Origin of the sequence: Streptomyces sp. CA-251387 (genome assembly GCF_050936625.1) — a bacterium.
GTDB lineage: Bacteria > Actinomycetota > Actinomycetes > Streptomycetales > Streptomycetaceae > Streptomyces.
This window is the reverse complement of record NZ_JBNJMJ010000001.1, coordinates 3013766-3069518: the sequence shown is the minus strand read 5'-3', so window position 1 is coordinate 3069518 and position 55753 is coordinate 3013766. Positions and strand designations below refer to the sequence as shown.

Sequence of the window (55753 nt, the reverse complement as noted above, 5' to 3'; positions counted from 1 at the left end):
CGTCCCGTACATCCCGTGCGTCCGAGGAGTCCAGGAACAGCCGGATCCAGCGCCAGGTCATGCAGCTGATCATCGACCGCAGGCTCCGGGCCGGCGCCCTCCTGCCCACCGAGGCCGAGCTCATGGAGGACCTCGGCGTCAGCCGCAACTCCGTCCGGGAGGCGCTCAAGGCGCTCCAGGCGCTGGACATCGTGGAGATCCGGCACGGCTATGGGACGTATGTCGGCCAGGCCTCGCTCACGCCGCTGATCGACGGGCTGACCTTCCGTACGCTCGCCCGGCACGACCATGACGACCCGGGGGCGCTCGCCGAGATCCTTCAGGTGCGGGAGGTGCTGGAGGAGGGGCTGATCCGGCGGGTGGCGGCGACGGTCACCGAGGGGGAGCTGGACCGGCTGGACGCGGTGGTGTCCCGGATGGAGGCGGCGGGGCGGGTGGGGCGGTCCTTTCCCGACCTGGACCGCGAGTTCCACGAACTGCTCTATGCCTCCCTCGGCAACGACCTCGTGCCGCAGCTCCTCGCCGCGTTCTGGACGGTCTTCCGCCGCGTCTCCGGCGCCCGCGGCCGGCCCGACGATCCCTCTCCCGACCTGACCGCCCGGTGGCACCGCGACATCGTGACGGCGCTGCGGAGCCGGGACGTGGAGGGGGCGCAGCGTGCGATGGCCGTCCATTTCCGGGGGATCGCGGGGTGGGCGGGACAGGAGTCGCGGGGGGCGCGCTGACGGCCGCGGGTCGGGAAGTTCCTCGCCCCCGCCGCCCCTACCCGTCCCGTCCTCCAGGGGCGGAGCCCCTTCACGGTGCCGGTGAGACCGGTCAGGAATCGAGAAGCGCCGCCCCCGCCCCACGGCTAGCGTGACGGGCATGGACATCTCGATTCACGCCAGCTTTCTTCCGCACGACGACCCGGACGCCTCCCTGGCCTTCTACCGCGACGCCCTCGGCTTCGAGGTCCGTACCGACGTCGGCCAGGGCAAGATGCGCTGGATCACGGTCGGCCCGGCCGGCCGGCCCGACACGTCCATCCTCCTGGCACCCCCGGCCGCCGACCCCGGCATCACCGAGGACGAGCGCCGCACCATCCTCGAGATGATGGCCAAGGGCACCTACGGCTGGATCCTGCTGGCCACCCCGAACGTCGACGACACCTTCGAGAAGGTGCAGGCGAGCGGCGCCGAGGTGGTCCAGGAGCCGACCGACCAGCCGTACGGCATCCGCGACTGCGCCTTCCGCGACCCCGCGGGCAACCTGATCCGTATCCAGGAGCGGAGCTGAACTGCGATGACCAAGGCCACGAGTACGGACGCACAGCCGCCCGCCCCGCACGCCGCCGACAGCCATGAGCTGATCCGCGTGCACGGCGCCCGCGAGAACAACCTCAAGGACGTCAGCATCGAGATCCCCAAGCGCCGCCTGACGGTCTTCACCGGCGTCTCCGGCTCGGGCAAGAGCTCGCTGGTGTTCGACACGATCGCCGCGGAGTCGCAGCGCCTGATCAACGAGACCTACAGCGCCTTCCTGCAGGGCTTCATGCCGAACGTGGCCCGCCCCGAGGTCGATGTCCTGGACGGGCTCACCACCGCGATCACCGTCGACCAGCAGCGCATGGGCGGCGACCCCCGCTCCACCGTCGGCACCGCCACCGACGCCAACGCGATGCTGCGCATCCTCTTCAGCCGGCTCGGCACGCCCCACATCGGCCCGCCCAGCGCGTACTCCTTCAACACCGCCTCGGTCCGGGCGAGCGGCGCGATCACCGTCGAGCGCGGCGCGAAGACCAAGGCCCAGAAGGCGACCTTCGAGCGCACCGGCGGTATGTGCAACCGCTGCGAGGGGCGTGGCTCGGTCTCCGACATCGACCTCACCCAGCTCTACGACGACTCCAAGTCGCTGTCCGAGGGCGCGTTCACCATCCCCGGCTGGAAGTCGGACAGCCAGTGGACCGTGCAGCTCTACGCCCAGTCCGGCTTCGTCGACCCGGACAAGCCGATCCGCGAGTACACCAAGAAGGAGATGCACGCCTTCCTCTACGGGGAGCCGACCAAGATCAAGGTCAATGGCATCAACCTCACCTACGAGGGGCTCATCCCGAAGATCCAGAAGTCCTTCCTGTCCAAGGACAAGGAATCGATGCAGCCGCACATCCGCGCCTTCGTGGAGCGTGCGGTCACCTTCACCACCTGTCCCGAGTGCGACGGCACCCGGCTGAGTGAGGGCGCCCGATCGTCGAAGATCAAGGGGATCAGCATCGCCGACGCCTGCCGGATGGAGATCCGCGACCTCGCCGAATGGGTCCGCGGGCTGAAAGAACCGTCCGTGGCGCCGCTGCTCACCGCCCTCCAGCACACCCTCGACTCCTTCACGGAGATCGGCCTCGGATATCTCTCGCTCGACCGCCCGGCCGGCACCCTGTCCGGCGGTGAGGCACAGCGCGTCAAGATGATCCGCCACCTCGGCTCCTCGCTCACCGACGTCACGTACGTCTTCGACGAGCCCACCATCGGCCTGCACCCGCACGACATCCAGCGCATGAACGACCTGCTGCTGCGGCTGCGGGACAAGGGCAACACGGTGCTCGTGGTGGAGCACAAGCCGGAGACGATCGCGATCGCCGACCACGTCGTGGACCTCGGCCCGGGCGCCGGCACGGCGGGCGGCACCGTCTGCTTCGAGGGCACCGTCGAGGGGCTGCGGGCGAGCGACACCGTCACCGGCCGCCACCTCGACGACCGCGCCACGCTCCGGGAGACCGTGCGCAAGCCCACCGGCACGCTGGAGATCCGCGGCGCGACGACCAACAACCTGCAGAACGTCGACGTCGACATCCCGCTCGGCGTGCTCTGCGTCGTCACGGGCGTCGCCGGTTCCGGCAAGAGCTCGCTCATTCACGGGTCCATACCGGCCCCCGAGGGCGTGATCTCGGTGGACCAGACGCCGATCCGCGGCTCGCGCCGCAGTAACCCGGCGACGTACACCGGCCTGGCCGACCCGATCCGCAAGGCGTTCGCCAAGGTCAACGGCGTGAAGCCGGCCCTGTTCAGCGCCAACTCCGAGGGCGCCTGCCCCACCTGCAACGGCGCCGGGGTCATCTACGTCGACCTGGGGATGATGGCCGGCGTCGACACCCCCTGCGAGGACTGCGAGGGCAAGCGGTTCCAGGCGTCCGTGCTGGAGTACCACCTCGGCGGCCGGGACATCAGCGAGGTGCTCGCGATGTCGGTGGCCGAGGCGGAGGAGTTCTTCCGGGCCGGCGAGGCACGCACCCCGGCCGCCCACAAGATCCTCGAGCGGATGGCGGACGTCGGCCTCGGCTACCTCACCCTCGGCCAGCCGCTCACCACGCTGTCCGGCGGCGAGCGGCAGCGGCTGAAGCTGGCCACGCACATGGGCGACAAGGGCGGGGTCTACGTGCTCGACGAGCCGACCACCGGGCTCCACCTCGCCGACGTCGAGCAGCTGCTCGGCCTGCTCGACCGGCTCGTCGACTCCGGCAAGTCGGTCATCGTGATCGAGCACCACCAGGCGGTCATGGCCCACGCCGACTGGATCATCGACCTCGGCCCCGGCGCCGGCCACGACGGCGGCCGGATCGTCTTCGAGGGCACCCCCGCCGACCTCGTCGCCGAGCGCTCGACCCTCACCGGCGAGCACCTCGCGGCCTACGTCGGCGGCTGACCCCATGTGTCTCACCACGGGGCCGGTGATGTCCTTCCTCGCGTCCCGCTCCCGGCAGCTGAGGGAGCGGGCAAGGGGACAGGCAGGGGAGTGGACGCTCCGGGAAGGGGTCCGGGATGATGCGGGTGTGCGTTCCCACCACTCCACGTCCGAGGAGCAGCGGCTGCGGACCCTCGCGGCGCTGCGCCGCGTCCGCGACCGGATGGACCGGGAGTACGCACAGCCGCTGGACGTCGAGGCGCTCGCGCGCGGGGTGCACATGTCGGCCGGGCACCTCAGCCGCGAGTTCAAGGCCGCCTACGGCGAGTCTCCGTACGGCTACCTGATGACGCGGCGCATCGAGCGCGCGATGGCGCTGCTGCGCCGGGGCGACCTCAGCGTCACCGAGGTGTGCTTCGAGGTCGGCTGCTCGTCGCTGGGCACCTTCAGCACGCGCTTCACGGAGCTGGTCGGCATGTCGCCGAGCGCCTACCGGCGGCAGGTGACGGAGGCGACGGACGCCGCTGCGGGGATTCCGTCGTGCCTGTCGAAGCAGGTGACCAGGCCACTCAGGAACCGCGAAGCGCCGGTCGGCCCGCCAGCGCCGGTGACCCGGCAAACGCCGGTCAGCGAGCCGCGGGCGTCGTGACGGCCGGGGGCGCCGTCCCCTGCGCGGCGCCCCCGAAGCCGTCGGTGCTTCCGTCAGCGCTCCCGTCGGAGCTACGGAAGCGTCCTCTGGTAGTACTTGTCGTCGTCGGAGTCGTAGATCAACCTGCCGCCGGCGTCGTACCCCTTGATGTGCGGAGCCACGGTGACCTGCTGGTTCAGCACCCCGGACGCCACGAAGAAGCCGTGGTCGAGGGCGGCCTCGCTGCTGGAGTCGCCGTAGGAGACCCGCACCTCGGCCACCGACGGCTCGACCGTGCCGACCACACCCCAGCGGAACGGCAGCTTCCAGTTGCCGCGGTCGATGACCGACTGCTGGTAGAGCTTGCCGACGTTGGGGTTGACGAACACCGGGCCCTCGTCCGGGATGACGTCGGTGTCGTCGGCGAAGCCGGAGACGCCCTGGGTCTGGCCGTTGGTGATACGGCAGATCAGATGGGCCTGTTGCGCCGGCTCCTCCCGCACCGCGACGACGAACATGCCGTCGTCGGGCGCGTTGGAGTCCCCGGTGCTGCGCATCGCCAAGAGGATCCGGTAGTCGTCCGGTGTGCCCGGATCCGCGGCCCTCACCTGGCCGGCTCCCGACCGGTCGAAGTCCAGGCAGTCCTCCAGCCCGTCCGCCGCCTGCTCGAAGGTGATCCCGTCGAGCAGTTGCCGTGCCGTGGCCGGCCGCGCGGGCCCGCTCGAGGTCGGGGAAGGCGTCGGCGACGCGGCTCGCGTGGCGCTGACCGAGGGCGTCGGGGTCGTCGCCGTGTCCCCGCCCCTCCCCGCACCGCTCAACGCGTACGCCCCGACCGGCATCGCCGCCAACGTCACCAGCGCCGCCCCGGCCGCCGCCACCCGGCGCCGCCGCTCGACCACGCCCCGGCGCCGGATCGCCGGATACGGCACCGGCGACGGCCGGATCGCGTACGCGTCCTCCGCGAGCAACTCCCGCACCTGCTCCTCGAAGTCCCGCTCGCTCTGCGCTTCCCGCCGCTGCTCCTCGTCGCTCACCTGCTGCCTCCCTGCCCCTCCGCGACCCGGGAGAGCCCGGGAAACGTACGCAACTTCGCCAGCCCCTTGGACGCCTGGCTCTTGACCGTGCCGACGGAGCAGCCGAGCACGTCGGCGACCTCCGCCTCGGACAGGTCCTCCCAGTAGCGCATGACCACCACCGCCCGCTGCTTGGGCGGCAGTTGGGCGAGGGCGCCGAGCAGCGGGCCGCGCTCGTCCACGCCCGCGTAGCCCGCGTCGCGCCCCGCCACCTCGGGCGGCGCGGCGGTCAGCGCCTCGGCGACCCGCCGCTTGCGGAACCGGTCGCTGTTGCAGCTGACCAGCATCCGGCGGACGTACGCCTCCGGATTGTCGGCGCGTGCCACCCGCCGCCATGAGCGGTACGCCTTGGCCAGCGCCGTCTGCGTCAGGTCCTCTGCGTGGTGCGCATCGCCCGTGAGCAGATACGCGGTCCGCACCAGATGGGACCACCGCGCCCTGACGAACTCCTGGAACCGGTCCTCTTGTTCGGCCTGCATCAAGCACCCTCCCTCGCCCCCCAGACCACCGATGCGGCGGATTCGGTTGCCCGGCACGCGGAGGTACGTGCGGAGGAACGCGTGGTGCCTCAGCTGAGGGTGTGTGCGAGCAGCTCGGCCGCCTCCGCCACCAGTGCGTCGTCCCAGGCCGCGTCCTGGTCGGGCTTCGTGGACAGGACGGCGAGGACGACGGGGGTGCCGTCGGGGGTCCAGGCGATGCCCACGTTGTTGGTGGTGCCGTAGTCGCCCGAACCGGTCTTGTCCGCGATCGCCCAGGTCGGGGGCAGGCCCGCGCGGAAGCGTTTGCCGCTGGTGGTGTTGTTCAGCAGCCAGTGCGTGAGCAGCCGCCCGTCCGGACGGTTCAGGGCGTCGCCGAGGACCAGACGGGCGTACGTCCGGCCGATCGCGCGCGGGCTCGTGGTGTCCGTGACGCGCCACGGCTCCGCCGAGTTGAGCTCCGTCTCCCAGCGGTCGAGGCGGGTCACCGGGTCGCCGAGGGAGCGGGCGAAGCCGGTGATGGCGGTGGGGCCGCCGAGCTCGCGCAGGAGGAGGTTGGCGGCGCCGTTGTCGCTGTAGGTGATGGCGACCTCGCAGAGTTCGGCGACCGTCATCCCCTCGGCCAGGTGCTCCCTGGTCCGGTCGGAGCCCGCCGGCAGATCGGCCTCCGTGTAGTGGATACGGCGGGCCAGGAACTCGCCGTGCCGGTCGAGGTCGCGCAGGACGGCCGCGGACGCCAGGGTCTTGAACACCGAGCAGATCGGGAAGAGTTCGTCGGCGCGGTACCGCACGGTCCGCTTCGTGGCGAGGTTGTGCGCGAACACGCCCAGGCGGGCGCCGTGCCGCTGCTCCAGCTCGCGCAGCCGGGTCGTCGTACGGCTGCCGGAGCCGACGGCGTGCGCGGGGGACCGGGTGAGCAGGGCCGTCGCGGTGGCGGTGGTACCGGCGGTGAGGAACGTGCGTCGGGACAGCGGGGACGTGGCTGAACCTAAGATCTTGCTCTCCTTCGCTCGTGAGGCGTGGACGATCTTCGTCATGAACGACGTACTCTCTCATCCCTTGGTTGCGGGGCCGTAGACCAACGGCGGACGGCGCGGCGGGCGCGTGCTCGCCACAGTGGCCGTATGGAGAAGACCAGCCGTATGGAGAAGACCAAGGGGATCAGCCGGGCCCGGTTCCTGGCGGGCGCGGCGGCCGTCGGACTGGCGGGGGCGGTGCTGCCCGCGGGGCGGGCCGCAGCGACCGGAGGGCATGCCCGAGGCCTGAAGCACCGGGGCGTCGTCTACACCGTCGGGGCGGGTGAGACACCCGGCACCGCATGGAGCGCCGCCCGGATGCGCAAGGACGTCCGGGTCATCCGCGACGTCCTGCACGCCGACACCCTCGACGTCACCGGCGACGGCGTCGAGCGCCTCACCGCCACGGCCGCCGAGGCAGCCGAGCGCGGGCTGCACGTCTGGCTCCAGCCGACCCTCGGGGACATTCCGGAGCGGGAGATCCTGGACAGCATCGCCGAATGCGGCCGGTTCGCGGAGCGGCTGCGCCGGCAGGGCGCGAGCGTCGACTTCAGCGTGGGCTGCGAGTTCTGGCTGTTCGTGCCGGGCATCGTGCCGGGGGAGACGGCCCTGGACCGCGTCGACAACCTCCAGAAGGGCACCGTCGACATGCCGAAGATGCAGCGCCGCCTGGCCCGCTTCACCGCGAAGGCGGCGGCCGTCGGCCGCGATGTCTTCCACGGCCGGCTGAGCTACGCCGCCGCACAGGAGGAGGACTTCGAGCCGGTCGACTGGAACCTCTTCGACGTCGTCGGCATCGACTACTACTCGTACCACCGCCAACCAGCGGATTATGTACGGGAGTTGAGGCGCTATCTGCGCTGGGGCAAACCCCTGGCGATCACCGAGTTCGGCACCTGTACGTACGCCGGCGCCCCCGAGGCAGGCGGCATGGGCTGGAACATCGTCGACTACGACAAGAACCCGCCGGAGATCAAAGGCGACCTGGTGCGCAGCGAGCGCACACAGGCCGCCTACCTGGCCGATCTGCTGGAGGTCTTCGAGTCGATGGGCCTGTACGCGGCGATGGCCTTCGAGTTCGTCACACCCGACGCCCCGCACCGCCCCGACAACCCGCGCTACGACCTCGACCTGGCGAGCTACAGCATCACCAAAGCCATCAAGGACCGCCCCGACGACCCGCGTTCGGACTGGCACTGGGAGCCGAAGGAGGCGTTCCACGCCTTGGCACGGCAGTACGCCGGGGGGTGCCGGTCGTAGGTCGGGTCATTTGCAGTAGAGGTCCTCATGGGGCCGCTTCCCGGTCGCCAGGAAGTGGGAGACCGCCGCATCCCCACACGCGTTGCCGTTGTCGAGATAAGCGTCATGCCCCGTGGAGTTCACGGTGACCATGACGGCCCGCCTGCCGAGGGCCTCGCGCAGCTTAAGGGCCCCACTTAACGGAGTGGCCACATCCCGTTCGTTCTGGATGAGCAGCACGTTGGACGGCCCCCGGTCACTCACCCGCACCGGCGCCTCCGCCGGCCGCCACGGCCACGCCGCGCACACCATCGCGCTCCTCGGCATCCCCGCGGTCAGCGGATGCTTCGCCCGGCTCTCGGCGACACCCTTCTCGTACCCGGCCGCCGACCTGGGCCAGGCGCCGTCGTTGCAGATGGTGGCCGCACCGACCGCGGTGTAGTTCTGCAGCGCCGACTCCGGCGGGGCGGGCGGCGCGGGCGGCGCCTCGCCCTTGCGGGCGGCCAGCATCAGCTTGGCCAGGATCGGGTAGTCGTCGGGGTCGTAGAGGCTGTCCAGCATGGTCTGGCGCAGCACGTTGCCGTTCAGCTCCGCGGGGTTGGCACCGGGCCAGGGGAGGGGCTCCCTGTCCAGGCGGGCGGCGAGGCGGAGGAAGAGCGGGCGCACCTCGGCCGCCGTGTCGGCGACCCGGTACGGATTGCCGGGCGCGGACGCCCACTTGGCGAACTCGGGGAAGTTGTCCTCGACGCCCACCTCGAACGCCTCCAGCCAGGCGCGCTCCGCCCGTACGGGATCGGGGTGGTCGTTGCTGTCCAGCACGATGCGGTCGGTGCGGTGCGGGAACATCTCGAGGTAGGCGGCGCCGATGTACGTGCCGTAGGAGACGCCCCAGGCGGACAGCTTGCGCTCCCCCAGGGCGGCGCGGATGCGGTCGATGTCGCGGGCGTTGTTCTTGGTGCTGATGTGCTTCATCAGCTCGCCGCCGTTGTCCGCGCAGGCCTCCGACACCCTCCGCGCGTAGGCCATGTTCTCGGTGACGGACCCGTCCGGGGCGGGCCAGGGCAGCAGCTTCGTCCGGGCGAGGTCGCTGGGCTCGACATCACAACTGACGGAGGCGGAGGGCGCGTTGCCGCGCGGCGCGAACCCGATCAGGTCGTAGGCGTCCCGTACCTCCTGCGGCAGCTTCTGCCCCTTGCCCGAAGGGTCGCCGAGGCTGTCGCCGCCGGGCCCGCCGGCGATCAGCAGCAGCGCGCCCCGGCGGGCGGACGGCTTCTCGCTGGGGATGCGGGAGACGGCCAGGTCGATCTTCGGGCCGCCGGGGTCGGCGTAGTTCATCGGTACGGGCAAGGTGGCGCACTGCTGTCGCGGATCGAGCCCCTCGCCTTCGCACTTGGTCCACTTCAGCGGCGAGGGAGCACCGGCGGCGGACGCGGTGAGCGGGGTGACGAGCCCGAAGACGACGGCGGAGGCGGAGGCGATCAGGGCGGCACTCTTCGTGATCTGCTTCATGGACAGCAGCCTGACGGAGCTTGACGGGGCGTCACATCCCGGTAACTCCCGTATCCGCACGGGGGTTTACCCGGTAGGTCCTCCCGGGGGATTACCCGCTAGGTCCTCCCGGGGGTTACCCGGTGAGGTCTACCCCAGCCCGGCCCCGGCCCCGAGTCCCAGCCGCAGCGTCATGATGAGCCGGTCCTCGCCGGGCCCCAGATAGTCCCGCCGCACCCCGCCCTCGGCGGAGAACCCCAGGGACCGGTACAGCATGATCGCCGCCGCGTTCGTCGGTTCCACGGTCAGCCGCACCTCATGGACTCGCTCCCGGCGCAGCTGCCGCAGCACCTCCAGCATCAGCCGCCGGCCCAGCCCCCGGCCCCGCTGGTCGGCGCTGACGGCCAGGCTCAGCACCCAGCACACATAGCCGTCCGAGGTGGTGACGAAGAGGACGTAGCCGTGCAGGCACTCCCCGTCGTCGAGGACGAGGATGCGGTCGCCGTGCACGTCGAGGTGCTGGCGGAGCACGAAGCACGGGTACGGATCGTCGGGGAAGACCTCCCGGTCCACGCGGAGGAGCTCGGGCAGGTCGGCTTCGGTGACGCCTCGCATGGTCAGCGGCCGATCGCTGCTTTCGGCGAAGAACGCCTGGTCAGAGCCGCGGCCCACAACAGGGAAACGTTCCTCCGGCACAGCCATCAACTGCCCCCTATGGGATGGATTGGAGTCACTCATGTGGGTGAGCACCCGTTGCCCGCCGTTTCAGGTGCTCGATTGGGAGATCCGCCCATCTTGAGCAGGGCATATCCAGCGGTTCAAGACTGCGAGTTGCCTGTGCCTCGACGCGCTCCCAGTGCGCCTTCTTTTGGTACCGTGAGTGAATGACCCAGAGATCGTCGGGGGACGTCCAGCTGAACGCGCAGGTGCGCTGGGCGGAGTTCGACCCGATCGCCTACGTGCAGCACAACTACAGCGTCTTACAGGCGGAGGACGCGGAGATCCTGCACCTGATCCGGGATCATTTCGTCGATCATTTCCGGAAGCAGGGCGTCGGCCCGGTTTCCGGCATCGATGTGGGTGCCGGTGCCAATCTCTATCCCGCCCTCGCCATGATGCCGTGGTGCGAGGAGATCACCCTCTTCGAGCGCTCGCCCGCGAACGTCGGATATCTGAAGAGCCAGGTCGACTCCTACGACGACAACTGGGACCAGTTCTGGGGCGCCCTGTGCGAGGAAGAGGCCTACGGCTCCCTGGGCATGGACCCGCGGGAGCGGTTCCGCAAGGTCGTCTGGGTCGAGCAGGGCGACCTCTTCGACTTGGCGCGGTACGAGGGCCGGTGGTCCATGGGGACCATGTTCTTCGTCGCCGAGTCGATGACCACGTCCCACGACGAGTTCGCGCTCGGCGTCGAGTGCTTCATGCGCGCCCTGGCCCCCGGCGCCCCCTTCGCAGCCGCCTTCATGGAGCATTCGAAGGGCTATCACGCGGGCGAACATTTCTTCCCGGCCTGTGACGTGGGAGAATCCGAGGTACGCGCGAGCCTCGACGAATTCGCGCGCGACTTCAAGGTGCAGCGACTCGAATCCGAGGCCGAAGTCCGCGACGGATATTCGGGAATGATCGTCGCCTACGGCTGGCGCCGGAATCTGTGAATCTTCACAACAGAACAGAGCTATTCCTCTATTGATGGCAGTGCGGCCTGTGTGAGGGGCATGGGATGCAGATCAAGCCACGCCAGCATCTGCTGGACATCTGGCAGGCGATCGCCCGCCACTCTTTCGACGGGGGAGAGTGGGCCTGGGGCGACTGGGGCAAAGAGAGCAGTGTGGCCGACGCCGAGCGGCTGCTCTGCCTGCTGTACCCGGCGACCGAAATCCCCGCGTTCCGGCTGGACGACCCGGACACCACACAGGACGACGTCCAGCAGGTCCTGAGAAAGGCCGGCGGGCGGCTGGACATCCCGGCCAACCTCGTCATGGCCGCGGACGACTTCATGCGGACGCACACCGGCGAGGACAAGCGGCCCACCTTTGCCGGGGGTTACTACTTCGGGTCCGCCGACAAGACCAAGGACATCACCGAGGAGCAACGCCAACTCGGCGTGACCGACTCCTTCTCCATGTCGATCACCCTGTGCCTGGCCATCCTCGGCTTCCTCAAGGTCTACGAGACCAGGACCCGGCGCAGCGACATCAAGGAGACGATCGCCGAGCTGCGCTCGGCCACCAGCAGCCGCCTCACCGCGGCCATGGTGAGCCTGCTGCGCTCCTTCACCGTCAACGTCTTCGACACCGACTCCTCCCAGGGCCGTACCCTCGTCGAACTCCTCGCCCAGGGACGGCAGTCACAGCGTCAGGTGCTCAACAAGTTCCAGAGCCGCTTCCGTCCGGTGCGCGCGGCTCTCGTCGAGAGCGTCTTCCTCGGCATCGACGTCCAGGAAGGGCTCAAGGACGAGAACCAGCTCTTCGAGTGCGGCTGGGCGTGGAGCCTGGTGAAGGACGCCCCCGCGGTCGAGACCGACGAACCCATCGGGCCGCAGCCCGAGGGCATCGCCAACCCGGTGCCGTATCTGTACTTCACCGTGGTCGCCCTCGACGGTATCCAGGACCTGTTCTCCGACCGCACCCTCACCCTCGGCCTGCTCAACACCGAGCAACAGAAACTCGCCGAGGCGCTCCGGCTGCGGTGGGAGCTCACCCAGCAGTACTGGTCCCGCATCGCCCGCTTCGACGCCGACCGCTGGCCCCTGGAGGACCTGCCCTGGCGTACGACGGGACAGAAGCTGGAGTCCGCGTACTTCTCCCTCTCCGTCGCCGCCATCCTGGTGCACGACCTGATGCGGCGCCGGGCCACCGACGACGACCTGACCCGCACCGTCGGCGTCATGGAACGCCTCGCCGAACGCGGCCGCATCACCAGCCGGATGACGCGCGACGACCCCATGGTCCACGAGCTGCACAACGTGGGCGTCACCCTGCCCTTGCAGGGCAGCGAGCGGATCGGACCGCCCATGACGTGGTCCATCACCGACTTCTCGGCACAGCTGCTGAAGCGGACCGTCCAGCTGTGCACGCTGTCGCGCAACCTCGCCTCGCACGACCGGCTGCTCAGACTCGCCGAGGGCATCTTCGACCACATGTGGCGCCGCCGCATCCGGGACGGCGAGGGCGTCGGCCTGTGGGACAGCGTCCACCACGCCTACCCCGAGGCGGAGATCCACAAGCGACGGGTGCCGGTGTCGTGGAGCATCACCGAGCGCGTCACCGAGGTGATGGTCCAGGCCCATGAGATGTACCGGCAGCCCCCGATCCGCAGCCTCGAACTCACCGAGCTGGCAAGGGCGTTGCTCAGTGAGTCCGCCCATCTGCTGGGCAACGAACAGATGGAGCCGGCGCCCAAGGACGACGGCCGGCACGGGATGCAACTCAGGAACATCGAGGTCAAGTTGCGCCGCGCCCGCAGCCTCGTGGACGAACAGCCGGGTACGGCCTACGCGTTGACCCTCGACGTGCTGGGACAGCTCGACGCGCTCGCCCGGGCCCGCGAAGCCGCGGACCGGGGAGTGTGAACCGTGCTGATCTTCGCCGCCTCCGACAAGGGAGGCACGGGCCGCTCCGTCACCAGCGCCAACCTCGCCTACCACCGCGCGCTGGCCGGGGACGACGTCTGCTACCTGGACTTCGACTTCGGCTCGCCCACCGCCGCGGCCGTCTTCGACGTGGCCGACGCCCGGCAGGCCACCGAGGACCGCGGCCTGCACGCCTACCTCATAGGAGAGGTCAGCGAACCGGCCCGCATCGACGTCTGGGCCGAGACCGAGCACCAGGTGCTGCGCTTCCCGCCGCCCGGCTCCGGCCGGCTGGTGCTGATGCCCGGCGACGTCAGCGGCGGCGAGTTCGCCACCGGCGACGACAACCTGCGCCGGTGCGTCGACCTGCTGATGACGCTCTACTACGAGTTCGACCTGGTCGTCGTCGACCTCAGCGCCGGCCGTTCCTACGCCGTCGACATGGTCCTGGAGGCCACCGCCCAGCCCGAGATGAGCGAGGTCACGGCCCGCTGGCTGGTCTTCCACCGCTGGACCCGCCAGCATGTGGCGGCCGCCGCCAGCCTGGTCTTCGGCAAGCGCGGCATCGTCGCCGGCGGCGTCCACCGCGGCCACGACGAGGAGACGCTGCGCAACGCCATCCGCTTCGTACGGGCCGCCGTACCCGACCCCGAATCGCCGCTGTGGTCGCAGGTCTCGCCCACCCAGTCGGCGTGGATGCGCAAGACCGACGGCGACCTCAAGCAGCTCGCCTCGACCCACGGCATCGGCTACAGCCAGGTCCTCGGCTCCGTACCCCTGGAGCCGGTCCTGCAGTGGCGGGAGCAGCTCATCACCGACGAGGACGTGCTCGACAGCCAGATCGCCAACCAGGAGACCTGGGACGCGCTGAACCGGCTGGCCGGCCGGCTCACCGACGACAAGTACTGGGAGCAGGCGTGAGCGAAGCCGTGTTCCAGGAGACCACCGCGGAGCTGCGCACCCAGTCCGTGCCGCTGGCCCACCTCTCCCTGGAGCTGGGGCACCTCTACATGGAGGACTTCGAGGCCGGCCCCAAGCGGCTGGGCGAGCACTTCGCCGAGGTGCGGATCTGGGTGGACGCGGTGCGCGCCTCCGCGGCCCGCCGCAGCAAGCGGCCGCGCATCAGCACCTGCTTCCTCATCGATGACTACTTCACCCGCTTCTCCACCCCGGCCGAACTGATCCCGACGGTCCTCAAGGAGGCCGAGAAGGCCGGCCTGGTCATCGACTACCTCGCCCGTGAGTCGGCCTGCGCGGTCGCCGACCGCGTCGACCTCGCGGAATCGGTCATGCACCGCCTGGTCGAGTCACCGCCGCCCGGCAGCTACGGCTCCCGCCCGCCCGTCAGCCAGACCGGCTGGCTCGCCAACGGCCAGCGCACCCCGACGATGCCCGGCCCCGCGCTCGGCGGCAGGGCCCGGGGCTGGGAGCCGCCCCAGGAGACCGCGGCCCGCAACCACTCGGTGTTCATGGACGTCGAGCTGTGGTCCGAGAAGGACGGACGGCGGCTGTGGTCCTGCCCGTTCCTGGCCGCCGTATGGCAACTGGCCCGGCTGGGGCTGTTACGGCACTTCGGTGAGCCCGTGCTGGTGCCGAAGGAGTGGCAGGGCGAGGACTTCCCGCACGACTGGGACCGGCTCGACCCCCTGATCAAGCTCACCGACACCAAGGCGCCCTTCAGCGCCTACCGCACCTGCACCGTCATGCCGAACCGCTTCCTCGCCGTAGAGGACGCCGTACGGCTCATCCTCGACCAGATAGACGTCGACGCAGGGGCCCTGAAGCAGGTCGCGGAGCGGTCCGCGGCCGAAGGGATGCCGGTGCCGGCGGCGGTCGCGCAACGCGCCACCTACGTCTTCTACGAGGAGCCCGGCGACTCCTCCGAGGCTGAGGAGTCCTGAGATGACGGCGGCCCCCGGACAGCCCGCGCGTTCCGTCCTCGCCTGCGGTGAGGTGCGCACCTGTCTGCTCCCGTCCTTCCAGGCACTGGACGGCCGGGCCGCCGCACAGCTGCTGAGGCTGCGCGCCGACGTCCATGTCCGGGTCTCCGAGCGGCCCAGCCTGTACGTCCTGTCCCCCGAGGTGCTGACCGGCGTGGACTGCCGGCTGCCCACCTCCAACGGCAGCAAGGTGAGGGCTGTCGGTACGGTGGCCGCCCGCGCGGCGCTGACCGAGGGCCGCCTGGTGCAGTCGACGGCGTACTTCAGCCTCCCGGCCGCCGGTCCCGACATGCGCCGACCCTGGGGGCAGTACCTCGTCCGGCCGGGCCTGGTCGAACCGTTCGGCAAGCTGCCCCAACAAGCCACCGCCGAGGGTGTGCTGCGCGGTGCCGGGCGCGGCGAGCTCGACCTCGGGATGATCGCCGAGGGCCTGCTCGCCCAGCTCCGCCGCCATCCGCTCCTCGATCGCCGGGTGCCCTTCAAGTCCAGCCCCACAAGGCTGCGTTGGGTCGCGCGACGGGTCCCGGAGGGCGAGCGGGCGGCCCTGGTGAACTTCACGGTCGCGGAGGGCGGCCTGCGGACCATGGAGCTACGGCTGCCGGCCGAGATCCCCACCGCGGCAGCAGCCGGCCTCTGCGAGGATCTCGCCCTGCACGACTGGCTTTTGACGACGGTTCAGCACATGCTGGACAACAGCCGTCTCGGCGCGGCGGACGGGCCTTCGGTCGTCGAGGCGCTCCATCCGGTCGTGGTTCACCTGCTGCATCTGTGGATGCCGCGGGCGCACGTGGACCCCGCGCTGGGTCACCTGTGGGACGTACTGGAAGACAAACCGGGGTTCTCCCGCCAGTGGGAGAACCTGAGCCGGCGCATCAGAGACCGACTGGCCCTCCAGGCCGTGGCGATGCCGCACCAGGCGCTCAGCGCGCGCTGAGGGGCCGTACCACAACCGGAAACCCGACGGGGGATGAGACATGAGCGGAGCACCATTAGGGGCAGGGAACAACGGACACGCAGCACCGCGCCAGGAACAGCGCATGCCCAAGATGTTCTGGCGGATCCTGATCACCGCGGGGGCGGCGGGCGGGGCGTTCCTGCTGACCAGCATCCTGGATCAGGACGACGGGAACATCTGGCAGTGGGTGGCGTCCATCGTCATCGGCAGCGCGGCGCTGATCGTGCAGTACCTGATCGACTTCGGGGAGCGGTTCGAGAAGGTCGACACGCGCTTCAACGAGATCCTCGCCGCGACGACGCTGTTCAGCCAGGTCGACGGTTCGGTGCTGCGCTCCGACGAGGTGACCCGGCTCGTCCTCGGGTACACCAAGGTCCGTGAGCGGGGCGGCGACATCGTGCAGGCCTTCGCGGAGAAGGAGCTGGGCCGCCTCGCCAAGACGATGGAGGGGCTCGGCAGCGGCAGCGCGGACTGCCCCGGCGAGAACAACGAGTGGCTGATCGACATCACCGACTGCGTCAAGATGACCCTCGACGCCACCAGCACCTCGGTGGACCGGGAGTTCTGGACCAGCGGGTCCGCCGAGAGGTATCTCGCCGCGCAGGAGAAGGCGATCAAGAGGCGGGGCGTGGAGATCCGGCGCCTGTTCGTCGTGCGGGACGTGGACGAGGTCACGCCGGAGCTCACGGCACTCTGCGAGAGACACCGCAGGCGTGGCATCGAGGCGCGCATAGCGGTGCGCTCACTGATGGAGTCGAACCCCAAGGTGGACGACTTCATCGTCTTCGACGGCGAACTCTGCTTCGAGACCAAGCCGGACCAGGAGTCCAACCCGGACCGTACCTGGCTGAGCGCCGAGCCGGACCACATCGAGGACCGCGTCACCCAGTTCGCCAAGCTGTGGGCGGAGTCGGAAAGGCAGGCCGGTCCCGAACCGCAGCCGACGGTCGCTTCGGGGGCGTGACGTATGGACGGACAGCAGGGAGCCCGCGGTCCGGCGGCGGGCAGCCTGCGCATGCCGCCGGTCGTGCTGAAGATCCTGATCACGGTGGCCGTGGGGACGGTGACCTATGTGATCAGCAACTTGATCGCCCCGTCCCAGGAGGACCTGTGGCAACTCGCCCTGGCCGTCCTCACCGGTGGTGCGGTGCTGATCGTCCAGTACCTGGGCGACTTCGAGCAACGTCTCGGGGCGGTGGAGACCGGCCAGCGGCAGCACAGGCATGAGCTGACAGAGCTGGTGGACCGGGGCTTCGAGCGGGTGGGGGAGGTGACCGGGCTGTTTAGCAGGCTGGAGCAGTCAGGGATGAACGCCGAGGACGTGGTGCGGCTGGCCCGGAGCGCCGCCCAGGTAGGATACGAAGGCCCCGCCATCGTACGAGCGGTGGCGCGCGCCGAGATAGAACGTCTCGCCTCGTCCATGGCGAAACTGACCTCGGGAAGTGCCGACTGGCCGGGGGAGAACAACGACCTGCTCATCGATCTCACCCAGTGCGCCCGTGACAGCATCGACGCCATCAGCAGCTTCCTCGACCGGGCCTTCTGGGAGACCGAAGCCGCGAAGTACTACCTGGACCTGCAGCGCGATGCGATCCGGCATCGCGGCGTGAAGGTCAGGCGCTTGTTCGTCGTGACGGAGCGCGAGGAATTCGACGAGAGCCTGGCCGCGATCCTGGAGCAGCACAGGGACACGGGCGTCGAGGTCGGAGTAGTTGCCCTGTCCGAGCTGCCGCCCCGCATCAGAGGGGGCGAGACGCTCGACGTCGTCATCTTCGACGGAGAGGTGTACTTCGAGATCACCAGGGATGTGCGGCAGCTCAACCCCAGCGCCAAAGTGGAAGCCCGTGAGGAGAGGGTCGCTCGGCGCAAGGCACGATTCGACAGTCTCTGGGACGCCCGCCTAGAGGACCGGCCGGTGCTAGGCGGAGGCTGAAGCGAAGCGGGTGAACTCCGCCCAGGCGGGGGCGCCGATCAGTAGGACAGGGCTGTCCGAGGCGAGTTTGGTGTCTCGGACGGGGACGATGCCGGGGACTCCGTCGGCTACCTCGACGCAGTTTCCGCCGTCGCCGTTGCTGTGGGTGCTCTTGCGCCAGCGAGCGCTGCTCAGGTCGTACTTGTGCATCGTCTGAAGTCCTCAGCCGCCGACTCGATCAGGGCTAGGGACGCCTCCGGCGACAGCGCGGCGCCCCTGAGCAGATCGTAAGCGCGGTTCGCGCGCTTCACCACTGCCGGGTCGTCCAGAAGGCTCCCCGAAAACGACGTCTCTGTATAGGCGGTTGGAGGCGCGTCATCGAACTCCATGAGCCGCAGTGAGCCGTTGTTCGCAGGTGCCCCCGCCGAGAACGGCAGCACCTGCAACAGCACCTTTCGCTCGCGGGCCCGAGCCGCCATGTGCTCCAGTGCCTCAGCCGCGACCTTCGGTCCGCCCACCGGCACGCGAAGCACTGTTTCATGCACGATCGCCCAATACTCCGGCTTTGTAGCGTCGTTGAGGATCTCCGACCGTTCGACGCGGGCCGTTACCCGCTCCTCGATGAGCTCGTCAGGTGCGAACGGGTGCGTCGCCACCACGAGTGCCGTCGTGTAAGCCGGTGTTTGGAGGAGCCCTGGGATGACGGAGGGCTCCCAGTCACAGATCTTCGTCGCGAGTCGCTCCAGCTCCGCTGCGTGCGCAAAATAGTCCGCGTACCGCTCTTCCTTGATGAGCTGCTGCCACATCCGCTCGAAAATACCGTCGGTTTGCAGCGCCTCGTCAATCCGCTGGGCCACATCCAATTGCGGCTTTCGAATTGTCTGTTCGAACTGGCCGATATAGCCACCGGATACGAAGACCCGCGCCCCCAGTTCCACTTGGGTGATCCCGGCGTCCTCCCGCCGCCGTTTCAGCTCGGCTCCGAAGAACTCCCAGGCCGCCTGACGCGAACCATTGGCCATGGCCAACCCCCTTGCGCTGCCCCGCACTTGTAGCGCTCTTTCGGAGCACAGACTCCTGCCGAGTGTAGGCGTCGCAGGTCACCATGGAGATGAAATGCGTGAAACCCAAAGGGGAGGGGAGTCAGGTGACGGCACGACACTCGGCGCGCTGCGTCGAAGAAGCGGAGGAAGCAGTGAAGGAATTGCGGGCGGCACTGGAGAAGGCAGGAATTACGCTCCCGACACTCCGGCTGGATCCGGCGAGTCTTGCGCGTGAAGCTCCGTGTCCGCTCGTCGAATTGGGCCGGTGCTCGGTCGAGACCGCGCAACGCCTCGCGGCGGTGCTGCGATGAAGCCGCCGATCGGGTCGTACGTGGTCGACACCCGTTCGGGGAGAATCGGCATCGTGATGGGGCACGAGGGGCCGTATGTGCAGCTGAGACCGTACGGCGGCGGCAAGGAGTGGGACGCCGAGCCGCGCAACGTACGGCAGGCCACCCCCGCCGAGCGGCTGCGCGCGGCGACGGCGTACGCGAACGCACGCAGCCGGGGTGAGGTTCCTTGACGTGAGGGCGGGCGCATAAGGTGCGGCGGCATGGGCTTGTGGAGATGGAGGAGGAAAGGCGCCAAGGCGGCCCGTCGCTACCCCGTGCCGCTCACCGTGCACCAGCTGTGGATGGTGTCGCTGAGCGCGCCGGTGAGCCGGGACCGGGGCGCCTCGCGCACCACGCTGTACCCGTTCGTACGGATCGACGAGGAGGGTGCACGGCGCTGGCTGGCCGAGCAGTGGGAGATCACCTCGCGTGAGCAGCTGGCGGGCCGGCTCGACGAGCTGTCCCGCAGCGGGTACCGGGCCCGGGCCTACCGCCTCACCGGCGTCGCGCCGCTCGCCTGGGACGCCGCGCTGTACGTCGACATCGCCCGGCGTGGCTTCGCCTGCGGGCTGATCACCGAGTCCGACGCCTGGACCGCGCTGAAGAACATCGTGCCGGCGGTGGCGGGGACGTACGGCTCCTGGCAGGAGTACGCCGATCACTATCTGCTCGGGCGGCGGGTGTGGCGGGACGGGTTGCGACGACCGACGCCGGGTTCCCGGCGCCGCAGGAGGCCGCCGATGCTCATCTGCAGGCCCTTCTGGACCCGGCGAACCGCGCCAGCCCCTGGAACATGGCCCCCTGGAACGCCATAAGCCACCCCGACCGCACCCGCTGACCCCTGGCGTACGCGAGAATGAACCCATGAGTCTGTTCCGCGACGACGGCATCGTGCTGCGCACCCAGAAGCTGGGCGAGGCGGACCGGATCATGCTGTGCTGCCCCGGGGGGCAACCCCCGGACTTCCGGCCGGGAGCCCGCGGGGGTGTGCGATGAGTCTCTTCCGGGACGACGGCATCGTGCTGCGCACCCAGAAACTCGGCGAGGCGGACCGGATCATCACGCTGCTCACTCGTGGGCATGGGCGGGTGCGGGCCGTGGCGCGGGGCGTACGGCGGACCAAGTCCAAATTCGGTGCTCGGCTCGAACCGTTCTCCCATGTCGACGTGCAGTTCTTCGCGCGGGGGAGCGAGCTGGTGGGCCGCGGGCTGCCGCTGTGCACGCAGAGCGAGACCATCGCGCCGTACGGCGGCGGGATCGTGACGGACTACGCGCGCTACACCGCGGGGACCGCCATGCTGGAGACCGCCGAGCGGTTCACCGACCACGAGGGCGAGCCGGCCGTCCAGCAGTACCTGCTCCTCGTCGGCGCCCTGCGCACCCTCGCCCGCGGCGAGCACGCCCCGCACCTCGTTCTCGACGCCTTCCTGCTGCGGTCGCTCGCCGTCAATGGGTACGCCCCCAGCTTCAGCGACTGTGCGAAGTGCGGCATGCCGGGACCGAATCGCTTCTTCTCGGTGGCCTCCGGGGGCTCGGTCTGTGTCGACTGCCGGGTGCCCGGTAGCGTCGTACCGTCGCCGCAGACCCTGGAACTGCTCGGTGCGCTGCTCACGGGAGACTGGGAGACCGCGGACGCCTGCGAGCCGCGGTACGTCCGGGAGGGCAGCGGGTTGGTCTCGGCCTACCTGCACTGGCATCTGGAGCGCGGGCTGCGTTCGCTGCGGTACGTGGAAAAGTAAGGGAGACGAGAAGCACATGGCCGTGAGTGGGTTCCTGGGGCGCCGGCGCCGCGAGTACAGGACGCCGGAGCCACACCCGTCCGGCGCCCGCGCGCCGAAACTCCCCGGCGAGCTGGTTCCGAACCATGTGGCGATCGTCATGGACGGGAACGGCCGCTGGGCGAAGGAGCGGGGGCTGCCGCGCACCGAGGGGCACAAGGTCGGTGCCGAGCGCGTGCTGGACGTGCTGCAGGGGGCGATCGAGATGGGCGTGGGGGCGATCTCGCTGTACGCCTTCTCCACCGAGAACTGGAAGCGGTCGCCGGACGAGGTGCGCTTCCTCATGAACTTCAACCGCGACTTCATCCGCAAGACCCGCGACCAGCTCGACGAGCTGGGGATACGGGTGCGGTGGGTCGGACGGATGCCCAAACTGTGGAAGTCCGTCGCCAAGGAGCTCCAGATCGCGCAGGAGCAGACCAAGGGCAACGACCGGCTGACCCTGTACTTCTGCATGAACTACGGCGGGCGGGCCGAGATCGCGGACGCGGCGCAGGCGCTCGCGGAGGATGTGAAGGCCGGGCGGCTCGACCCGTCGAAGGTGACCGAGAAGACCTTCGCGAAGTACCTCTACTACCCGGACATGCCGGACGTCGACCTGTTCCTGCGTCCCAGCGGCGAGCAGCGCACCTCCAACTACCTTCTCTGGCAGAGCGCTTACGCCGAGATGGTCTTCCAGGACGTGCTGTGGCCGGACTTCGACCGGCGGGACCTGTGGCGGGCCTGCGTGGAGTTCGCCTCGCGTGACCGGCGGTTCGGCGGGGCCATTCCGAACGAGGAGCTGCTGGCGATGGAGGGCCGCTCCGAGGAGAGCTGACCTGCTCGGCGCACGGGAACGGCCCCGCTCCAGCGAACTGGAGCGGGGCCGTTCCGGGTTCCGGCCGACCTAGTGGTCGTTGAGGAACGTGTAGTCCTTGCACTCGCCGTCAGGGGCACGGCAGAACTTGAAGCCGATCCTCGTGTTCTCCGGCAGGTCGTACACGCCGCCCATGCTGGCCTTGCGGGTGGCGGTGTTGCCCTCGCCACCGACGGTGAACGAGTAGCGCGGGTTGCCGCTCGGGCTGCCGATGTACACGTTCATCGTGACACCGCGGCCGTCGGCGTCGTTGTCCTTGATCGTGACTACGTCACCGTACTCGTTGAAGAAGCCGGTGCCGCTCCAGTCGACGCCAGGCACGTTCCCCCAGGCGTCCCCCGTGTGCATGGTGTGGTCGGCTGCCACCGCGGAATTCGCGACGGTCAGCACCAGCGCGGCGCTCGCGGCGGCCACACCAGCTATACGTCCCAGTCTCAAGTTGTTCTCCTTGTGGTCACGGCTCCTGTGGTCGCAAGAGCCGTGATGATCATATGATGAACATGATCACGGAGGTGTCACCGGGAGTTCGCTTCTCGCCAACTGGCCGGATTTTTCTAGTCGTTGGACGCCGTCGCCGCGCAGTCCGCGCACGTACCGAAGATCTCCACCGTGTGCGCCACGTTGACGTAGCCGTGCTCGGCCGCGATGGCGTCCGCCCACTTCTCCACGGCCGGCCCCTCGACCTCGACCGCCTTGCCGCAGACGCGGCAGACGAGGTGGTGGTGGTGTTCGCCGGTCGAGCAGCGGCGGTACACCGACTCGCCGTCGGAGGTGCGCAGGACGTCGACCTCGCCGGCGTCGGCGAGGGACTGGAGGGTGCGGTACACCGTGGTCAGGCCGACCGAGTCGCCCTTGTGCTTGAGCATGTCGTGGAGTTCCTGCGCACTGCGGAACTCGTCGACCTCGTCAAGGGCCGCCGCCACGGCGGCCCGCTGCCGGGTCGCGCGGCCCTTCACGGGCGGTCCAGCGGTCGTCACCGGTTGCCTCCTCACGTCTGCACTTGCCGGGCCATTGTGCCAGCCCGGACTGTCAGCGGTCAGACGCCGACCTTGCCGTCGCTCTGCCTGCTGGCCGGAATTGCGCACTCCGCAGGGTCGCCGGCGGGCTCCGCGGCGGCCGCGGCGCGGGCCCTGCGGCGGGCCAGCGGCGCCGCCAGTGCCGTCAGCACGATGAACGCGCCGATGGTCAGCAGCACGATCGTCGCGCCGGGCGGAACGTCCTGGTAGTACGAGGTCACCGTGCCGCCGATCGTCACCGCGACGCCGATGCCGACGGCGATCGCGAACGTCGCCGCGAAGCTGCGGCTGAGCTGCTGGGCCGCCGCCACCGGCACCACCATCAGCGCGCTGACCAGCAGCAGGCCGACCACCCGCATGGCGACCGTCACCGTCACCGCCGCCGTGATCGCCGTCAGCAGGTTCAGCACGCGCACCGGAAGGCCCGTGACCCTCGCGAACTCCTCGTCCTGGCTCACCGCGAACAGCTGGCGGCGCAGGCCGAGGGTGACCAACACCACGAACGCGGCGAGCAGGATGATCGCCGTCACGTCCGACTCGCTCACCGTCGAGAGCGAACCGAAGAGGTACGACGTCAGGTTCGCGTTCGAGCCCGTCGGCGCGAGGTTGATGAACATCACGCCGCCGGCCATACCGCCGTAGAAGAGCATCGCGAGGGCGATGTCGCCGCGGGTGCGGCCGTACCAGCGGATCAGCTCCATCAGGACCGCGCCGAGGACGGAGACCAGCGTCGCCATCCACACCGGGGACCAGGAGAGAAGGAAGCCGAGGCCTACGCCCGTCATCGCGACATGGCCGATTCCGTCGCCCATCAACGCCTGGCGGCGCTGGACCAGGTAGATGCCGACGGCCGGGGCCGTGATGCCGACCAGTACCGCGGCCAGCAGCGCCCGCTGCATGAAGTCGTAATTGAGGAAGTCCATCAGCTCAGCAGTCCCGTCCGGATCGGTTCGGCGTCGTGAGCCGCGTGCGGGTGTACGTGGTCGTGGCCGGGCAGCGCGTGCTGGCCGACGGCCTTCGGGGGCGGGCCGTCGTGCAGGACGCAGCCGTCGCGCAGGACGACCGCCCGGTCGATCAGGGGCTCCAGGGGGCCCAGTTCATGGAGGACGAGGAGGACCGTCGCACCGGCGGCGACCTGTTCCCTGAGCGTGCGCGCGAGTACCTCCTGGCTGGCCAGGTCCACGCCCGCCATCGGCTCGTCCATGATCAGCAGCTCGGGCTCGGAGGCCAGGGCGCGGGCTATCAGCACGCGCTGGTGCTGGCCGCCGGACAGGGCGTTGACGGAGTCCTTCGCCCGGTCCGCCATGCCCACGAGGTCCAGGGCACGCCGTACGGCCGAGTGGTCGGCCTTGCGGAAGACGCCGAAGCGGGTGCGGGACAGGCGGCCCGACGAGACGATCTCCGTCACCGTGGCGGGCACGCCGCCCGCGGCCGTCGTGCGCTGCGGGACGTAACCCACCCGCGCCCAGTCGCGGAACCGCGCCCGCGGGGTGCCGAACAGATCGATCTCGCCCGCGCTGACCGGGACCTGGCCGATGATGCTGCGCACCGCCGTCGACTTGCCCGAGCCGTTGGCGCCGAGCAGCGCGACGACCTCACCGTGGCCCACGGTGAGGTCGATGCCCCTCAGGACGGGGCGCGAGCCCAGCTCGGCGCGTATGCCGCGCAGGGAAATGACGGGCTCGGTCATGCCGCCCTCCGTAGGTTGGTCACTTGGCTCCCAGGGCCGTCTTCAGGGCCGTGAGGTTGGCCTCCATGACCCCGAAGTAGTCGTCGCCCTTGGACTTGTCGGTGATGCCCTCGAGCGGGTCGAGGACGTCCGTCTTCAGGCCCGCGTCGTCGGCGAGGGTCTTGGCGGTCTTGTCGGAGACCAGTGTCTCGTAGAACACCGTGGTGACGCCGTCGGCCTTGGCCTCCTCCTGGAGCTCCTTGATCCGGGCCGGGCTCGGCTCGCTCTCCGGGTCGAGCCCGGAGATGGCCTCCTGGGTCAGGCCGTAGCGCTCGGCGAGGTAGCCGAAGGCGGCGTGGTTGGTGAAGAAGACCTTCGTCTTGGTGTTCTTCAGGCCGTCCGCGAACTGCGTGTTGAGGGCGTCGAGCTTCTTGACCAGCGCGGCGGTGTTCTTCTTGTAGTCGGCCGCGTGGTCCGGGTCCGCCTTCTCGAAGGCCGCGCCGACGCCCTTGGCGACCTCGGCGTACTTCACCGGGTCGAGCCAGATGTGCGGGTCGCGGGCGTGCTCCTCTTCTTCGGAGTGCTCTTCGGAGTGCGCCGCCTCGCCCTCGTGCTCGTGGCTGTCCTCGAGGTTGCCGTGGTCCTCCAGCGTGGTGAGCGCGGCGGCGTCGATCTTGGTCTTCACGCCGGACTGCGAGACGGCCTCGTCCACGGCCGGCTGCAGGCCCTTGAGGTAGAGGGCGGCGTCGGACTCCTCGATCTGCGCGCGCTGCTGGGCGCTGACCTCCAGGTCGTGCGGCTCCTGGCCGGGCTCGGTCAGGCTGGAGACCTTCACATGGTCGCCGCCGATCTGCTCGGCGAGGAACGCCATCGGGTAGAACGACGCGACGACGTCGAACTTGTCCGAGTTGCCCGCGGCGGCGCTGTCGGAGGAGCAGGCGGAGAGAGTTCCGATACCGAGAGCGGTGACGGCCGCGATGGCGATCCCGGATATGTGATGTCGTCGTACGTTCATGACAGTCATTTTCAGCCGTGATGGAAACCATTGTCAACAAGCGTGAGCGGCCGCCCACAGAGCGCTACCGATTTGGTTGAGGGGGAGCCCCCGCCGGTACCCTGAAGCATTCGCTGTGAAGCGCCTCGCTTCGTCGCCCGTCGTCGTAATGAAGAGAGCACCGTGGCCGCCGACAAGATCGACACCATCGTCAGCCTGAGCAAGCGCCGTGGCTTCGTATTCCCCTGCAGTGAGATCTACGGCGGCCAGCGCGCCGCCTGGGACTACGGGCCGCTGGGTGTCGAGCTCAAGGAGAACCTCAAGCGTCAGTGGTGGCGCTACATGGTGACGTCGCGCGAGGACGTCGTCGGTATCGACTCGTCCGTGATCCTGGCCCCCGAGGTCTGGGTCGCCTCCGGCCACGTCGCCACCTTCACGGACCCGCTGACCGAGTGCACCTCCTGTCACAAGCGGTTCCGCGCCGACCACCTGGAGGAGGCGTACGAGGCCAAGAAGGGCCACCTCCCGGAGAACGGCCTCGCGGACATCAACTGCCCGAACTGCGGCAACAAGGGTCAGTTCACCGAGCCCAAGCAGTTCTCGGGTCTCCTCTCCACCCACCTCGGCCCGACGCAGGACTCCGGCTCCATCGCCTACCTGCGCCCCGAGACCGCCCAGGGCATCTTCACCAACTTCGCCCAGGTGCAGACCACCTCGCGCCGCAAGCCGCCGTTCGGCATCGCCCAGATGGGCAAGTCGTTCCGCAACGAGATCACGCCGGGCAACTTCATCTTCCGCACCCGCGAGTTCGAGCAGATGGAGATGGAGTTCTTCGTCAAGCCGGGCGAGGACGAGAAGTGGCACGAGTACTGGATGGAGCAGCGCTGGAACTGGTACACGGGCCTTGGTCTCCGTGAGGAGAACATGCGCTGGTACGAGCACCCCAAGGAGAAGCTCTCCCACTACTCCAAGCGCACCGCCGACATCGAGTACCGCTTCCAGTTCGGCGGCAACGAGTGGGGCGAGCTGGAGGGTGTCGCCAACCGCACCGACTACGACCTCGGCGCGCACTCCAAGGCCTCCGGCCAGGACCTCTCCTACTTCGACCAGGAGGCCGGCGAGCGCTGGACGCCGTTCGTCATCGAGCCGGCGGCCGGGGTCGGCCGCGCGATGCTGGCGTTCCTGCTCGACGCCTACGTCGAGGACGAGGCGCCCAACGCCAAGGGCAAGATGGAGAAGCGGACGGTGCTGCGCCTCGACCACCGTCTGGCCCCGGTGAAGGTGGCGGTGCTCCCGCTGTCCCGCAACCCCGAGCTGTCCCCGAAGGCCAAGGGCCTCGCGCAGACCCTCCGCCAGAACTGGAACATCGAGTTCGACGACGCGGGCGCGATCGGCCGCCGCTACCGTCGCCAGGACGAGATCGGTACGCCGTACTGCGTGACGGTGGACTTCGACACGCTGGACGACAACGCGGTGACGGTGCGTGAGCGGGACTCGATGAAGCAGGAGCGGGTGTCGCTGGACCAGATCGAGGGGTACCTGGCGGGGCGCCTGCTGGGCTGCTGACGCCGGTTGCCGTTGCCGGTCCAGGGGCTCTCCGACCCCGGACCTCCGGCTTTCGCCCACCCATCACCTGACTCGGTCGGGTGGTGGGTGGGCGTTTTTTCTCACCGCTCCAGGTCCGCGAAGAGCGCGGCGTGGTCGGAGGCCTGTGTCTCCTGCGATTTCACCTCGGCGAAGTGGTCGAAGGTCTTGGGTGCCCAGACGCCGCGTCGCTCCACGCCCACATCCGTGACCAGCTCCCACAGCTCGGGCGAGAACATGAGGTAGTCGAACTTCTGGTCCCGGCTCGTGGCGGTCCCGATCGTGCCGGGGAGTTCTGTGTCCGGGAAACTCGAGTGGCTCATCGCGTCCTGGAGGCCGGTGCTCAGGAGCGCCTTGACCGCCGGGCTGTCGGGGGAGTCGTTGAAGTCCCCGGCGACCACGATGTGCGAGGAGCGTTCCCGGGCCGCCTGGTAGATCGTCGCCGTGCGCTGGGCCTGGGCCATGCGCAGTTCCGGATTGTCGCCGCTCTGGCTCTTGAAGTGGCAGCCGAGCACCCACACCGGCTGTCCGCCGAGATCGAGCTCGAACTCGGGGCAGTCACGGCTGAACAGGCGCTTTCCCGGCCGATCCGGATCGAGGTCGAAGACATGGGACCGGACCGAGGTGATCGGGAAGCGGCTGAGGATCCCGATGTCGATGCCCCGGGGGTCGTTGCCGTCGAGAACCAGCTCGTAGGGGTACGGCGCCTTCTTCATCACATCGCCGAGGAGCTGTTTGTTGAACCGGCGCAGGGTCGTGCGGTCCTCCACCTCCACCACGAGCAGGATGTCGGCGTCGATCTCGGCCACCACCCGGGCGGTGTTGTGCACGGCCGGCCAGCCGAGGTCGTCGCGGACGAGTTCCACCCAGCCCGTCCAGTCGGAGCGGCCGTCGGCGGTGACCTCGACGAACAGCTTCCGGTTCTTGCGCTTGACGTCGAACAGCGTGTGCTGGCCGCGGGTTTCGTTGATGAAGAACGGCGGCGGGGTCTCCCGTCCCTCCTCCACCACGTGCTTCAGGATCAGCTCGGCGATCCGCGTCCGGTCTGTCTTGCCGTCGGTCTCGACGTCGTAGTCCTCTTTCTCGAGGAGGCCCGTCAGCTTCCTGTAGTCGTTCAGGATCCGGTCGCGCGCCGCATCGTCCTTCAGGTTGAAGACCCTGGGGCGGCGGAAGAGGTTCTCGGTGTTGAAGGTGGCGATGCGGACGGTCATGGCGCCTCCTCGGGCGGCGCAGAGGTTCCGCGCGGCCGGTGGCAGGCGCCGCCGGGGTGACTGCTCGCCGACAACTCCGATTCTCCGCCGGATTGGTCCTTCTCGCAGGTTCGCGATTGGCCCTGTGCGCCGGGCGGGCTCGACGGCAGCGTGTGACTCATGAGTGTCGCGTTTCTCCTCACCACCCTCGTCGTGGTCGCCACCCCCGGCACCGGCGTCGTCTACACCCTGGCCGCCGGTCTCTCCCGTGGCCGGCGCGCGAGCGTCGTCGCCGCCTTCGCCTGCACGCTCGGGATCGTGCCGCACATGCTGGCCACCGTCACCGGAGTCGCCGCGCTGCTGCACGCGAGCGCGACCGCCTTCCAGATCCTCAAGTACGCCGGTGTCGCCTATCTGCTGTACATGGCGTGGGCCACGCTGAAGGACAAGGAGGCCATCGCGGTGGAGGAGGGCGCCGCGCCGCTCTCCGCGGGCCGGGTGATCGTCCGGGGCGTTCTGATCAATCTCCTCAACCCGAAACTGACGATCTTCTTCTTCGCGTTCCTGCCCCAGTTCGTGAACCCGGGCGAGGAGAACGCCCTGCCGCGCATGCTGCTGCTGAGCGCGGTGTTCATGCTGGCGACGTTCGTGGTCTTCGCGGCCTACGGCATCCTCGCGGCCTCGGTCCGCAGCCACGTCACCTCCCGGCCCCGGGTGATGGCATGGCTGCGGCGGACCTTCGCGGGGTCGTTCGTGGCGCTGGGGGCGAAGCTGGCCTTCACCGCACGGTGAGGCTCAACGGCCCTGCAGCGCCTTCACGTTGTCGCCGAACGTCCAGTTCTTCGAGCCGTCCCAGTTGATCGACCAGGTCATCAGGCCCTTGAGCGCGGTGCCATAGTGCCGCCAGGCCTGGGCGACGAGGGACGGTGACATGTGGCCGCCGCCCGCGCCGGGCTGCGCGGGCAGGCCCGGTACCTGCTTGTCGTACGGGACCTTGATGGTGGTGCCCTGGATCACCAGCCCCTTGTTGAGGCAGTCGGTCTGGGCGACGAAGCCCTCGACGGTGCCGGCGGAGTAGGAATCGCCGGAGCAGCCGTACATGCTGCCGTTGTAGTACTGCATGTTCAGCCACCACAGGCGGCCGTTGTCGGCGTACTTCTTGATGATCGGCAGATATGCGCCCCAGATCGAGCCGTACGTCACGCTGCCGCCCGTGACGTACGCCGTCTCCGGGGCCATCGTCAGGCCGAAGTTCGACGGCATCCGCGCCAGTACGCCATCGATGATGCGGATCAAGTTGGCCTGGGACGTGGACAGTTGGGTGATGCTGCCGCTGCCGACCAGGCCCGTCTCGATGTCTATGTCGATGCCGTCGAAGTTGTACTTCTTCAGGATCGGAACGATCGTCGCCACGAAACGGTCCGCCACGGCGGCCGAGCTCAGGTCGATGCCCGCCGCCGCGCCGCCGATCGACAGCAGGATCGTCCGCCCCGCCGCCTTCGCCGCGCACATCTCCGCCGGGGTCGCCACCTTCACGCCCGTGTCCATGCCGTCCTCCCAGAGCGCGGTGCCGTCGGAGCGGATGACCGGGAACGCCGCGTTGATCACGTTGTAGCCGTGCGCGGGGATGCGGGAGTCGGTGATCGGTGTCCAGCCGAAGGGCGGGTGGACGCCGTTGGCTGCGCCGTCCCAGTTCTCCCAGTAGCCCTGGAGGACCTTGCCGGACGGCTTCGACTTCACGGCGCAGGTGTCGGCGGAGGCGGCGGCCAAGGCGCTGGGTGCCGTGGGGAGCTGCGCGAGACAGACGGTCGCGAGCGCTGCGGTGAGCAGGCTGAGGGTGCGGCGGATCATGCGGGGCCTCCCGGTGGGGGTGCGGTGAGGTGTGGTGAGCATGACAGTCGCGCGGTCCAGACCTTTAGTCAATAGGTCTGGACCAATTGGTGTTGTGTGCGGGTTGCGCATGGGCTGACTAATGACAGCTGACAGATATTGAAATCCGTCAGCTGTCATGCCAAGGTGGAGTCATGACGATGCGAACCCGAACCCTCGGAACCACCGGCCCCCAGGTCTCCGCCCTCGGCCTCGGCTGCATGGGCATGTCCGGGATGTACGGCGATGCGGACCGCCCCGAGTCCATCGCCACCCTCCACGCCGCCCTGGAAGCCGGCGTGACCCTCCTCGACACCGGCGACTTCTACGGCATGGGCCACAACGAGCTGCTGATCGGCGAGGCCCTGCGCACCGCCCCGGCCGCCCTCCGCGAGAACGCCCTGGTCAGCGTGAAGTTCGGCGCCCTGCGCGACCCGGACGGCGGCTGGTCCGGCTTCGACGGCCGCCCGGCCGCCGTGAAGAACTTCGCCGCCTACTCCCTCCAGCGCCTCGGCGTCGACCACATCGACGTCTACCGCCCCTCCCGCCTCGACCCCCAGGTGCCGATCGAGGAGACCGTCGGCGCGATCGCCGAACTGGTCGAGAAGGGCTGGGTCCGGCACATCGGCCTGAGCGAGGTTGGCGCCGAGACCATCCGCCGGGCCGCTGCCACCGCCCCGATCGCCGACCTCCAGATCGAGTACGCGCTCATCTCCCGCGGCATCGAGGAGTCGGTCCTGCCGACCACCCGTGAGCTGGGCATCTCCATCACCGCGTACGGAGTCCTGTCCCGCGGCCTGATCTCCGGCCACTTCACCCCCGACCGGCAGCTCGCCGCGAACGACTTCCGGTCGGTCTCGCCGCGCTTCCAGGGCGAGAACCTCCAGCACAACCTGAACCTCGTCGAGGCGCTGCGGAAGATCGCCGAGCAGAAGGGCGTATCCGTCGCCCAGATCGCCATCGCCTGGGTGCTCTCCCGCGGCGAGGACATCGTGCCGCTCGTCGGCGCCCGCACCCGGGAGCGGCTCACCGAGTCGCTGGGCGCGCTGGACGTCACGCTGGACGCGGGCGACCTCACGGCGATCGAGGAGGCCGTACCGGCGGACGCCGCCGCGGGCGACCGCTACCCGGCCGCACAGATGTCCCACCTCGGCAGCAAGTAGTGCCCGAGCCGCCGGGTACGGTCTGACTCATGGCACCGACCCCCGAGACCCTGACCGCCGAGCGCATCCTCGAAGCCACCGAGGAGGTGCTGCGCCGCCACGGCCCGGCCAAGGCCACCGTGGTCGACGTCGCCCGCGCGCTCGGCGTCAGCCACGGCAGCGTCTACCGGCACTTCCGCACGAAGGCGGCGTTGCGGGAGGCGGTGACGAAGAGGTGGCTGGACCGGACGACGGAAGTGCTGGCGGCCATCGTCGCGGCGCCCGAACTGGACCCGGAGGCCCGGGTGCGCGAGTGGCTCGCGGCCCTCTTCGCCGCCAAGCGCCGCAAGGCGGGCGACGATCCGGAGCTCTTCGCCACGTACTCGGTGCTGGCCACCGAGGCCGTCGAAACGGTCGTCAGTGAGCACATCGCCGACCTCACCGGCCAGCTGACCGAGATCGTGCGCGCGGGCGTCGACGCGGGCGCCTTCTCCGCCGAGGACCCGGCCACCACGGCCGGCGCCCTGTTCCGGGCGACGGACCGCTTCCACGACCCGCACTACGCCAAGGAGTGGGAAAAGCCGGGCGTGGAGAAGGACTTCGAGGCGCTCGTGGACCTGCTGATGCGGGGGCTGCGGGCTCGCGGCTGAGCCGTCACAGGGTGCCGAGTTCCCGCGTCGTACGGCCGAGGGGCGCGCATCAGGGCGCGGCCGTGGCCCCGGCCCTGCCAGGCGGGGAGCAGGTCGATGTGCAGGTGGGCGGGGTAGGCGGCGACCTTTGGGGCCAGCATGCGCTCCGGGTGGTGCAGGAGCCGGATCATCTCCTCGTCCGGGGTGGTCGGGGGGCCGGGCGGCTCCGGGTAGCTGTCGGGGCCGAGGGCAGCCACTTGGTGCGGAACGCCTCCACGAAGCGGGGAGTGTCCGCCGCGCCGAGGACGTAGCCGACCGCCCGGCCGTGACCGTCCTCCAGGACGAAGGCGAGGTCCGGTTCCAGAGCGACGTACGGAAGCGCGAACGTCACCGGGAAGACACCGGGGTCCTGATAGTGCGGCCGGCTGTCGCCGCCCTCGTGTGCCGTGCGGATGCAGATGTCTTCCAGTGGCTCCCGGTCCTCGGGGCGGTAGCGACGTATGAACGTCATCGTTCCTGCTGCGCCTCCGTCGGGTCCACCGTCGCCTGGTGGGCCTCCGCCAGATGCTCCTCCGCCTTCAGCCAGGGCAGGAACTGGGCGCCCTTGCGCCAACCGCACGTGTCGCATCTGACCGTGCGCTGCGGGCCTTTGCGCTCCACTCGTACGACGTGCTCCCGTCCGTGTTGGTCCCAGCGGCTCACCTTGCTCGTGTTGATCTCCAGCATGACGCCTCCAGCGTCCGAGGACATCGAGTCCGTGCGCACGGCCCCGAGCGGTCGCGCGCAGCAAGGAGTGTGCAGCAAGACCAACATCAACAGGGACTCTTCACCGGCGCGTTGACCAACCTGTGGCCACACCCTCACATGTCGGACAGTCGATGGTGCGTGGCTGGAGGGGCAACGTCACCGACTGGTCCACCACACGGCACCTGTACCCATCGCGGTGGTCATCAGGGTGACGAACCAGACCGGGACTCGCTGAACGGTCACATGAAGCGGACCGAGCCGAAGCTCGAACACCGGATGACCCTCGATCTGATGCTGCGTCACATCTACTCCTGTCTGCGCTGGAGTGCTCATTCTTGGGTTTCCGACGGGTGGCGAAACACATGGCGAACCCTTGCGTCGGCTGGTGGCGTCGCACGAATACGGAACGATGCTTTCCGCTTCCGTCGTCATGAGGGCGTGCCAAGGAGTGCGACGCGGACGAGGTGCGGCAGCGAGCATCAGCACAGAGCGGGGCTACGGCCGCCAAGCGTCGCCGCCGAACTACGCACTGACCCGAGACGCCTCGCGCACCTCCGCCGACTCCAACCGCTCAGCCGTCCGTTCGGCAGTCCTCCGCGCCCACGCCCCACTGGTCAGCACCCCTACGACCAGTACCGCCAACCCACACCCGGCGACAATCCACCACGCGGGCCGCGCGGCGGCGACGAACGCGGTCCGGTACGACGCCGCCCCCACCCCCGATGCCAGTACCGCACCGACGACCGCCACGCCCAGTGTTTGCCCCAGCTGGCGGCTGGTAGAAGCAACCGCCGCCGCAACGCCCGCCTGCGCCCGCGGCATCCCGGACACCGCCGTATTCGTGATCGGCGCGTTGACGAAACCGAAGCCGAGGCCGAACAGGACGTATCCGAGGACCAGCGTGGCGTTCTGGGTCTCCGCCTCGAACGCCGCGAACAGCACTCCGCACGCCGTCATCGACACCCCCGCGATCAGCAGCGGAAGCCGAGGCCCCCGGTTGCCGACCACCCGTCCCGCGACCGGTGCGCAGACGAAGCACAGCGCGGCCATCGGCAGCATCCACACGCCGGCGTGCAGGGCGTCCAGCCCGCGCACGTTCTGCAGATACAGCGTGGACAGGAACAGGAACCCGCCGAGCGCCGCGAACGCGCTGATCGCGATCACCGTGGCCCCGCTGAACGGCGCCGAGCGGAAGAACCGCAGGTCGATGAGGGGCTCGGCGCGGCGGGGCTCGTAGACGAGGAGGGCGGTCAGCGCGGTCAGGGAGACAGCGCCGAGGAGCAGGGTCTCGCCGGCCGGTGCGGTGGGCGCCGCGATGATCCCGTACGTCAGTGAGCCGAACAGGGCGATGACCAGCACTTGGCCGACCGGGTCGGCGCGGCGTGCCTTCGCGGCGCGGGACTCGGGGACGAAGCGGAGGGTGAGCAGGAGCGCCGCGAGGCCCACCGGGAGGTTGACCCAGAAGATCGACCGCCAGCCGACCGACTCCACCAGCAGGCCGCCGACCAGCGGGCCCGCGGCCATGGAGATGCCGACCACCCCGCCCCACACGCCGATCGCCCGAGCCCGCTCGCGCGGGTCCGTGAAGGTGTTGGTGATGATCGACATCGCCACCGGGTTGAGCATCGAACCGCCCACCGCCTGCACCATGCGGAAGGCGATCAGCGCGTCGAGGTTCGGGGCGAGGGAGCACAGGGCCGAGCCGACGGTGAAGACGATCAGGCCCGCCATGAAGACGCGCTTGCGTCCGATGCGGTCCGCCGTGGAGCCGGCCAGCATCAGCAGTGAGGCGAGGACGAGGGTGTACGCGTCGATCGTCCACTGCAGGCCGGAGGTGCTCGCGTGGAGGTCGCGTTGCAGGGCGGGCAGGGCGACGTTGAGCACGGTGTTGTCGAGGCTCACGATCAGCAGACTCATACAGCAGATCGCGAGGACCAGCAGACGTCGGCGAGGGGTGAGCTCGGGCATGGGGTCCAGCGTACGCCGGTGTCAATAGTGCGTCTAACTAATGAATTGGCAACCGGAGGCGGTCGCATGCGTCGCCGTACGCGACAATGGGGGAATGCCCATGACCGCCACGCCCCTGCAGATCGGCCCGCACACCGTCCAGCCGCCCGTCGTCCTGGCCCCCATGGCCGGGATCACCAACGCGCCCTTCCGCACGCTGTGCCGTGAGTTCAGTGGGGGCAAAGGGCTGTTCGTCAGCGAGATGATCACGACCCGGGCGCTGGTCGAGCGCAACGAGAAGACCATGCAGCTGGTCCACTTCGACGCGACCGAGAAGCCGCGCTCGATCCAGCTGTACGGAGTGGACCCGGCCACCGTCGGCAAAGCCGTCCGCATGATCGCGGAGGAGGGGCTGGCCGATCACATCGACCTGAACTTCGGGTGCCCGGTGCCGAAGGTGACCCGGAAGGGCGGCGGTTCCGCGCTGCCGTACAAGCGGAATCTGCTGCGGGCGATTCTGCGGGAGGCGGTCAGCGGGGCGGGTGATCTGCCGGTCACGATGAAGATGCGCAAGGGCATCGACGACGATCACATCACCTACCTCGACGCCGGGCGGATCGCCGTCGAGGAGGGCGTGACGGCGATCGCGCTGCACGGGCGCACCGCTGCCCAGCACTACGGCGGCACGGCCGACTGGGACGCCATCGCGCGGCTCAAGGAGCATGTGCCGGAGATCCCCGTGCTCGGGAACGGGGACATCTGGTCGGCCGAGGACGCCGTGCGGATGGTGCGCGAGACCGGGTGCGACGGGGTCGTCGTCGGGCGGGGGTGCCTGGGGCGGCCGTGGTTGTTCGCGGATCTGGTGGCGGCGTTCGAGGGCCGGGACGAGGCCCGTGCCGGAGGCACTGATGGATGCAGTGCGCGGCCGGCGCTCCGCGAGGTCGCCGACGTCATGGTCCGGCATGCCACGCTGCTCGGCGAGTGGATCGGTGACGAGGCGCGCGGTGTCATCGACTTCCGCAAGCACGTGGCCTGGTATCTGAAGGGCTTCGCGGTCGGCTCGGAGATGCGCAAGCGGCTCGCCATCACGTCGTCGCTGGAGGAACTCCGTTCCGGGCTCGACGAGTTGGACCTCGACCAGCCCTGGCCGGTGGGCGCCGACGGCCCTCGCGGTCGCACGTCGGGGAACAACAGGGTCGTGCTGCCGGACGGCTGGCTCAAGGACCCGTACGACTGCGCGGGCGTGAGCGAGGACGCGGAGCTGGACACCTCCGGGGGCTGATCATTCCGTCGAGGCGTGCGGTGTCGAGCCGAACGCCGTCAGGAAACGGTCCCGGAAGGAGCTCATCTTCCAGACGGGGGCCTTGGGGGCGGGCTGGAGGCCGTCCGTCCAGTTCCAGGTGGTGATCTTGTCGAGGATCTTGGGGTCCTTGGCGACGATCGAGATCGGCACGTCCCGGCCGGCCTTCGCGCCGCTCACCCGTGAGATGGGCTGGTGGTCGCCGAGGAAGACGAGGACCGTGTCGTCGGTGCCGTAGCGCTCCAGCCACTGGGTGAGGCTGGTGAGCGAGTACGCGATCGACTTGCCGTACTCCTGCTTGGAGCGGGTGGAGTCGGAGATGATGTCCGCGGGGTCGGTGCCCGCCCGCTGGATGGGCTCGAAGACCGAGCCGTCGCCGAGGTCGTCCCAGTCGACCATCTTCGGGATCGGCGCCCAGGGCTGGTGGCTGGAGGTCAGGATGATCTCCGACATCAGGGGCTTGTCGCGATTCCTGCCGTGGACCTGGCGTTGGAAGGCTTCGAGCGCGTACTGGTCGGGCATCGTCGACCAGCTGAACTTCGGGCCCTTGTAGCCGAGTTGGAAGGCGTTGTAGACCCTGTCGAGGCCGTAGTACTGTTGTTCCGGCCAGCCCTTCTGCACGCCCGGCATGATGCCGACCGTGTCCCAGTCGCCGGTCTTCTGGAAGGCCTTGGTGAGGCTGAGGTGGTCGCTCGCCATCACGGTGCGGTAGCGCTGCTGGTTGTCGATCCACAGGCCGGAGAGCGTGGTGGAGTGGCCCAGCCAGCTGCTGCCGCCGTATGTCGCCGACGTCAGCCAGCCGCTCTTCGCGTGGAAGCCTGCCTTCTCCAGCGCCTCGGTGCTGGTGTCGAGGGTGTTGGTCACGCCGGGGGCGATCAGCGGGTCCTCCAGTGCGCTGCGGCCGTAGCTCTCGATGAAGGTGAAGATGACGTCCTTGCCGCGCAGGTCCGGCACCAGCTGGTCGGCCGGTGTGTTGCCGAAGGTGTCCGCCTTCGCCTCCTTCGCGAACGCCGCCTCGTCGCGGAGGGTGTCCATCGCCCGGCGTGCGTGCACCTTGATGACACCGGCGGTGTGGTCCGCGGCGATCGGCACGCCGGCGACCTGGAGGCCGAACGCCGTGCACGTGATCCATACGGTGCCGGCGATCAGGGCGCCCCGGGACGCGTCCGCCTTGTGGCGGGCCAGGAGGTCGGCGATGCGTACGGTGGCCAGGGCGACGGCGGCTATGAGGGCTACGACCAGGAGGACGACGCCGATCGTGAGGAGGACGGTGGTCGTGCCGCCCAGGGAGTCCTTCATGTACGACTGGGCGTCGTCGAGGAGTTCCCAGTCCAGGACGATGTTGAAGTGCCGGCCCAGGTATTCGTTGTAGCCGATGTCGAGGATGTTCAGGGCGGTGAGGGCGCCCAGGGCGGCGCCGGAGATCGCTGCGGTGATCAGGCGGGGGCGGCGGGGGAGGGCGAGGAGTACGGCGGCGCCGATGATGGCCTCCGCGGGGAGGCGTAGGAACTCCGTGGGTTTGAGGTTGCCGAGGGTGTTCGGCATTTGCAGGCAGACGTGGATGAGGGCGGCGGCGAGGGCGGTGACGGTCCAGCCGAGGTATTTCCTGACCTCACCACTCCCACGACCTGTGCCGCTTTCGTCGTCGGGTGCGGGTTCGTCTGTTGCGGCCTCGGCTTCGCCTTCGGCCGAGTTGTTCCCACCCGCACCACCCGTGCTGGTTTCGTCGTCGGGTGCCGGTGGCCCCTGTGGGGCTACCTCGCCGTCGGCGGCCGCGGGTTCGTCGTTCTTGCCGGGCAGTTGACGTAGGCGCGTGAACACAGGCACCCGAAGGTCCTTCCGTGCGAGGCCCCTGGTGGGAAGTGGTGCGGCGGGCCTCGCTGGGGAGGCTGGGGGCCCGCCGTCATCCCGTACGGGCGGCCCCCAGCCGGTGTTCAGCCGTGGCGCCCCAGCGCTCGGCAAACGCTGGGCAAACACCAGGCCAACGGACCCGTGGCAGTCTGCCCGGCCCCGGATCTACGCCCCTCCCACCGCCGTCAGCAGCGCCAGCGGAGCCGCCGCCGAGCGGGACTCCCGTACGCATGCGTGCGGGTACGGCACCGGTTCCGCGTGGGTGTCACGGCCGTAGCCCGCGAGGACCTCCGGCAGCCGGTGGCCGGTTGTCGTCGCCGCGTCGACCAGGGCGTGGGCGACCGTGCGGGCCTCGTCGTGGAGGCCGTAGCGGGCGAGGCCCAGGGCGATAAGGGCGTTGTCGTGCGGCCAGACCGAGCCCCGGTGGTAGGAGAGGGGGTGGTACGCCGGTTGGCCGGCCGCCAGGGTGCGGACTCCCCAGCCCGAGAAGAAGTCCGGTTCCAGGAGGCGGCGGCCCACCAGCTCGCCGTACTCCTTGTCCAGCAGGCCGGACCAGAGCAGATGCCCCGCGTCCGAGGCGAGCGCGTCCACCTGCCGGCCCCCACCGTCCAGCGCCAGTGCGGGGAAGGAGCGATCCGGCATCCAGAAGTCCCGCTGGAAACGGTCGCGGAGGTCGGCCGCCGCCTGTTCCAGAAGGGCCGCGTAGGTCTCGTCCTGCCACACCGTGCGGGACAGCCATGCCGTGCGGCGCAGGGCGTCGTACGCGTAGCCCTGGGCGCCCGCCGCCATCACCGGGCCGCCGGGGCGGGTGCCGTCGGCCGAGCAGATGGCGCCGGGGGAGTCCTTCCAGTTCTGGTTGGCCAGGCCGCCCTGGTCGGCGCGGTAGACGAGGTAGCCGCGGGAGGTCAGTCCGCCGTGGTCCAGCATCCAGGCGATCGCCGCGCGGGCGTGCCGCTCCAGGCGGCGAGCCGTTGGCGCGTCGCCCGTCTGTTCCACGTACGCGCCCAGCAGGATCAGGAACAGCGGCGTCGCGTCCACCGAGCCGTAGTAGCGGCCGTACGGCACCTGCCCGAAGTGCGCCAGCTCGCCGTGGCGTACCTCGTGCACGATCTTGCCGGGCTGGGACACGGCGTCGATGCCGGTCTCCGTCGCCTGGGTCGCGGCGAGTGCCGGGAGCGTGGCGGCGGCCAGCTGGGGGCGGTACGGGAGGGCGAAGAGCGAGGTGAGGAGGGCGTCGCGGCCCAGCAGGGTCAGGAACCAGGGAGCTCCTGCGGCCGGGACGCGCAGCTCCTCGCCGTCCGGGCCCGTCGCCGGGACCTGGAGCGAGGCCAGGTCGGCCAGGCCCCGGGCACAGGCGGCGGCCAGCTCCGGCCAGCCCGTCGGGAAGGCCACGCCCTCTACGAACTCGCCCTCCAGGGCCAGGAGTTGGCCGGTGAGGGCGGCGGGGGAGCGCGGTACGCGCAGGGCCCGTTTGTCGCCGTGCGGGCGGGCCATCACCCGCAGGGTGAGTTCCGCCGTGCCGTGCGGTTCCAGGTCCAGGGCCCAGACCAGGCGGCGGGCGCCGGTGCCCGTCTCCTCGACGCCGTCCGGGGCGGGATCGGCCGTGACGGTCGTGATCGACCGCCATTCGCCGCGCTGGTAGGTGAACTCCACGCCGTCGTCCAGGACTTGGCGGGAGCGGGTGACGCCGGTCTTGGCGTAGGTGCGGTGGTCGGAGCGGAGCTCGAACTGGTCGGTGAAGTCGGCGTCGGCGGTGATGGCGAGCCGGACCGTCGTCGGGACCGGGCGGTTGCTGGTCACGCGGAGCGACTCGATGAACGAGGCGTCTCCGACCGCCTGTTCGCGGAAGAGGGTGTAGGCGGGTGGTTCGTTGCGGCCGCCTCGCGGGACCAGGGCACAGCGGGCCGTGTCCCCGTCGGCGACCGGGGAGAGGGCCTCGGGCACGGCCCCGTCCACTGTGAGCTGCCAGCGGCTCAGGTGCCGGGCGTCGCGTACGAACAACCCGTCCGGGGAGCCGACGCCCCGCACGCCGCTGATGTCCCCGCCGTCGCCGACGGCGGCGAACGTGCCCCCGTACACGAGCAGATGATGCCGGTCCGTCATCCCCGGTTACCTCCCTTGACTCCCGAGATTTGAGTGACAGTGGGGCTGCTGTGCAGCAGGTCGAGCGTGAGCGCGGCGGTCCAGCCGAAGCCGGTGGCTCCGCAGGCCTCGCCGGTGTACGGGTCGACGTACTCGGCGAAGTCGGTGCTGTCGGCGAGGTCCAGCACTGCCGCGCGCAGTGCGTCGGCCCGGTCGGTCTCGCCGTGCGTGCGCAGGCCCCGCTCCAGCAGCCAGGCGGTGTTGAACCAGGCCGGGCCCCGCCAGTACCGGTGCGGGTCGAAGGCCTCGCCGAGGAGGTCGTACGACGGGGCGAGGCGGGTGGTGTCGCCGAGGCCGAAGTGCGGGCCGTGGGCCGTGCGGACCAGGGCGGCGGTGATGTCGCGCGGGAGGGTGGGCAGAAGGAGGGGGATCAGGCCGGAGACGCTGCGTTCCGGGATCAGCTCCCCGGCCGGTCCGCCGCCGCGTACGTCGCGGCAGAAGAACATCCCCTCCGCCGGGTCCCACATACGGTCGATCAGTGCCGCCGTCAGCCGCTCGGCGCGCGCGTGCCGGGCCGTGCCGGTCGCCCCCAGCTCCCGAGCGATCCGGGCCAGCGCGTGCTCGGAGGCGATGAGCAGGGCGTTGAACGCCGGGTCCTCGACAGCGAAATCGCCGGGCCCGTCTGCATACCCGGCGTCCCGGTAGTCCGTCGCCAGCCGCACATACCGCCCGTAGTCCAGATCCGTCGGCCGGTCCTCGGCCGCCCCGTGGTCGAGGTCGGCGCGGCGGAAGGAGCGGGCCGGGGCGGGCGTGACCCTGCTCAGGGGCGCGTCCCAGCAGGGGCTGTTGTCCATACCCTGTTCCCAGGGGTGCACGACGGACGCGAGGCCGCCCCCGCCCAGGTCCCGCCGGTGCAGCAGATAGCGGTGCCAGGCCGCCAGGCGGGGATACACCCGGGTGAGGAAACCGCGCGCCCGGGACAGTCCCGGGTCGGCGCAGTGCACCAGCCACGCGGCCAGCGCATGCACCGGTGGCTGCACGATGCCCGAGGTCTGTACGGTGCGCGGGGCGCCCGCAGCGCGCCCCGCGGTCGAGGAGCGCCAGAAGTCGGGGCTCGGGAAGTAGGCGTCGAGCGGTACGGAGGGGTTGAAGACGATGTGCGGGATCCGCCCGTCACCCCACTGGGCGTCGAGCAGCGTCTCCAGCTCCGTCTGTGCCCGTAACGGCGAGAGGTGCCTCAGGCCGATCGCGATGAACGCCGAGTCCCAGGACCACTGGTGCGGATACAGGCCGCGGGAGGGCACCGTCGAGGTGCCGGTCCAGTTGGTCTCCAGCACCCGGGCGGCCCTGACGTGCAGCGAACCGGCCGCGGGCGGCGGATCGTATGCAATGTCACGCTCGGCGCGACGGGCTGTGAGCTGGGCAGTGCGATCCACTCGGGGCTCCCCGAAAGACGTCCGGCCGACCGGTTCGGTCATGGCTACCGTAGGGTTACGTCTATTTAACACGCAAAACCCAATATGTAATGCAGGGTTGAGAAACACAAGGGGGTGCGCATGACCGGTCAGCCGGGTCGGACGGGCAGGACGACGAAGAGCGGTAGTCAGGCGGGCGCCGGCGATCTGCTCGCACTCGTCCGCAGCGGGCGCGCCACCACGCGCGGCGCCCTCCAGCAGGCCACCGGTCTCTCCCGCGCCACCGTCGGCCAGCGCCTCGACCGCCTCTTCCGCGCGGGCTGGCTGCGCGAGGGCGCCGGCGGTCCCGTGGACTCCCCGCTGGGCGGACGCCCCTCCATCACCCTGGAGTTCGACGGCGAGCACGCGGTCGTCCTCGCCGCCGACCTGGACACCCGGCACGCACGCGCCGCCGTCCTGTCGCTGACCGGCGAGATCTTCGCCGAGCACAGCGGCACACCGGTCGTCGAGGACGGGCCGGACGCGGTGCTGGGCGAGCTGGCGCGCTGGTTCGCCGAACTGCTGGAGAAGGCCGGCCGCCGGGCCGACGAGGTATGCGGCATCGGGCTCGCGGTGCCGGGGCCGGTGGACAGCGAGACCGGCCGGGTCGTCCAGCCGCCGATCATGCCGGGCTGGGACGGCTACGACATAAGGGGTCGGCTGGCGAGGGCCTTCACCGAGCACACGGGGGCCGGGGCCGTGCCGGTCCTGGTCGACAACGACGCCAACCTCATGGCGTACGGCGAACAGCGCACCGGATACCCGGACTGCTCGGCGTTCGTGCTGGTCAAGGTGTCGACGGGTATCGGTGCGGGCGTCGTCGTGGACGGCTCGGTGTACCGGGGCGTCGACGGGGGCGCGGGCGACATCGGGCACATCCGGGTGGGCGCCGACGCGCTGTGCCGGTGCGGGTCCTACGGCTGTCTCGCCGCCGTCGCCAGCGGTGGCGCCGTGGCCCGGCGGCTGGCGGAGGCCGGGGTGCCGGCGGCCTCCGGCTCGGATGTGCGGGACCTGCTGGCGTCCGGGCATCCGGGGGCGGCGGCGCTCGCGCGCGAGGCCGGGCGGCAGGTCGGGGACGTGCTGGCGACCGTGGTGACGCTGCTCAACCCCGGGGTGCTGATGATCGCCGGGGATCTGGCCGGGACGCCCTTCCTCACCGGGGTGCGGGAGCTGCTCTATCAGCGGGCGCTGCCCCGCTCCACCGCTCATCTGGACGTCGTGACCTCGCGACTGGGGGAGCGGGCGGGGCTGGTGGGGGCCGGGGCGATGGTCGTGGAGCATCTCTACGCGCCGGAGCGGGCGGAGGAACGGTTGCTGGTCATGGGTGTGTGACGTCTGGCGGCTATGGGTGTGGCCTCTGTCGGTCACGGGTGTGACGTCCGTCGGTCATGGGCGTGACGTCCGTCGGTCATGGGTGTGTGACGTCGAGGTTTCCTGTCTCGAAGCGCGTCCGCATGGTGAAATCCGGCGCGCTGTGGCAGCGTGATTCTCGCCACCCTTGATAAGGGTTGCGCTCAGATGAGCGGATCTTGAGCGGCTGCACTTCTCCAAGGGGTGGCACTCGGTGCCACCCCTTGATCGTTCATCGATCGAAATCAGACGTGCAGGATGGCCGCTCATCTGAGCAGGAAAGGGCGCTTCTGGGCGCCCATGCATTCAAGAAGTGAAAACATCCGCCTGTCTCTGCTTGCCAAGCTTTGACTTTCGATCCGCTGGCGGACGAGTGGTTACGGGCGCATGACGCGTGAGTGGACGTACCCAGGCGCCTTCGATCTGGGTATGTTCCTCGCCGTCAGGGCAGCCACCGCGTCCTCGAGGGAGTCGAGACCGTGTCGGAAAACAAAGAACCCCACGTAGCGAAGTTCGTTTACGACTTCACCGAGGGAAACAAGGACCTCAAGGACCTCCTGGGTGGCAAGGGCGCGAACCTCGCCGAGATGACCAACCTGGGACTCCCTGTTCCCCCGGGCTTCACGATCACGACGGAAGCCTGCAAGGTCTACCTCGACAGTGGCGAGGAGCCGGCGGCACTGCGTGACGAGGTGAGTGCGCACCTCGACGCGCTCGAGACGAAGATGGGCAAGAAGCTCGGCCAGGCCGACAACCCCCTGCTCGTCTCGGTCCGTTCCGGCGCGAAGTTCTCCATGCCCGGCATGATGGACACGGTCCTGAACATCGGGCTCTCCGACAAGTCCGTGAAGGGCCTCGCCGAGCAGGCCGGCGACGAGCGGTTCGCCTGGGACTCGTACCGCCGCCTCATCCAGATGTTCGGCAAGACCGTCCTCGGCGTCGACGGCGACCTCTTCGAGGAGGCCCTCGACAAGGCCAAGGAGGCCAAGAAGGTCACGGTCGACACCGACCTGGAGGCCGCCGACCTCAAGAAGCTGGTCACCGCCTTCAAGAAGATCGTCAAGAAGGAGGCCGGCCGGGACTTCCCGCAGGACCCGCGCGAGCAGATGGACCTCGCCATCAAGGCGGTCTTCGACTCGTGGAACGGCGACCGCGCGAAGCTCTACCGCCGCCAGGAGCGCATCCCGCACGACCTGGGCACGGCCGTCAACGTCTGTTCCATGGTCTTCGGCAACCTGGGCCCGGACTCCGGCACCGGCGTCGCCTTCACCCGTGACCCCGCCTCCGGCCACCAGGGCGTGTACGGCGACTACCTGCAGAACGCGCAGGGCGAGGACGTGGTCGCGGGCATCCGCAACACCGTCCCCCTCGCGGAGCTGGAGACGATCGACAAGAAGTCGTACGACCAGCTGATGCAGATCATGGAGACGCTGGAGAACCACTACAAGGACCTCTGCGACATCGAGTTCACGATCGAGCGCGGTCAGCTGTGGATGCTCCAGACCCGCGTCGGCAAGCGCACGGCGGGCGCGGCCTTCCGCATCGCGACGCAGCTCGTCGACCAGGGCCTGATCGACGAGGCCGAGGCGCTCCAGCGCGTCAACGGCGCCCAGCTCGCCCAGCTGATGTTCCCGCGCTTCGACGAGAACGCGAAGGTCGAGCAGGTCGGCCGGGGCATCGCGGCGTCGCCGGGTGCGGCCGTCGGCAAGGCGGTCTTCGACTCGTACACCGCGGTGAAGTGGTCGCGTTCGGGCGAGAAGGTCATCCTGGTCCGCCGGGAGACCAACCCCGACGACCTGGACGGCATGATCGCGGCCGAGGGCATCCTGACCAGCCGCGGCGGCAAGACATCCCACGCGGCCGTCGTCGCGCGCGGCATGGGCAAGACCTGTGTCTGCGGCGCCGAGGAGCTCGAGGTCGACACCAAGCGGCGCCGGATGACGGTGCCGGGCGGGCACGTGGTCGAGGAAGGCGACGTCATCTCGATCGACGGCTCCAGCGGCAAGGTCTACCTGGGCGAGGTCCCGGTGGTCCCCTCCCCGGTCGTGGAGTACTTCGAGGGCCGGATGCACGCGGGTGCCAACGACGCCGACGAGCTGGTCGAGGCCGTGCACCGGATCATGGCGTTCGCCGACCGCAAGCGCCGGCTGCGGGTGCGCGCCAACGCGGACAACGCCGAGGACGCGCTGCGCGCCCGTCGCTTCGGCGCCCAGGGCATCGGTCTGTGCCGTACGGAGCACATGTTCCTGGGCGACCGCCGCGAGTTGGTGGAGCGCCTGATCCTGGCGGACACGGAGGAGGAGCGCGAGGAGAGCCTGAAGGCCCTGCTGCCGCTCCAGAAGCAGGACTTCGTGGAGCTGTTCTCCGCGATGGACGGCCTGCCGGTGACGGTCCGTCTCCTGGACCCGCCGCTGCACGAGTTCCTGCCGGACATCACCGAGCTGTCGGTCCGTGTGGCCCTGGCCGAGTCCCGCCAGGAGTCCCACGAGAACGACCTGCGCCTGCTCCAGGCCGTCCACCGCCTGCACGAGCAGAACCCGATGCTGGGCCTGCGCGGCGTACGCCTGGGTCTCGTGATCCCCGGCCTGTTCACCATGCAGGTACGGGCGATCGCGGAGGCCGCGGCCGAGCGCAAGAACGCCAAGGGCGACCCGCGCGCCGAGATCATGATCCCGCTCGTCGGCACGGTCCAGGAGCTGGAGATCGTCCGCGAGGAGGCCGACGCAGTGATCGCGGAGGTCGAGGCGGCGACCGGTACGTCGCTCAAGCTGTCGATCGGCACGATGATCGAGCTGCCGCGCGCTGCCCTCACGGCCGGTCAGATCGCCGAGGCGGCGGAGTTCTTCTCCTTCGGCACGAACGACCTCACCCAGACGGTGTGGGGCTTCAGCCGGGACGACGTGGAGGCCTCGTTCTTCACCGCGTACCTGGAGAAGGGCATCTTCGGAGTCTCCCCCTTCGAGACGATCGACAAGGACGGCGTGGGCTCGCTGGTCGCCGCCGCGGCGAAGGCGGGCCGTGAGACCCGCCCCGACCTGAAGCTCGGCGTCTGCGGCGAGCACGGCGGTGACCCCGAGTCGGTCCACTTCTTCCACGAGGTCGGCCTCGACTACGTCTCCTGCTCGCCGTTCCGGATCCCGGTGGCACGCCTTGAGGCGGGCCGGGCGGCTTCGCAGTCGGCGGGGAGCGACCACCGGTAGGCCCGTCGCGGTCATCGGTAGGCCTACGGCCCACTGAAACTCCGGAGTCGTCGCCTGTCCCCGACCCTCAAGACCGATGGGCGGCGACTCCGGTGCACCAAGGAGGGCGGCACCCTGTGCGGGGGTGCCGCCCTCTCCTGCATGATCTGCGGTGACTGTCGAGCTATGGCGCTGATCTGGCTAAATGGCGATTGCCCAAGCACTTCTCCGGCGGGCCCAAACCCAGCAAGCTGACGCCCTGGGACGAGCGCTCGAACCCACCCGCTGAGTCCTCGCCCCTACCCGCGCCACCGGGCCCTCACGACGACCGAACCCCAGAACGCGTTCACCGGATCCGTGGGCCGGAACACGTAGTCGACGCCTCCCCTCCGGCATGCCCGGTGAGCGGGTCAGGCAGGAGAACACCAGGCGTCCGCCGGGGCGGAGGCGGTCGGTCAGGGCGGGCAGGATGCGGTGCGGGTCGGCGAACCACAGAGCGCCGAAGTTGGAGAACGCCGCGTCCAGGAGGGGAGGTGGGGGATGATCGGCACCGCGTCTCCCAGCCACCACTCCAGGGAGCGTATGGGGGCGAAGCTGGTCATGGCGTGGTGGATGCGTACCGGAGACACGTCGATACCGATGCCGCGTGCGAGGCCGTGCTCGGTGAGGCCGGCGAGTTGTGCTCCGTGACCGCAGCCGAGCTCCGCGACGGTCGCGCCGGTGAGTGGCCCGTTCCGGACCGGGGCCGGGAGCCGTACGGAACATCCAGGCCATGGTCTTCGGGTGAGGCCGGTTCGGGCGGCCGATCCCGTCCCAAGTAGCGGCGTTCAGGCGGGCGTCGGCCGCGTGCTGTGTCACCGCTGTCACAGGGGCCGCCCTTCCCGGAGGCATACGACGGATCCGGAGCGGGCGGCCGTGTGCAGGGCGGTGAGCGTCGGCAGATGTGCCGTCAGGGGCGTGGTGTTCAACTCGGGCAGGGAGAAGAGGCCGTCCTGGTCGTGCTCGGGGCTGCGTCTGATGGTCTGCCCGGCCGGGAGGGTGCCGCCGTGGAAGAAGAAGTCGACCACCGGGCCCGTTCCCTTCATGTCGGCTCGGTGGTCGTAGCCGAGGAAGCGAAGGGGCTGGTCGAGGATGATGCCGGTCTCCTCGTACAGTTCTCGGCGTGCGGCTGCCGGCGGGTCCTCGCCGTGCTCCAGCATTCCGCCGGGCAGCCACCAGGTTCCGGCACTCGGCCGGCCCTCGGCGTAGCGGAGCAGCAGGATGCGGCCGTCGGGGTCCAGGAGCAGCACGCAGGAGGCGACGACGGCCTGCGGAAGGGTTTTGATCCACTCCTCGCGCGGCAGCACTCGCTCCACGTCAAGCCTCCCGGACGGCGACGGTGCGGGCCGCGGCCTGCTTCAGGTGCTCGGTGAACACCGCCTCGGGGTCGGGGACGCCGAGGCGGTGCAGCGCCACCATCGACGTGATGATCACGTCGCAGACCTCCGCCGTCACGTCGTCCCAGGTGTGGCTCGCTCCCTTGCGCGGGTTCGTGCCCGTCGCTCCGATGACGGCCTGGGCGGCTTCGCCGAACTCCTCGCCGATCTTCAGCACCTGGAGTACGCGCCGCTGCGCGGCGGGCACGTGCGCTGTGGCCCGGTCGAGGAACGCGGCGAGTTCGGCCGTGGTCTGCCACGCGGTCCTGTCCACGTTGGTGTTCCTTTCTTCGGGTGAGCGAGGAGAGGAAGGGAGAGCCCGTCCATCCGAAGGAACGTAGCGCGGCGCAGATGGTCACCGGCAGGGCGTCAGCGGGGCGCGCGACGCCTGCGCACCGCCAGCAGCACCCCGCTCCCGGCGAGCAGGGCGGCCGCGCCGCCGGCCGCGACGTACGGCGTGCTGTCGTCGCCTCCGGTCGCGGCCAGGTCGGTGCCGTCCTGGCCCGTCGCCTCGTCGGACGTCGTGTCCTCCCCGGCACCGGACCCGGCTTCGTGGTCCTCGGCGGGGACGAAGTCCGCGGGCGGGTTGTCGCAGCCGATGCCGTCGTTGTCGCGGTCCAGGTGGGAGCCGTAATGCTCGTCGCCCTCGGCGATGTTGGAGTAGCCGTTTGCGTAGGCCTCGGCGCAGTTCTGGAACGGGTGGTCCCCGTCGTGCGCTGCGGCCACGGACGGCAGGGTGGCGAGGGCCAGCGCGGCGACGGCGATGGCGCCGGGCTTGCGGAGCAGGTTCACGGAGCGTCCTTCCATGTTCGTGGTGATATCGGCGCTCATGATCGGGAAGTTGCGATCGGCCGGATATGAGGTGACGAACGTAGTAAGGAGCTGACGGGGCGGGGGAGTTATGAAGGGCCTGTGATACGAACGTGACGTGACCGGAAGGTAGCTCTCCGTGTGGAGCTTGCCCTTCCGGTCCCGTACCGTTCAGCCGACCAGCGGTGGGCGCTGGGCGTACTCGTCGTAACCGCCGGGCAAGGGCCGCGTGTCCAGGTAGAACCACTCGGCGTCCGGGCCGGGGGCCGACGGTGGGGGCTGAGGCGACGTAGGCGCCGGCGGGGGCTCGGGTGCCGTGACGACAGGGATCTCCGTCTTCGCCGGCCCCGGCATCAGCAGCTCCACCCGCAGCCCCAACCCCCGCTGCTGCGCCGTGAATTCCTCCACCTGGTTCCGGCACGCGTGGTCCAGATGGGTCACGCCGGTCAGGTCCAGGCGGATGCGGGGCTTGCCCGAGGCGGCGGCGGACTCCAGGGCCTCGATGACCTGCGGGAGCCGTAGGAAGGTCGCGTTGCCGGCCATGACGACCTTCGCGGTGTCGTCGTCGATGTGCTGCCGGATCACCGTCTGGGACATGCGCAGGGCCGCGAGGACGATCCCGGCCGCCAGGCCGATCAGGACGCCCTCCAGCAGTGCGGTCGCCACGATGACCAGCGTGGTCACCGCCATCACCATGAACTCGCCCCGGTCCTGCCGCCACATCTTCGGGAACTCCTCCGGCGCGAACAGCTTCCAGCCGCTGTGGACCAGGACGCCGGCCAGTACCGAGATCGGGATCAGGGCCAGGACCTGCGGCAGCAGCAGCGCGAAGGCCAGCAGCCACAGGCCGTGCAGGGTGCGGGAGATACGGGTCTTCGCGCCGGCCTGGACGTTCGCCGAGCTACGGGCGACGACCGCCGTGATGGGGAGGGCGCCGAGGATGCCCGCGACCGTGTTGCCGGCGCCCTGGGCGATGAGTTCGGTGTTGTAGCGGGTGCGGGGACCGCTGTGCATACGGTCCACGGCGGCCGCGGTGAACAGGCTCTCCGCGGAGGCGATGACCGTGAAGGTGAGGATCGAGGTGATGACCGCGGTGTCTGCCAGACCCGCGAACTGCTCGGCTCCCGGCATCCGTACCGACGCCAGCAGATTGCCGACCTGGAGCGTCTTCACGTCCACGCCGGGCAGCGCGGCGACCGCGATGCCGATGCCGACCGCGACCAGCGCGGCCGGGATCCTCTTCGCCGGGCCCGGCACCTTCTTCCACACGAAGCTCAGCACGATCGTGGCGACGCCGAGCAGCGTGGCGATCATCGCCTGGGGGTTGGTCAGGATGTCGGCGAACAGGGCCGGGATGCCTGCCATGTTCTCGATCGGGGTGCCAGGGGCCTTTGCGTCGGCCATCGGGTACGCCTGGCTGAACATCAGCGGCAGCCCGATGCCGGCCAGCATGCCCTGGACGACCGCGATGGAGATCGCCTGGAACATCCGGCCCAGGCGTACGACGCCGAGGATGATCTGCAGGATGCCCGAGAACAGCACGATCACGCCGAGCATCGCCAGGCCGTGCTCCAGCACCGTCTCCGCGACGAGCGCGGCGAGTCCGGCGGCCGGCCCGCTGACCTGGAGCGTGCTGCCGCGGACCGCCCCGACGACCAGTCCGCCGATCACGCCCGAGATGATCCCGAGCTCGGCGGGGACCCCGGAGGCGACGGCGACGCCGATGCACAGGGGCAGGGCGACCAGGAAGACGACCAGGGACGCGGTGATCTCGGTGGCGAGGTCGGGCTTCGCGCCGGCGGCCCTTGGTGCCGGGGCGGCCTTCACCGACGTACTGGAACCTGACGTACTCGAACCCGACGTACTCGAACCCGACGTACCCGAACCCTTCGCGGCGCGTGTACGCCCGCGCGCATGCGCCCCGCTCATCCGCTATGCACCCGGAACAGACCGTCGCCCTCCAGCTCGTGCACCTGCCCGGTGTCGACCTCGTAGTACCAGCCGTGCAGCCGCAGCCGCCCGGCGTCCAGCCGCTGCCGCACCACGGGGTAAGTCCGCAATACGGCAAGCTGGTTGACGATGTTGCCCTGCGCCACGTCCGGCAGTGACGGGTCGTCGGAGGCGGTCGTGAGGACCGGTGCCAGTTCGGGGCGGGCGAGCTGCAGCCAGGCGTCCACACCCGGCAGGGCGGTGAGGTCGTCTCCGGACTTCAGCGCGCCCATCGCGCCGCAGTGTGAGTGACCGCACACGACGATGTCCTGAACCCCGAGCACCTCCAGTGCGTACTCGATGGTGGCGGCCTCCCCCGACGCGCCGGGGCTGCCGTACGGCGGCACGATATTGCCCGCGTTGCGCAGCTCGAATATCTCTCCGGGTCGTGCGCCGGTAATCAGGGCGGGGATGACCCGCGAGTCCGAGCAGGTAATGAAGAGTGCCTCGGGATATTGTCCTTCGGCCAGTTTCCGGTATTCATCGCTCTCGAAATCAACCCGCCGTTTGAACGAGCGGGCGCGGTCCAGCAATGCCTTCAACGGTGCCTCCGCGGTGGGGAGTTCGGCCAGGTCATCACACCGTAGAGGGGGTCACCCCAGACGAAGGTTAAGCGAAAGCCAGAGCTCGCCCAGGAATTGGACATTCTTTGTCGTGCGGCCACGCAAGCGCTTGTTCCCTGTAGCGTGTCGACTTCAGGGCAGAGAATGTCAATTCGAGAGACAGGACCCATGGGCATACAAGTGCTGCTCATCGAGGACGACGAGACGATCGCCGAACCGCTCATCGAGGGGCTGGGGCATTTCGGACTGACGGTGGATCACGTCACCACCGGTGCCGAGGGCTTGAGGAGGCCGTACGGCGATGTCGTCCTGCTCGACCTCGGGCTGCCGGACATGGACGGCATCGACGTCTGCCGCGGTATCCGGCAGTTCTCGGACGTGCCGGTCATCATCCTGAGTGCGCGGGGTGAGGAGGCCGACCGGGTGCTGGGGCTGGAGCTCGGGGCGGACGACTATCTGGCCAAGCCGTTCAGTGTGCGGGAGCTGGTGGCACGGGTGCGTGCGGTGACCCGGCGGTCCCAGCGGACGGAGGCGGCGGGCGGCGCGGAGGCGCCGGTCACGGCCGGGTACGACACGACGTCCCCACTGTCGTACGAACCGACACCCCCGCTGTCGTACGACGCCCCGCCGCCCCCGTCGTACGAGGACACCGGGCCGCACCCCACGTACGCACCCGGCCCTCTGGTCGTCGACCGTCGCACCCGCCAGGTCTGGGTCGGCGAGGTGCCCGTCACCCTCACCCCCAAGGAGTTCGAGCTGCTGGCGCTGCTGACGGAGGATCCGGGCGCGGTCTACTCCCGGCAGCAGATCCTGGACCGGGTATGGGATCCGCACTACGAGGGCCCGACCAAGACGCTGGACGTCCATGTCGCCTCGCTGCGACGGAAGTTGGGCGACCCGGCGTGGATCCAGACGCTGCGCGGCGTCGGCTTCCGGCTGGCGGTGCAGACCGAGCCGGGCGGGCAGCAGGTGTCCTCGCCGTGACCCGCCGACTGCTGCTCAGCTACCTCAGCCTCGCCGCGCTCGTACTGCTCTGCCTGGAGATCCCGCTGGGCTTCGTCTACTCGCGCAGTGAGCGGGAGCGGGTGGTCAACGCGGCGAAGGGCGAGGCGGAGTCGGTGTCCGCGTACGCCTCGTTGTCCCTGAGCACCGGGCGGGCCGAGCGTGACCTGCCGCGCCGGGTGGCCCACTGCGCGGAGCGGATCGGCGGGAAGGTGGTGGTCGTGGACGCCTCGGGCGCCCTGCTCGCCACCTCGCATCCGCTGGCCGCCGTCATGTCGGCCGACCTCGCCTCCCGGCCCGGAATCGCGGCGGCCCTGCGCGGCACCGCCACGGTGGATGTCCGTACGTCGACCATCGGTGGGGTGGAGTACCTGTCGGTCGCCGCGCCCATCCGGCACACCTCGGGGTTGCAGGGTGCCGTGTGGCTGACCCTGCCGACCCGGACCGTGCACGAACGCGTCCATCACGTCTGGCTGTTGCTCGGCCTCGGCGGGCTCGGGGTCCTGACCGCGGTCGCCGGGCTCGGTTTCGCCATCGCCCGCTGGACCGGCCGGCCCATCCGCGAACTGGAGCAGGCCACCGACGCGTTGGCGGACGGCGGTCTGCCCGCGCCGGTGACGATCACGAAGGGGCCGCCCGAAGTGCGCCGTCTCGCCGCCGCGTTCAACCGTACGGCCGCCCGGCTGGCCCATCTCCTCGCCGCCCAGCACGCGTTCGCCGGCGAGGCGTCCCATCAGCTCAAGACGCCGCTCGCGGCGCTGCGGCTGCGGCTGGAGAACCTGGAGCCCAACGTCGCCGTGCGCGGCCGGGGCAGTCTGGCCGCCGCGGTGACCGAGACGGACCGGCTCTCACGGATGGTGGAGGGCCTGCTGGCGATGGCCCGCCTGGAGGAGAGCGCCGCGACGCCGGGCCCGGTCGACGTGGGCGCGGTCTGTGCGGAGAGGCACCGCACCTGGCAGCCGCTCTTCGAGAAGCAGCGGGTCTCCCTCGTGCTCTTCGCCGGCAGCGTGGGCCCGGTGCTGGCGGTGCCGGGCGGGGTCGAGCAGATCGTGGACAACCTGTTGTCCAACGCCCTGCGCGCCTCGCCGCCCGGCTCCACCGTGACCATGGAGCTACGGCTGCACGTGCCGGCCCGCCGCGCCCTGCGCGACGCCCGCCCCGCCTGGGTCGACCTGCACATCACCGACGAGGGTCCCGGTATGACCCCGGAGCAGCGGGCCCGCGCCTTCGACCGCTTCTGGCGCGCGCCGGGCGCCCCCAAGGGCGGTACGGGGCTGGGCCTGTCGCTGGTCCAGCGGCTCGCGCACGCCAGCGGCGGCGAGGCGAGCCTGCATGCGGCGGCCGCGGGCGGGCTGGACGCGGTGATCCGGTTGCCGTCGGCGGAGGCGCCGCGCGAGGGGCACGGGCCGGGTCCGGACCGGGGCGGGCAGCGGAAGCGGGGGGTGCCGGCGTTGCGCGCGTGAGCGCACGCGAGGGGGCGCACACGGGCGGTGGCACTCCGGGGTGCGCACGCGGGTAGCACTCACATGAGCGCTCATGGGGAGTGCACAGGCAGAACCCAGGTACGCCGTCCGACGGTCATGCGTTGGCTACGGTCCGTCCACCATGCGCCCCTAGGTTCCATGCCGCCCCCCACGCACGACCCCGTCGCCGACCGGTGGCGGGGCGGTACGGCACCTCTTGGAGTGAGAGTGGAACGTCGTAACCTCCTGCGTGCGGCCGTCCTCGGCGGCTCGGCCGCCGTGTTCGGCGGAACCCTGTGGCGCGGCGCCGCGTACGCCGCGCCCGCCCAGCCCGGCCCCGGCCCCTACGGGCCGCTGGGCTCCCCCGACGCCAACGGCATCAGACTCCCCAGCGGCTTCACCAGCCGCGTCATCGCCCGCTCCGGCCAGACGGTCTCCGGAACGTCGTACACCTGGCACAACGCCCCCGACGGCGGCGCCTGTTACGCCGACGGCACGGGCTGGATCTACGTCTCCAACTCCGAGATCAACCCCTCCGGCGGCGCGAGCGCGGTCAAGTTCTCGTCGACGGGCGCGATCACGGGCGCGTACCGGATCCTGTCCAACACCCGGCAGAACTGCGCGGGCGGCAAGACGCCGTGGAACACCTGGCTGTCCTGCGAGGAGGTGTCCCTCGGCTACGTCTACGAGACCGACCCCTGGGGCACCAACGCGGCGACCCGCCGGGACGCGATGGGCCGCTTCAAGCACGAGGCGGCCGCCGCCGACCCGGTGCGCAAGGTGATCTACCTGACCGAGGACGAGACGAACGGCCGCTTCTACCGCTTCGTCCCGACGACCTGGGGCAACCTGTCCTCCGGCACCCTCCAGGTCATGGTCGCGGGCAGCGGCACGAGCGGCTCCTTCACCTGGGCGAACGTCCCCGACCCGGACGGCTCCCCGACGGCCACCCGCTCCCAGGTCTCGGGCTCCAAGTCCTTCAACGGCGGCGAGGGCTGCCACTACGCCAACGACACGGTCTGGTTCACGACCAAGGGCGACAACCGCGTCTGGCAGCTCAACCTCACCAACAACACCTACGAGTTGGCGTACGACGACTCCCTCGTCAACGGCACGGCCCCCCTCACCGGCGTCGACAACATCACCGGCTCCTCCTCCGGCGACCTCTTCGTCGCCGAGGACGGCGGCAACATGGAGATCTGCGTGATCACCCCGGACGACGTCGTCGCGTCGTTCCTGCGGATCGACGGCCAGTCGAGCTCGGAGATCACCGGGCCGGCGTTCTCGCCGGACGGAAGGCGCCTGTACTTCTCGAGCCAGCGGGGGACGACGGGGAGCTCGTCGGGCGGCATCACCTATGAGGTGACGGGCCCCTTCCGCTCGTAACGGTCACGAAATAGACACACCTCCTCCACAACCGGTCACCGGGTCTTACGGTCATCCCCTCACGTATCACCAGTGGGGGGATGACATGACCAATCCGTACACCGCACCACCCATGCCGCAACCACCCTTCCGACCGGCCCCTGCATGGGCACGGAAGCGCTACGTACTCCCCGCCCTCGGGCTGGCCTTCTTCCTGGGCATCGGCGCGGGCGCCTCCGGAGAGGACTCCAAGACCTCCGACGCGAAGCCGACGGCGGCCTCACCGCGACCCACGGTCACCGTCACGGCCACCATGACGGCCCCGGCGGAGGAACCCGAACCGGCGCCGACGGTGACCGCCACGAAGACGGTCAAGGTCACCAGGACGGTCACGGCGACGCCCGCGGCCGGCGGGGGCGCCGCCTCCGACGACGACGGCGACTCCTCCGGCGGCGACGTCTACTACGCCAACTGCAGCGAGGCCCGCGCCGCCGGGGCCGCCCCCATCCACCGGGGCGAGCCCGGGTACGCCTCCCACCTGGACCGCGACAACGACGGGGTGGGCTGCGACAGTTGACGGGCGGACGGCTGCCCCGGTCCGAGGATCCGGGGCAGCCGTCTCGGTCTCACTGGATCGGGGAGTCGGGCGGCGGTAGCTGGACGATCCGCTCCAGATCGACGGATACGACGCCGTCGACCGCCTGAAGGGCCGGTATCCGGTCCCCGGCCACGGTGCCGGAGAGCGTGCCGAGCACCGGCTGCTCACCCGTGACCGTCAGGCCCGCCCGCCGCAGGGCGTCCGCCACTTCCGCGAACCGGTCGGGGTCGACCGCGAGGATGACCCCGACCGGCGCAGGCCGGGACGGCTCGGTCACGGGGCCTGGAGCAGGCCCGAGCCGACGTCACGGACGGGCTGCATCAGCGGGTACGCACCAGCCAGCAGCATGCCCTTGAGGTCGGCCGCGGAGGCCTGGGGGTTCGCCTCGGCGAGCAGCGCGAGGACACCCGCGACGTGCGGGGTGGCCATGCTGGTGCCGCTCTTGGGCGTGTACCCGCCACCAGGGGCGGCCGAGCGCACATGCCTGCCAGGGGCGGCGATGTTGATCTCGCCGCCCTCACCGTTGATGCCGCCGTTGGAGAAGTAGGGCGTCGTGAGGGCCTTGTCGAGCGCGGCCACCGCGA

54 protein-coding genes and 1 pseudogene (2 of these 55 cut by a window edge) are annotated in these 55753 nt (G+C 69.9%); 28 read left to right on the top strand and 27 right to left on the bottom strand.

What is annotated here, in order from left to right:
* From ACQEV2_RS13755 to ACQEV2_RS13740, 4 genes are all read left to right on the top strand, one after another.
* Positions 1-725: the 3' portion of a FadR/GntR family transcriptional regulator gene (locus ACQEV2_RS13755; protein WP_433039840.1), read on the top strand. 28 nt of this gene lie to the left of the window's left edge; only the last 725 of its 753 coding nucleotides appear in the window; its start codon lies off the left edge, out of view; the stop codon is at positions 723-725.
* Between the two features lie 139 nt (positions 726-864).
* Positions 865-1275, top strand: coding sequence for a VOC family protein (locus ACQEV2_RS13750; RefSeq protein WP_433039838.1), 411 nt, complete (start codon positions 865-867; stop codon positions 1273-1275).
* A gap of 6 nt (positions 1276-1281) precedes the next feature.
* Positions 1282-3675 carry an ATP-binding cassette domain-containing protein gene (locus tag ACQEV2_RS13745; protein WP_433039836.1) on the top strand — a complete coding sequence of 798 codons (2394 nt, stop codon included), beginning with the start codon at positions 1282-1284 and terminating at the stop codon, positions 3673-3675.
* 202 nt (positions 3676-3877) lie between these two features.
* Positions 3878-4303 carry a helix-turn-helix transcriptional regulator gene (locus tag ACQEV2_RS13740; protein ID WP_433054427.1) on the top strand — a complete coding sequence of 142 codons (426 nt, stop codon included), beginning with the start codon at positions 3878-3880 and terminating at the stop codon, positions 4301-4303.
* A 71-nt stretch (positions 4304-4374) separates the two neighbouring features.
* Here the strand turns inward: ACQEV2_RS13740 and ACQEV2_RS13735 are convergent, their stop codons facing one another.
* The 3 genes from ACQEV2_RS13735 to bla all read right to left on the bottom strand — a co-directional run bounded on the left by ACQEV2_RS13735 (position 4375) and on the right by bla (position 6868).
* Complete coding sequence (locus ACQEV2_RS13735; RefSeq protein WP_433039834.1) at positions 4375-5316, bottom strand: hypothetical protein; 942 nt, start codon at positions 5314-5316, stop codon at positions 4375-4377.
* Positions 5313-5834, bottom strand: a complete 522-nt coding sequence (locus tag ACQEV2_RS13730) for a SigE family RNA polymerase sigma factor (RefSeq protein ID WP_433039832.1) — start codon at positions 5832-5834, stop codon at positions 5313-5315. The genes ACQEV2_RS13735 and ACQEV2_RS13730 overlap by 4 nt, the downstream gene beginning before the upstream one ends.
* A gap of 89 nt (positions 5835-5923) precedes the next feature.
* Positions 5924-6868 carry a class A beta-lactamase gene (gene bla / locus ACQEV2_RS13725; protein WP_433039830.1) on the bottom strand — a complete coding sequence of 315 codons (945 nt, stop codon included), beginning with the start codon at positions 6866-6868 and terminating at the stop codon, positions 5924-5926.
* 105 nt (positions 6869-6973) lie between these two features.
* Here bla and ACQEV2_RS13720 point away from each other — a divergent pair, with 105 nt between their 5' ends.
* A complete protein-coding gene (locus tag ACQEV2_RS13720) occupies positions 6974-8107 on the top strand; it encodes an abortive phage infection protein (RefSeq protein WP_433054424.1) in 1134 nt (377 codons plus the stop codon).
* Between the two features lie 6 nt (positions 8108-8113).
* Here ACQEV2_RS13720 and ACQEV2_RS13715 read toward each other — a convergent pair whose 3' ends face one another.
* Together ACQEV2_RS13715 and ACQEV2_RS13710 are read right to left on the bottom strand one after the other, a co-directional pair.
* A complete protein-coding gene (locus ACQEV2_RS13715; RefSeq protein WP_433039828.1) occupies positions 8114-9595 on the bottom strand; it encodes an alpha/beta hydrolase in 1482 nt (493 codons plus the stop codon).
* A 129-nt stretch (positions 9596-9724) separates the two neighbouring features.
* The gene (locus tag ACQEV2_RS13710) at positions 9725-10246 is read right to left on the bottom strand and encodes a GNAT family N-acetyltransferase (RefSeq protein WP_433039826.1); all 522 of its coding nucleotides are present in this window, start codon (positions 10244-10246) and stop codon (positions 9725-9727) included.
* Between the two features lie 212 nt (positions 10247-10458).
* On the opposite strand from ACQEV2_RS13710, the gene ACQEV2_RS13705 reads away from it, so the two are divergent.
* The 7 genes from ACQEV2_RS13705 (at position 10459) to ACQEV2_RS13675 (ending at position 17973) form a co-directional block, all read left to right on the top strand.
* A complete protein-coding gene (locus ACQEV2_RS13705) occupies positions 10459-11229 on the top strand; it encodes an SCO2525 family SAM-dependent methyltransferase (protein ID WP_433039824.1) in 771 nt (256 codons plus the stop codon).
* 65 nt (positions 11230-11294) lie between these two features.
* Complete coding sequence (locus ACQEV2_RS13700; RefSeq protein ID WP_433039822.1) at positions 11295-13145, top strand: SCO2524 family protein; 1851 nt, start codon at positions 11295-11297, stop codon at positions 13143-13145.
* Between the two features lie 3 nt (positions 13146-13148).
* Complete coding sequence (locus ACQEV2_RS13695) at positions 13149-14066, top strand: SCO2523 family variant P-loop protein (RefSeq protein WP_433039820.1); 918 nt, start codon at positions 13149-13151, stop codon at positions 14064-14066.
* Positions 14063-15046, top strand: a complete 984-nt coding sequence (locus ACQEV2_RS13690; RefSeq protein WP_433039818.1) for an SCO2522 family protein — start codon at positions 14063-14065, stop codon at positions 15044-15046. Before ACQEV2_RS13695 ends, ACQEV2_RS13690 begins: the two co-directional genes overlap by 4 nt.
* Position 15047: 1 nt before the next feature.
* Positions 15048-16019, top strand: coding sequence for an SCO2521 family protein (locus ACQEV2_RS13685; protein WP_433039816.1), 972 nt, complete (start codon positions 15048-15050; stop codon positions 16017-16019).
* A 103-nt stretch (positions 16020-16122) separates the two neighbouring features.
* Positions 16123-17004: a DUF6879 family protein gene (locus ACQEV2_RS13680; RefSeq protein ID WP_433039814.1), complete on the top strand. Its 882-nt coding sequence runs from the start codon at positions 16123-16125 to the stop codon at positions 17002-17004.
* Between the two features lie 3 nt (positions 17005-17007).
* On the top strand, positions 17008-17973 hold the full coding sequence (locus ACQEV2_RS13675; protein ID WP_433039812.1) for a hypothetical protein: 966 nt from the start codon (positions 17008-17010) through the stop codon (positions 17971-17973).
* Here ACQEV2_RS13675 and ACQEV2_RS13670 read toward each other — a convergent pair.
* Both ACQEV2_RS13670 and ACQEV2_RS13665 read right to left on the bottom strand, forming a co-directional pair.
* Entirely contained in the window at positions 17959-18162 is a 204-nt protein-coding gene (locus ACQEV2_RS13670; protein ID WP_433039810.1) for a DUF397 domain-containing protein, read from the bottom strand. The two genes, ACQEV2_RS13675 and ACQEV2_RS13670, sit on opposite strands and share 15 nt — an antisense overlap.
* On the bottom strand, positions 18144-18974 hold the full coding sequence (locus tag ACQEV2_RS13665; protein ID WP_433039808.1) for a helix-turn-helix domain-containing protein: 831 nt from the start codon (positions 18972-18974) through the stop codon (positions 18144-18146). Before ACQEV2_RS13665 ends, ACQEV2_RS13670 begins: the two co-directional genes overlap by 19 nt.
* Positions 18975-19302: 328 nt before the next feature.
* Here ACQEV2_RS13665 and ACQEV2_RS13660 point away from each other — a divergent pair, with 328 nt between their 5' ends.
* The 5 genes from ACQEV2_RS13660 to ACQEV2_RS13640 are packed head-to-tail and all read left to right on the top strand — an operon-like array spanning position 19303 to position 21922.
* Complete coding sequence (locus ACQEV2_RS13660; protein ID WP_433039806.1) at positions 19303-19518, top strand: hypothetical protein; 216 nt, start codon at positions 19303-19305, stop codon at positions 19516-19518.
* A 30-nt stretch (positions 19519-19548) separates the two neighbouring features.
* Positions 19549-20142 (top strand): DUF1266 domain-containing protein, encoded by a 594-nt coding sequence (locus ACQEV2_RS13655; protein ID WP_433039804.1) that lies wholly within the window; start codon positions 19549-19551, stop codon positions 20140-20142.
* Between the two features lie 49 nt (positions 20143-20191).
* On the top strand, positions 20192-20323 hold the full coding sequence (locus ACQEV2_RS13650) for a hypothetical protein (protein ID WP_433039802.1): 132 nt from the start codon (positions 20192-20194) through the stop codon (positions 20321-20323).
* A complete protein-coding gene (recO, locus tag ACQEV2_RS13645) occupies positions 20320-21066 on the top strand; it encodes a DNA repair protein RecO (RefSeq protein ID WP_424855785.1) in 747 nt (248 codons plus the stop codon). The genes ACQEV2_RS13650 and recO overlap by 4 nt, the downstream gene beginning before the upstream one ends.
* A 16-nt stretch (positions 21067-21082) precedes the next feature.
* The gene (locus ACQEV2_RS13640) at positions 21083-21922 is read left to right on the top strand and encodes an isoprenyl transferase (protein ID WP_433039799.1); all 840 of its coding nucleotides are present in this window, start codon (positions 21083-21085) and stop codon (positions 21920-21922) included.
* Between the two features lie 69 nt (positions 21923-21991).
* On the opposite strand, the gene ACQEV2_RS13635 is transcribed toward ACQEV2_RS13640, so the two are convergent.
* The 5 genes from ACQEV2_RS13635 to ACQEV2_RS13615 form a co-directional block, all read right to left on the bottom strand.
* Positions 21992-22399, bottom strand: a complete 408-nt coding sequence (locus ACQEV2_RS13635) for a hypothetical protein (RefSeq protein WP_433039797.1) — start codon at positions 22397-22399, stop codon at positions 21992-21994.
* Positions 22400-22515: 116 nt separating this feature from the next.
* Positions 22516-22938: a Fur family transcriptional regulator gene (locus ACQEV2_RS13630; RefSeq protein ID WP_433039795.1), complete on the bottom strand. Its 423-nt coding sequence runs from the start codon at positions 22936-22938 to the stop codon at positions 22516-22518.
* A gap of 59 nt (positions 22939-22997) precedes the next feature.
* On the bottom strand, positions 22998-23900 hold the full coding sequence (locus ACQEV2_RS13625) for a metal ABC transporter permease (RefSeq protein WP_433039793.1): 903 nt from the start codon (positions 23898-23900) through the stop codon (positions 22998-23000).
* Positions 23900-24667 carry a metal ABC transporter ATP-binding protein gene (locus tag ACQEV2_RS13620; protein ID WP_433039791.1) on the bottom strand — a complete coding sequence of 256 codons (768 nt, stop codon included), beginning with the start codon at positions 24665-24667 and terminating at the stop codon, positions 23900-23902. The genes ACQEV2_RS13625 and ACQEV2_RS13620 overlap by 1 nt, the downstream gene beginning before the upstream one ends.
* 19 nt (positions 24668-24686) lie before the next feature.
* Entirely contained in the window at positions 24687-25661 is a 975-nt protein-coding gene (locus tag ACQEV2_RS13615) for a metal ABC transporter substrate-binding protein (protein ID WP_433039789.1), read from the bottom strand.
* A 162-nt stretch (positions 25662-25823) separates the two neighbouring features.
* On the opposite strand from ACQEV2_RS13615, the gene ACQEV2_RS13610 reads away from it, so the two are divergent.
* Complete coding sequence (locus ACQEV2_RS13610; RefSeq protein WP_433039787.1) at positions 25824-27206, top strand: glycine--tRNA ligase; 1383 nt, start codon at positions 25824-25826, stop codon at positions 27204-27206.
* 101 nt (positions 27207-27307) lie between these two features.
* On the opposite strand, the gene ACQEV2_RS13605 is transcribed toward ACQEV2_RS13610, so the two are convergent.
* On the bottom strand, positions 27308-28435 hold the full coding sequence (locus ACQEV2_RS13605; protein WP_433039785.1) for an endonuclease/exonuclease/phosphatase family protein: 1128 nt from the start codon (positions 28433-28435) through the stop codon (positions 27308-27310).
* 159 nt (positions 28436-28594) lie between these two features.
* On the opposite strand from ACQEV2_RS13605, the gene ACQEV2_RS13600 reads away from it, so the two are divergent.
* Positions 28595-29206: a LysE family translocator gene (locus ACQEV2_RS13600; RefSeq protein WP_433039783.1), complete on the top strand. Its 612-nt coding sequence runs from the start codon at positions 28595-28597 to the stop codon at positions 29204-29206.
* Between the two features lie 3 nt (positions 29207-29209).
* Here ACQEV2_RS13600 and ACQEV2_RS13595 read toward each other — a convergent pair whose 3' ends face one another.
* Entirely contained in the window at positions 29210-30265 is a 1056-nt protein-coding gene (locus tag ACQEV2_RS13595) for a chitinase (protein ID WP_433039781.1), read from the bottom strand.
* Positions 30266-30438: 173 nt separating this feature from the next.
* Between ACQEV2_RS13595 and ACQEV2_RS13590 the strand changes: the two genes are divergently transcribed.
* Together ACQEV2_RS13590 and ACQEV2_RS13585 are read left to right on the top strand one after the other, a co-directional pair.
* A complete protein-coding gene (locus ACQEV2_RS13590) occupies positions 30439-31446 on the top strand; it encodes an aldo/keto reductase (protein ID WP_433039779.1) in 1008 nt (335 codons plus the stop codon).
* Positions 31447-31475: 29 nt separating this feature from the next.
* Positions 31476-32075, top strand: coding sequence for a TetR family transcriptional regulator (locus tag ACQEV2_RS13585; RefSeq protein WP_433039777.1), 600 nt, complete (start codon positions 31476-31478; stop codon positions 32073-32075).
* A gap of 44 nt (positions 32076-32119) precedes the next feature.
* Here the strand turns inward: ACQEV2_RS13585 and ACQEV2_RS13580 are convergent.
* From ACQEV2_RS13580 to ACQEV2_RS13570, 3 genes and pseudogenes are all read right to left on the bottom strand, one after another.
* A pseudogene (locus ACQEV2_RS13580) lies at positions 32120-32565 on the bottom strand (GNAT family N-acetyltransferase); the annotation flags it as partial.
* Positions 32562-32780: a hypothetical protein gene (locus ACQEV2_RS13575; protein WP_398818137.1), complete on the bottom strand. Its 219-nt coding sequence runs from the start codon at positions 32778-32780 to the stop codon at positions 32562-32564. The gene ACQEV2_RS13575 and the pseudogene ACQEV2_RS13580, both read right to left, overlap by 4 nt.
* A 543-nt stretch (positions 32781-33323) precedes the next feature.
* A complete protein-coding gene (locus ACQEV2_RS13570) occupies positions 33324-34769 on the bottom strand; it encodes an MFS transporter (RefSeq protein ID WP_433039774.1) in 1446 nt (481 codons plus the stop codon).
* Between the two features lie 94 nt (positions 34770-34863).
* Between ACQEV2_RS13570 and dusB the strand changes: the two genes are divergently transcribed.
* On the top strand, positions 34864-36030 hold the full coding sequence (dusB, locus tag ACQEV2_RS13565; protein ID WP_433039772.1) for a tRNA dihydrouridine synthase DusB: 1167 nt from the start codon (positions 34864-34866) through the stop codon (positions 36028-36030).
* On the opposite strand, the gene ACQEV2_RS13560 is transcribed toward dusB, so the two are convergent.
* The 3 genes from ACQEV2_RS13560 to ACQEV2_RS13550 all read right to left on the bottom strand — a co-directional run bounded on the left by ACQEV2_RS13560 (position 36031) and on the right by ACQEV2_RS13550 (position 41417).
* A complete protein-coding gene (locus tag ACQEV2_RS13560) occupies positions 36031-37875 on the bottom strand; it encodes a CDP-alcohol phosphatidyltransferase (protein WP_433039770.1) in 1845 nt (614 codons plus the stop codon). It lies immediately after the preceding gene.
* A 189-nt stretch (positions 37876-38064) separates the two neighbouring features.
* Positions 38065-40002, bottom strand: a complete 1938-nt coding sequence (locus ACQEV2_RS13555) for an amylo-alpha-1,6-glucosidase (protein ID WP_433039768.1) — start codon at positions 40000-40002, stop codon at positions 38065-38067.
* On the bottom strand, positions 39999-41417 hold the full coding sequence (locus ACQEV2_RS13550; RefSeq protein ID WP_433039766.1) for an MGH1-like glycoside hydrolase domain-containing protein: 1419 nt from the start codon (positions 41415-41417) through the stop codon (positions 39999-40001). The genes ACQEV2_RS13555 and ACQEV2_RS13550 overlap by 4 nt, the downstream gene beginning before the upstream one ends.
* Before the next feature lie 120 nt (positions 41418-41537).
* Here ACQEV2_RS13550 and ACQEV2_RS13545 point away from each other — a divergent pair, with 120 nt between their 5' ends.
* Positions 41538-42767 carry an ROK family protein gene (locus ACQEV2_RS13545; protein ID WP_433039764.1) on the top strand — a complete coding sequence of 410 codons (1230 nt, stop codon included), beginning with the start codon at positions 41538-41540 and terminating at the stop codon, positions 42765-42767.
* Positions 42768-43264: 497 nt separating this feature from the next.
* A complete protein-coding gene (gene ppdK, locus ACQEV2_RS13540) occupies positions 43265-45985 on the top strand; it encodes a pyruvate, phosphate dikinase (protein ID WP_433039762.1) in 2721 nt (906 codons plus the stop codon).
* 842 nt (positions 45986-46827) lie between these two features.
* On the opposite strand, the gene ACQEV2_RS13535 is transcribed toward ppdK, so the two are convergent.
* From ACQEV2_RS13535 to ACQEV2_RS13515, 5 genes are all read right to left on the bottom strand, one after another.
* A complete protein-coding gene (locus ACQEV2_RS13535; RefSeq protein WP_433039760.1) occupies positions 46828-47319 on the bottom strand; it encodes an NUDIX hydrolase in 492 nt (163 codons plus the stop codon).
* Position 47320: 1 nt separating this feature from the next.
* A complete protein-coding gene (locus ACQEV2_RS13530; RefSeq protein WP_433039758.1) occupies positions 47321-47653 on the bottom strand; it encodes a MazG-like family protein in 333 nt (110 codons plus the stop codon).
* A gap of 95 nt (positions 47654-47748) precedes the next feature.
* On the bottom strand, positions 47749-48171 hold the full coding sequence (locus tag ACQEV2_RS13525) for an excalibur calcium-binding domain-containing protein (RefSeq protein WP_433054421.1): 423 nt from the start codon (positions 48169-48171) through the stop codon (positions 47749-47751).
* Positions 48172-48360: 189 nt separating this feature from the next.
* Positions 48361-50118, bottom strand: a complete 1758-nt coding sequence (locus ACQEV2_RS13520) for a SulP family inorganic anion transporter (protein ID WP_433039756.1) — start codon at positions 50116-50118, stop codon at positions 48361-48363.
* Positions 50115-50720: a carbonic anhydrase gene (locus ACQEV2_RS13515; RefSeq protein WP_433039754.1), complete on the bottom strand. Its 606-nt coding sequence runs from the start codon at positions 50718-50720 to the stop codon at positions 50115-50117. Before ACQEV2_RS13515 ends, ACQEV2_RS13520 begins: the two co-directional genes overlap by 4 nt.
* A gap of 189 nt (positions 50721-50909) precedes the next feature.
* Between ACQEV2_RS13515 and ACQEV2_RS13510 the strand changes: the two genes are divergently transcribed.
* From ACQEV2_RS13510 to ACQEV2_RS13495, 4 genes are all read left to right on the top strand, one after another.
* Positions 50910-51725: a response regulator transcription factor gene (locus ACQEV2_RS13510; RefSeq protein ID WP_433039752.1), complete on the top strand. Its 816-nt coding sequence runs from the start codon at positions 50910-50912 to the stop codon at positions 51723-51725.
* Positions 51722-53206, top strand: a complete 1485-nt coding sequence (locus ACQEV2_RS13505; protein WP_433039750.1) for a sensor histidine kinase — start codon at positions 51722-51724, stop codon at positions 53204-53206. The genes ACQEV2_RS13510 and ACQEV2_RS13505 overlap by 4 nt, the downstream gene beginning before the upstream one ends.
* Positions 53207-53434: 228 nt before the next feature.
* Positions 53435-54592, top strand: coding sequence for an alkaline phosphatase PhoX (locus ACQEV2_RS13500; RefSeq protein ID WP_433039748.1), 1158 nt, complete (start codon positions 53435-53437; stop codon positions 54590-54592).
* Between the two features lie 85 nt (positions 54593-54677).
* Positions 54678-55148: an excalibur calcium-binding domain-containing protein gene (locus ACQEV2_RS13495; RefSeq protein WP_433039746.1), complete on the top strand. Its 471-nt coding sequence runs from the start codon at positions 54678-54680 to the stop codon at positions 55146-55148.
* 49 nt (positions 55149-55197) lie between these two features.
* On the opposite strand, the gene ACQEV2_RS13490 is transcribed toward ACQEV2_RS13495, so the two are convergent.
* Complete coding sequence (locus tag ACQEV2_RS13490) at positions 55198-55446, bottom strand: hypothetical protein (protein ID WP_433039744.1); 249 nt, start codon at positions 55444-55446, stop codon at positions 55198-55200.
* Positions 55443-55753, bottom strand: partial view of a S8 family peptidase gene (locus tag ACQEV2_RS13485; RefSeq protein WP_433039742.1) — the final stretch only. It continues 1024 nt past the right edge of the window; 311 of the gene's 1335 nt are visible here — the last part of the coding sequence; its start codon lies off the right edge, out of view — the gene reads right to left on this strand; it ends in the stop codon at positions 55443-55445. Before ACQEV2_RS13485 ends, ACQEV2_RS13490 begins: the two co-directional genes overlap by 4 nt.

Excerpts from the sequence above, each read along its gene's own strand:
- ACQEV2_RS13555 (WP_433039768.1), bottom strand. The coding sequence starts at position 40,002 with ATGACGGACCGGCATCATCTGCTCGTGTACGGGGGCACGTTCGCCGCC.
- ACQEV2_RS13665 (WP_433039808.1), bottom strand. The coding sequence starts at position 18,974 with ATGGCCAATGGTTCGCGTCAGGCGGCCTGGGAGTTCTTCGGAGCCGAG.
- ACQEV2_RS13510 (WP_433039752.1), top strand. The coding sequence starts at position 50,910 with ATGGGCATACAAGTGCTGCTCATCGAGGACGACGAGACGATCGCCGAA.
- ACQEV2_RS13520 (WP_433039756.1), bottom strand. The coding sequence starts at position 50,118 with ATGAGCGGGGCGCATGCGCGCGGGCGTACACGCGCCGCGAAGGGTTCG.
- ACQEV2_RS13750 (WP_433039838.1), top strand. The coding sequence starts at position 865 with ATGGACATCTCGATTCACGCCAGCTTTCTTCCGCACGACGACCCGGAC.
- ACQEV2_RS13495 (WP_433039746.1), top strand. The coding sequence starts at position 54,678 with ATGACCAATCCGTACACCGCACCACCCATGCCGCAACCACCCTTCCGA.
- ACQEV2_RS13705 (WP_433039824.1), top strand. The coding sequence starts at position 10,459 with ATGACCCAGAGATCGTCGGGGGACGTCCAGCTGAACGCGCAGGTGCGC.
- ACQEV2_RS13595 (WP_433039781.1), bottom strand. The coding sequence starts at position 30,265 with ATGATCCGCCGCACCCTCAGCCTGCTCACCGCAGCGCTCGCGACCGTC.
- ACQEV2_RS13745 (WP_433039836.1), top strand. The coding sequence starts at position 1,282 with ATGACCAAGGCCACGAGTACGGACGCACAGCCGCCCGCCCCGCACGCC.
- ACQEV2_RS13570 (WP_433039774.1), bottom strand. The coding sequence starts at position 34,769 with ATGCCCGAGCTCACCCCTCGCCGACGTCTGCTGGTCCTCGCGATCTGC.
- ACQEV2_RS13625 (WP_433039793.1), bottom strand. The coding sequence starts at position 23,900 with ATGGACTTCCTCAATTACGACTTCATGCAGCGGGCGCTGCTGGCCGCG.
- ACQEV2_RS13640 (WP_433039799.1), top strand. The coding sequence starts at position 21,083 with ATGGCCGTGAGTGGGTTCCTGGGGCGCCGGCGCCGCGAGTACAGGACG.
- ACQEV2_RS13740 (WP_433054427.1), top strand. The coding sequence starts at position 3,878 with ATGGACCGGGAGTACGCACAGCCGCTGGACGTCGAGGCGCTCGCGCGC.
- ACQEV2_RS13590 (WP_433039779.1), top strand. The coding sequence starts at position 30,439 with ATGACGATGCGAACCCGAACCCTCGGAACCACCGGCCCCCAGGTCTCC.
- ACQEV2_RS13575 (WP_398818137.1), bottom strand. The coding sequence starts at position 32,780 with ATGCTGGAGATCAACACGAGCAAGGTGAGCCGCTGGGACCAACACGGA.
- ACQEV2_RS13685 (WP_433039816.1), top strand. The coding sequence starts at position 15,048 with ATGACGGCGGCCCCCGGACAGCCCGCGCGTTCCGTCCTCGCCTGCGGT.
- ACQEV2_RS13660 (WP_433039806.1), top strand. The coding sequence starts at position 19,303 with ATGAAGCCGCCGATCGGGTCGTACGTGGTCGACACCCGTTCGGGGAGA.
- recO (WP_424855785.1), top strand. The coding sequence starts at position 20,320 with ATGAGTCTCTTCCGGGACGACGGCATCGTGCTGCGCACCCAGAAACTC.
- dusB (WP_433039772.1), top strand. The coding sequence starts at position 34,864 with ATGCCCATGACCGCCACGCCCCTGCAGATCGGCCCGCACACCGTCCAG.
- ACQEV2_RS13655 (WP_433039804.1), top strand. The coding sequence starts at position 19,549 with ATGGGCTTGTGGAGATGGAGGAGGAAAGGCGCCAAGGCGGCCCGTCGC.
- ACQEV2_RS13620 (WP_433039791.1), bottom strand. The coding sequence starts at position 24,667 with ATGACCGAGCCCGTCATTTCCCTGCGCGGCATACGCGCCGAGCTGGGC.
- ACQEV2_RS13730 (WP_433039832.1), bottom strand. The coding sequence starts at position 5,834 with ATGCAGGCCGAACAAGAGGACCGGTTCCAGGAGTTCGTCAGGGCGCGG.
- ACQEV2_RS13720 (WP_433054424.1), top strand. The coding sequence starts at position 6,974 with ATGGAGAAGACCAAGGGGATCAGCCGGGCCCGGTTCCTGGCGGGCGCG.
- ACQEV2_RS13600 (WP_433039783.1), top strand. The coding sequence starts at position 28,595 with ATGAGTGTCGCGTTTCTCCTCACCACCCTCGTCGTGGTCGCCACCCCC.
- ACQEV2_RS13675 (WP_433039812.1), top strand. The coding sequence starts at position 17,008 with ATGGACGGACAGCAGGGAGCCCGCGGTCCGGCGGCGGGCAGCCTGCGC.
- ACQEV2_RS13650 (WP_433039802.1), top strand. The coding sequence starts at position 20,192 with ATGAGTCTGTTCCGCGACGACGGCATCGTGCTGCGCACCCAGAAGCTG.
- bla (WP_433039830.1), bottom strand. The coding sequence starts at position 6,868 with ATGACGAAGATCGTCCACGCCTCACGAGCGAAGGAGAGCAAGATCTTA.
- ACQEV2_RS13585 (WP_433039777.1), top strand. The coding sequence starts at position 31,476 with ATGGCACCGACCCCCGAGACCCTGACCGCCGAGCGCATCCTCGAAGCC.
- ACQEV2_RS13605 (WP_433039785.1), bottom strand. The coding sequence starts at position 28,435 with ATGACCGTCCGCATCGCCACCTTCAACACCGAGAACCTCTTCCGCCGC.
- ACQEV2_RS13700 (WP_433039822.1), top strand. The coding sequence starts at position 11,295 with ATGCAGATCAAGCCACGCCAGCATCTGCTGGACATCTGGCAGGCGATC.
- ACQEV2_RS13615 (WP_433039789.1), bottom strand. The coding sequence starts at position 25,661 with ATGAACGTACGACGACATCACATATCCGGGATCGCCATCGCGGCCGTC.
- ACQEV2_RS13545 (WP_433039764.1), top strand. The coding sequence starts at position 41,538 with ATGACCGGTCAGCCGGGTCGGACGGGCAGGACGACGAAGAGCGGTAGT.
- ACQEV2_RS13670 (WP_433039810.1), bottom strand. The coding sequence starts at position 18,162 with ATGCACAAGTACGACCTGAGCAGCGCTCGCTGGCGCAAGAGCACCCAC.
- ACQEV2_RS13680 (WP_433039814.1), top strand. The coding sequence starts at position 16,123 with ATGCCCAAGATGTTCTGGCGGATCCTGATCACCGCGGGGGCGGCGGGC.
- ACQEV2_RS13715 (WP_433039828.1), bottom strand. The coding sequence starts at position 9,595 with ATGAAGCAGATCACGAAGAGTGCCGCCCTGATCGCCTCCGCCTCCGCC.